The organism is Amycolatopsis speibonae (assembly GCF_042647925.1).
Taxonomy (GTDB): Bacteria; Actinomycetota; Actinomycetes; order Mycobacteriales; family Pseudonocardiaceae; genus Amycolatopsis; species Amycolatopsis speibonae.
Genome location: NZ_JBHRWK010000022.1, coordinates 112240 through 166852 on the forward strand (window position 1 = coordinate 112240; position 54613 = coordinate 166852).

A 54613-nucleotide genomic window follows, 5' to 3' on the forward strand; every position below is an offset into this window, starting at 1 on the left:
GCTCGCGAAGATCCTGGACGTCGACCACATCTCCGAACATATGTACACCTCGGGCCAGCCGGATCCGGATCTGATTATCCGCACCTCGGGTGAGCAGCGACTTTCCGGATTTCTGCTCTGGCAATCGGCGCATTCGGAATTCTGGTTCACCGAAGCTTATTGGCCCGCATTCCGCCGGGTCGATTTTCTCCGGGCCATGCGTGATTACGCGTGGCGGCACCGGCGCTTCGGTTCCTGACCCTGGACAGGACGAAGGCCCCGGAGTGCACTTCCGGGGCCTTCGAACATCCACACCGACGATCAGCCGTGGTGGTGCTCCAGCGAGTGGGCCAGCAGCGACGGGGTCAGCACGACACCCGTGTAGGCACCGGCGACCAGCGAGGCAGCACCGTAACCCAGCGCGCCACCGCCCTCGATGAACGTGTTGTAGGCGTCGCCGAACGTCGGGTCCGGGGTGCCGGTGGTGTCGCCGGTGGCGGCGAACGCGGTCCCGCCGACCATCATGATGCCCGCGGCGACGGCGGAAACGAAACCAGCCTTCTTCAGCACTTCGCACTCCTAAGTAGAGATATTCAGGGGGTCGGGGGCACCGAATCCGGTGGGGGTGTCCCGCAGTGAGAAAATTACTCGCTATTCGGGCTCTGTGACCGTCTCGTAAGCCCATTGTGTGAGCCGAAAAAGGTTCATTTCACTCGGTCCGGTTCTCTGTCTCGGGCACAAAATGCGACCCGCTACCAAGCGTGGTAGAACCCTCGATCCCATCAGGTGAACGCCCTCTGTCGCGTTAATCCATCCGGGTCACATCGACGAGCGTCCCTGAATGGTGATCATCACTACACACGGTGATGGTGACCAGGTGTTGATGTCACGCGACCGACAGTGAGATGACGGTTTGGCGAATCACCGTGGTGGCTGCCTGCGCGATCGGCCGGACGCAGGTACCTTCCGAAAGTGAGGGTTCGCGTCCCATGCGGACTCTCACGGGAGGCCCTGGTCGTGGCGGTTGTCGACAGGGCGGCACAGCCGCCCAGTGGATGCACGAGGGGGCCGGCACCCGGCCCTCGCGGTCGTGCCGGCTGACGCGGTAAGCGTCAGAAGGAGCGGTCAGCCAGGGAAGTGCCCGGCCCAGCGAGTGCGGGCGTGGTGCCACGCCCACGAGGGAGATGCCGTCGTGACTGCGCAGCGTTCACCCCGCAAGGCCTCTGGCCGTTCTTCGACCGGTGCCTCTGGCCCGGAGAAAGCCTCGATCTCGCCCGAATCCCAGCGGTCCACTTACGTGCTCGACACGTCGGTCCTGCTCTCTGACCCCTGGTCGGTGACTCGTTTCGCCGAACACGCGGTCGTGCTCCCGCTGGTCGTCATCAGTGAACTGGAGGCGAAACGTCACCACCCCGAACTGGGGTGGTTCGCGCGCGAAGCGCTTCGCATGCTCGACGACCTGCGTCGTCAGCACGGCAGGCTCGACGCGCCGATCCCGATCGGTGAGCACGGCGGCACCCTGCAGGTGGAGTTGAACCACTCCGATCCCACGGTGCTCCCGGTCGGCTTCCGCACCGACTCCAACGACCACCGCATCCTCGCCTGTGCGCTCAATCTGGCGGCGGAACGCGTGTCGGTCACGCTGGTGACGAAGGACATCCCCCTGCGCGTCAAGGCGGGCGCCGTCGGTCTCGAAGCCGACGAGTACCGCGCGCAGGAGGTGACGCCTTCGGGCTGGACGGGGATGGCGGACGTGGACGTCCCGCAGACCCTGGTCGACGCGCTGTTCAGCGGGGCTTCCGCGGATCCGGCGGAGTTCGGGATGCCCGAGGTCGGTGAACTGCCCTGTCACACCGGGCTGAGGCTGCTCGCGGGCAGCTCCAGCGCGTTGGGCCGGGTCACCGCGGACAAGCGGATCCGGCTCGTGCGCGGCGACAAGGAGGCTTTCGGGCTGCACGGCCGGTCGGCCGAGCAGCGGGTGGCGCTGGATCTCCTGCTGGACTCCGACGTCGGCATCGTCTCGCTGGGCGGCCGCGCCGGGACCGGTAAGTCGGCGCTGGCGCTCTGCGCGGGGCTGGAATCGGTGATGGAACGCCGCCAGCATCGCAAGGTCGTGGTGTTCCGGCCGGTGTACGCGGTCGGTGGCCAGGAACTGGGCTACCTGCCCGGTTCCGAGAGCGAGAAGATGCAGCCGTGGGCGCAGGCGGTGTTCGACACCCTCGGCGGGCTGGTCAGTCAGGACGTCCTCGACGAGGTCTTCGACCGCGGCATGCTCGAGGTGCTCCCGCTGACCCACATCCGCGGCCGGTCGCTGCACGACACGTTCGTCATCGTCGACGAGGCGCAGTCCTTGGAGCGCAATGTGCTCCTGACCGTGCTTTCGCGGCTCGGCACGGCCTCACGGGTCGTGCTCACGCATGACGTCGCGCAGCGCGACAACCTGCGGGTCGGGCGGCACGACGGCGTTTCCGCGGTGATCGAGAAGCTCAAGGGTCATCCGCTGTTCGCGCATGTCACGCTGACCCGGTCCGAGCGCTCGCCGATCGCGGCGCTCGTCACCGAGATGCTGGAGGACCACGGATAGCCGATCGGGGAGTCCTCTTGGGACAGTCCTAAGGGGACTCCCCGTGCTTCCTTCGCACCGCGGCGAGATCGGCGTCGTGGGTAGGGCCGTGGGAAAGGCGGTTCGGCGCCGCCGTGGAATAGAAACAGGAGATCGCCGGGACGACGAACGGGTCTTGGCCGACGGTGAGGCCCAGCAGGAGATCCCAGTCGTCCATTTCGACCAATGACTCGTCGAAGCGGGCTTCGGCGAGACCTGCGCGATGGGCGACGGCGCCGGTGTCGGCGAGGTTCTCCGTCAGCAGGGCTTCGCGGCTGTACGGCTTGAACAGCAGTCGCGGCAGCCCTTCGACGTCATCGATGACGTATCCGCCGTACGCGGCGGTGATCTCCGGGTGCTCGCCGAAAGCCCAGGCCAAAGCCTTGAGCCACAAGGGATGCATGGTGTTGTCGTCGTCGAGGTAGGCGACGACGTCGCCGGTCGCTTCGGCGAGGGCCGCGTTGCGTGCGGCGCTGACCCTGTTGTGCGCCACGCGGATCGTGCGGATACGCGGGTCGTCGAGGGCCGCGAGCACCTTGGGTGTGGAGTCCGAACTGTCGTCGTCGACGATCACCAGTTCCCAGTTCTGATACCGCTGTGCCCTGACCGATTCGATCGCGCGCGGCAACAACGTGGCGCGGTCGTGCGTCGGCAGGACGACGGAGATCTTCGGAGTGGCCGCGAGTTCCAGCTGTTCGAGCCACTGGGTGAAGGTCTGGACGGCGCGAGCGGCTTCGAGTTGCCCCGCCCGGAGATGAAGACCCTCGAAGGCGGTGTCGTGGCTTTCGAGCCAGCCATCGAGCGCTTCCTGCCGCGAGCCGAGGGCCTCCTGCTTGGCTTCGACGGTGGTGATGCGCGCGTCGCCGTCCCGCAACGCGCGGCCGTGGTCCTCGAGCCAGGCGTTGTGGTGTTCCAGAACCGCGCGCAACCGCTCCAGCTCCGCGGCCTGGGCCGCGACCACGGAACGCAGTTCGGCGAGCTCGTCGCTGTCCTCGTGGCGGCGGTCCACTGCCGCCGCCACGGTTCGTCTGAGGCGCTTCACCCGGTGCACCCTAGTGCTTCGAGGGCGAAGGATCACCAGCCCGACGGCAGCGGGCGCCCTTCCGCGAAGCCCGCGGCGGACTGGATGCCGAGCAGCGCCCGCTCGTGGAATTCCTCCAGCGTCCGCGCGCCCGCGTACGTGCAGGCCGACCGGACACCGGAGCCGATGGAGTCGAGCAGGTCTTCGACGCCGGGCCGGGCCGGGTCCAGCGCCATCCGCGACGCCGAGATGCCCTCCTCGAACAGGCCCTTCTTGGCGCGTTCGAAGACGTTGTCCGTGCGCGTGCGGGCGCCGACGGCGCGTTTCGACGCCATGCCGAACGACTCCTTGTACGGCCTGCCCTGCTCGTCGTAGCGCAGGTCGCCGGGGGATTCGTGGGTGCCGGCGAACCACGAGCCGACCATGGCCGCGGACGCGCCCGCGGCCAGTGCCAGCGCGACGTCGCGCGGATGCCGCACGCCGCCGTCCGCCCAGACGTGCTTGCCCAGCTCACGGGCCGCGGCGGCGCATTCGGCGACGGCGGAGAACTGCGGGCGGCCGACGCCGGTCATCATCCGCGTGGTGCACATGGCGCCGGGGCCGACGCCGACCTTGACGACGTCCGCGCCCGCGTGGATCAGGTCGCGCGTGCCCTCCGCGGTGACCACGTTCCCGGCGACCACCGGGACCCGCGGGTGCACCGACCGGACGGCCTTGAGCGCGGAGATCATCTTCTCCTGGTGGCCGTGCGCGGTGTCGACGACCAGCACGTCGACGCCCGCCGCCAAGACAGCCTCGGCCTTCGCCGCGACATCGCCGTTCACACCGATCGCGGCGGCGACGCGCAGGTTCCCGCCGTCGTCGACGGCCGGGGCGTAGATCTCCGCGCGCAGCGCCGCGATCTCGGTCAGGACGCCCGCGAGCCTGCCGTTTTCGTCGATGCCGAGCGCGAGACCGCCGCCGTGGGCGTGCAGGCGCTCGAACACCTCGCGCGGCGGGGTGTCCAACGGGACCGTGACGAGCGCGGGTTCCGCGACGTCGGCGAGCCGCGCGAAGCGGTCGACGCCGGCGCAGGCCGCTTCGTCCACGATGCCGACGGGCTTGCCGTCCTCGTCCACCACGACGACGGCGCCGTGGGCGCGTTTGCCGACCAGGTTCAGCGCGTCGGCCACCGCGTCCCCGCCGGTCAGCACGAGCGGGGTGTCCCACACGGTGTGACGGCTCTTGATCCAGGTGACGATGTCGGCGACCGCGGCCACGTCGACGTCCTGCGGAAGGACGACGAGCCCGCCGCGCCGGGCGACCGTCTCGGCCATCCGGCGGCCCGCGACGGCCGTCATGTTGGCCACCACGATCGGGATCGTCGCGCCGGTGCCGTCCACAGTGGACAGGTCGACATCGAAGCGGGACTCCACGTCCGAACGGTTCGGCAAGAGGAACACGTCGTCGTAGGTCAGGTCGTGAGCGGGCCGGTGCCCGTCGAGAAAGCGCACGAGGCCCCAGGATACCCGCGTGGGACAATGTCGGCATGACCGACCGGGACCGTGACGAAGCCGGACGAGCCCGCAACGCGCGCCCGCGAGACGGACTCGGCAGGCCGCTCCCGTACGGCGTCGACGGGGTCGAACGGCAGCCCGAGGGCATCGAACGCCGCCCTGAGGACAGCATCGCCGAGGCCCAGCGCCTGCTCGACGCGGGCCGTCCGTTTCACGCGCACGAGGTGTTCGAGGACGCCTGGAAGGCGACGGACGGGCCGGAGCGGGAGCTGTGGCGCGGCCTGGCGCAACTCGCCGTGGGCCTGACGCACGCGGCCAGGGGGAACGGGAACGGCGCCGCGTCGTTGCTGGAGCGCGGCGCGGACAACATCGAGCCGTTCCGCGAGGCCCGGCCGCACGGGATCGACATCCCGGGGCTGCAGGCCTGGGCGCGGAAGATGGCCGAAGAGGTGAAGGTGCGGGCGCGGGTGGAGCCGGTCGCGCCTCGTCTACTGGGCCAGACCCTGTAGCGCCGAGCCCGACCGGTACAGCTCGATCAGCAGCGGTCGCAGCGAGCGTCCTGCCTCGGTGAGCCGATAGCTGGTCCGGCTGGGGAAGCCGGGCAGTTCCTCACGGATGGCGAGGCGTCGCGCGGTGAGGTCGCCGAGGCGTTCGGTCAGCACCTTCGCGGACAGGCCGGGCAATGCCGCGCGAAGTTCGCTGAAGGACCGCGCTCCGCCCATCAACTCCCGGAGCACCAGTGTCGCCCAGCGGCCCGAGATCGCGGCGAGCGCGACCTCGACGGGGCAGTCCGGCTCCGGTCGCCGGGTGCGGCCGCGGGCGTCCGGCACGAGTTCGCCGTCGAAGGTTTCCGTTTGGTGACCTGCTTCGCGGTCGGTTTCGCTGTCCGCATGACGCATTCCTCCAGTGTGCCTTTGACGGCGGACCCCGCCGAGCATCCCTTCGTCTTCCAGGCCGCCTTCAACACCGGATCGGCCGGAATCCTCGACACGGTCTACGAACCGGGCGCCGTGTTCGTCCGCCGGGACGGCGTGCAGGTGAGCGGCGCGGAACGCCGGGCCGCGAACGGCCGGATCCTCGCGCTCGGGCGGCCCGTCAAGGTCACGCCACGGCAGGTGCGCGTAGCCGGTGACCTGGCCTTGTTGATCGTCGACTGGGTCATCGAGGGCCATCTCGCGGCGACGGCCACCGACGTCGCGAGGCGCGGCGAGGACGGGCTCTGGCGCTACGTGATCGACAATCCCTTCGGCATCGCCACACCTTGAGTACTCGACATACCGCGAGTATGTTACTTCGAGTAGGAATACTGCTCAGTAGGTAACGGCGGGAGAAGCGCGGATGGGCGAGCCCAAGGAATTGCTGGCGGAACCGCTGAAACTGCGGTGTGGCGCGATCCTGCCGAACCGGCTGGCCAAGGCCGCGCTGAGCGAGCAGCTCGGCGACCGTCGCAACCGGCCGACGCCCGAACTGGCGCGGCTGTTCCGGACGTGGTCAGAGGGGGGCGCCGGGACGCTGATCACCGGCAACGTGATGGTCGATCCGACCGCGCTCGGCGAGCCGCGCAACGTCGCTGTGCCCCGCGAACCGGACGCGACCGAGTTCAAGCAGTGGGCGCGGTCGGCGGACGGGACCGAGACCCGGTTGTGGGTCCAGCTCAATCACCCCGGTCGTCAGAGCCCGCGTTTCCTGTCCCGTCAGCCTGTCGCGCCTTCGGCGGTGCCGTTCGGCGACCGCGGCATCCGTTCGGTGTTCGCGACGCCCCGGGCGCTGACCGGCGACGAGATCGAGGCGATCATCGACCGGTTCGGCGTGGCCGCGCGGACCGTCGTCGACGCCGGATTCGCCGGTGTCCAGATCCACGGCGCGCACGGCTACCTCGTCTCGCAGTTCCTTTCGCCGCTGACCAACCAGCGCACCGACGGCTGGGGCGGGGACGCGCTGAGGCGGCGCCGCTTCCTGCTCGAAGTCGTCGCCCGTGTGCGCGCCGAGGTCGGCGACGCCGTGCCGATCGCGGTCAAGCTCAACAGCGCGGACTTCCAGCGCGGCGGCTTCAGCGAGGAGGAATCGCTCGAAGTCGTCCGCGAACTGGGCGAAGCGGGCATCGACCTGCTGGAAGTCTCCGGCGGCACCTACGAGAAGGCCGCCATGATGGGCTCCGGCAAGGCCGGCACCGTGAGCCGCGAGGCCTACTTCCTCGACTACGCCGCGAAGGCGCGTCAGGTCACCGATGTCGCGCTGATGGTCACCGGTGGTTTCACCAGCCCGGCGGGGATGGCGGACGCGCTGCGCTCCGGCGCGCTCGACGTCATCGGTCTCGGCAGGCCCCTGGTCGTCGATCCGGCGCTGCCCGGCCGTCTGCTGGGCGGCGAGGACGTCCCCGCCCGGCGCACGGCCCCGAAGACCGGCATCCGGCTGGCCGACAGCCTGCTCGAGATCCAGTGGCACACCCAGCAGATGCACCGCGTGGCCGCCGGGAAACCGGTCGACCGGCGGCTCGGCGCGGTGCGGGCGCTAGTACGCGCCGGTGTCGCGGATCCGCTCAACGCCTTCCGCCGGGTCCGGGGCTAAGTAGTCGTCGGTGTCATCGCGGCGGTTGAAGGTGCGGTCGAAGCCGACCGCGGCCGCCGCGAGGCCGATGAACAGCACGCCGATCAGCACGCAGTTGAACGCGACGCCGCCGTAGCCGTTGATGCCCGGATCGACGAACGGATACGGGTAGAAGCCGATGATCGCGCCGCGCGCCAGGGTGACCGCGAGCCAGCCCAGCGGGTACAGCAGCGACCACGACAGGATCCGCCACGACAGCTGCCCTCGCGGTCCGAACAGCAGCCAGCCCGCGACGCACATCAGGGGCGACACCTTGTGCAGCATCGTGTCGGCGAAAACGGCCCAGCCGTGCAGTTCGTAGAGGTCGGCGAGCGCGACCTGGAAGACGACGCCGGTCACGGTGATCCCGGCGAGGCCGGTGAGCCGCAGCACGCCGAACAGCGTCGAGCGGCCCGCGACACCGAGTGCGAGCGCCAGGCTGCCGATGCCGACCAAGATGTTCGAGTCGATGGTGAAGAAGGCCAGCAGGTTGGCCACCCGTCCGGCAGGGGTCTGGAAGGCGCCGCCCTCGGTGCCCGCCGAGACGGGGATCTGGGCGGCGAGGCCGGCGATCACCACCAGCGCGGTCGCGCCGAACCAGGCGCGCGCGATCTTGGAAGCCTGCATCCGCCTACTTTATGGGTGATCACACCGGGACGTCCCGTCACCACCGGGCCCCGCCACTCGATCGGGGGCGGGACGCCGCCGGGACTTCCCGGCCACCGGGTCATATCGTGGGCAGCGATGGACGTCGAGCGGAGGCCCGGACGCCGCGGGCGGGTCGCGCGGGGGCCGGCGGAGGACAGCGGGCCCGTCGCCGAGTTCGCGCGACGGCTTTGGGAGCTGAAACGCGCCGCCGGTGACCCGTCCTACGACCGGATGCGCGACGAATACGGCGCGCTCGCTTCCAAATCGGCGCTTTCGGCCGCCGCTCGCGGAGAGCGTCTGCCCAGCTGGGAGACGTCCTGGGAGTTCGTTCGAGTGCTGGCCGCCGGGGTGCTCGGCGGTGACGAGGACGAGGTCCGCCACGAGTGGCGAGCTGAATGGGAGCGCGCGCGGGACGCGCCGGCCGCCGGTGCGGCGCCCGAACCGGCTCCGGAACGCACACGCCGGACGGCGTTCGTCCTCGCGGGAGCCGTGGCGCTCGTGCTCGTCGCGGCGCTGGTGTTCGTCTTCGCCGCCCCGTTCGGTACCGACCCCTCCGCTCCGGCAGGCGACGCGTCGGAGTTCGTCTCCGACGTGACAGTGCCCGACGGCAGCGAGGTCGCGGCCGGATCGACCTTCGTGAAGACGTGGGAGTTCCGGAACGCGGGAACGGTCGGATGGGTCGGCCGCTATCTGGTCCGCGCCGGTTCGTTCGGCGATCCCGGCGAATGCGGCACGCCCGAACGCGTGCCCGTCCCGCAGACCGCGCCCGGTGAACACGTGCGCGTCTCCGTCGAGGTCCGCGCGCCCGACCGGCCAGGGCACTGCCAGGTGTATTGGAAGATGGCCGACGAGCAGGGCCACATCCTGCTGCCGAACACGCGTGCCGTGTTCTTCTCGGTCCGCGTTCTTTGACCTTCCGGCCCGGTGGTCAAAGCGCTGACCTGCGTGGACATTGTTCCCTCGGCCATGGCCATTTCGCGGCCGTGAATCGCTTTCCGAGTGGCCGCGGGCGCCTTTAACGTCATCGGCGTCCGGGAATTCCGGATGGGAATTTTCCGAAACACTCTCACATTATTTGCGGAAAGGGAATCCATGCGTCCGTACGTCAAGGTCGCCGCACTGGCTGGGGCCACGCTCACCGTGGCACTGCTGCCGGTCACCGCCGCACAGGCGGCTCCGGCGCCCGCTTCGGGCAGTGATCCGATCATTACCTGCGAATCCGGCTATCACGGCTGGATGCGCCGGGCCGGGAAGGACGCGATCTGTTTGAAGCCGGGCACCCGCACCTGGGACGTCAAGGTCTTCGAATGCGCCGGAGATCTGACGGTGCATTTCAAGAACGGCGAGAAGGCCTATTGCGGGGGAAACATGAAAATCGGCCTCGACCTGGCCGTCCAGTCCACTGTCGTCAAGACCGTTGTGGGGAACCGATGAACAAGAAGCTGCTCGCCGTCGTCCCGGTCGCGCTGGCCGGCACCCTGCTGATGGCACCGTCCGCTTCGGCGGCGTCGAAGGTCTGTGAGGGCGGACCGCTGATGGGCGCGTCGACCAAGGTCGTCGAGGTGAGCGCGGGACAGAGCATCGATATCACCGTGCACAACCACGACTACCGGGGAATGCTCGTCCAGATCATCGACGACACCTTCGACAAGGGCCTCTGGAGCGGGGCGATCGCGCCGGGCAAGGAGCACACGGTGAAGCACGGCGTGCTCGGGGAGCCGCCGGTCTTTCACAAGATCCGGTTCGAGGTGACCTCCAACCTGTCGAACAACTACACCTACAAGATCTCTTCGGACCGCTGCTACTGACGCGTTTCGTCACCTGCTTGCGGTCGTTGCGCGCGCAAGGACCGCAAGCAGGTGACTAATTGCTGGGTTTGAGGAGGCCGCGCACGGTGTCGATGGTGTCGGCATCGGCGGCCTCCTTGTCCGGCCGGTAGCGCACGACCCGCGCGAAGCGCAGGGCCAGCCCGCCCGGATACCGCGTGCTCACCTGGGCCCCGTCGAGTTCGATTTCGACGACGAGCTCCGGCCGCACGTGGACCGCCCAGTCCGAGCGGTGCGTCTCTATCTCCTGGAACGTCTTCGTCTGCCAGGTCAGCAGCTCGTCCGTCATGCCCTTGAACGTCTTGCCGACCATGATCGGCGGCCCGCCGTCGGGATCGCGCGCGCCGAGATGCAGGTTCGACAGCGTGCCTGTGCGCCTGCCGTGCCCCCATTCCGCGGCGAGCACGATCAGGTCGATCGTGTGTACCGGTTTCACCTTGAGCCACGCGCGCCCGCGGCGGCCCGCCGCGTACGGCGACGCGAGGTCCTTGACCATCACGCCTTCGTGCCCGGCGGCCATCGCCGCCTCCAGCACCTCGGAGGCGGAGGCCGGCGCGATCTCGCCGGGGATCACGTGTTCGCCGGCGACCTTGTGCAGCGCGGCGTTCCGCTCGGACAGCGGTGCGTCCAGCAGGTCGACGCCGTCGAGGTGCAGGCAGTCGAAGAAGTACGGCCGCAGCAACAACGCCTTGACCTGCTCCTCGCGGGTGCTGCCGAACCGGCTCATCGTCTCCTGGAACGGCCTCGGCCTGCCGTCGTCCGTCAGCGCCAAGGTCTCGCCGTCGAGCACCACCGACGTGCAAGGCAGCGAGCGCACGAGATCCACCAGTTCACCGACGCTGCCGGTGATCTCCCGCAGCGTTCGCGTGTAGACGTGCACCTCGTCGCCGTCGCGGTGGACCTGGATCCGCGCGCCGTCCATCTTGTACTCGACCAGCGCCTCGGTGTGTTCGGTGATGGCCTCCTCCAGCGACTCTGCCGGGGACGCCAGCATCGGCCGGATCGGCCTGCCCAGGGCCAGCTTGAATTCCGCCAGCCGCTCCCGGCCGCCGGTCATCGCCGCCAGGCCCGTCACCGGCAGCTGCCCGGACAGCATGAACGCCCGCCGGACCTCCTCGGCCGGGATCTCGGACGCCGCCGCGATGGCGTCCACCATGATCCCCTCGAGCGCGCCCTGCCTCAGCTCGCCCGTGAGCAGCCGGAACAGGAACTGCTGCTCGTCCTTCGTCATCTCGGTGAACAACGCCCGCAACGTGTCCGCGCGCAGCTTCACCGACCCCGAACCGGACGCCGCCCCCACCGTGCCGAGCGCCTCGTCGACCTCGGCCACGGTCAACGACGGCTCGGCGGCCGGAGCCGTGTCCAGTTCGGCCAGCGTCCGCCAGCCGGTGCCGATGCGGCCCTGCGTCGGCTGCCCGGTGAGGAACGCGACCACCGCCGGAAGCTCCTGCTCACCGGCGGCACGCAGCAGCGCGGCCAGGGTGGCGATCTTCGCCTTCCTGGACCTCGTGGCGGCCAGTTCGGCCGACGCGGTCACCACCGCGGTGAACAACATGGGTCCATCATGAACCCGGGTACCGACAGTTTCCCGCCGAGCGGGTTCAGGCGTGCGCGGGATCGGCGACCCAGCTGGCGAGCAGGCCGAGCGCCCGCTCGCTGTCGGAGCCGGGCTCGGCGGTGTAGATCACCAGGGCCAGGTCCGGATCGGCGGGCAGCCGCAGCGTCTCGTAGCGCAACCGGAGTTCACCCACGATCGGGTTGATCATGGCCTTCCACGAGTGCGCCTTCTCGCGCACGGTGTGCTTCGCCCACAGCTTCCGGAAGTCCTCGCTGCCGAGGGAGAGTTCGCCGACGAGCTGGGCGAGATACGGGTCGTCCGGATACTTCCCGCTCTCGGACCGCAGGTTCGCGACGACCTCTTTCGCCACGGTTTCCCACTCCGGGTGCAACTCGCGGGCGCGCTCGTCGAGGAAGAACATCTTCGGGATGTTGCGCTCGCCCGGCGGGCGCCCGGCGAAGTCGAAGGCCAGTGCGCTGCCGAGTGGGTTCCAGGCCAGCACGTCGAGGTAGCGGCCGAAGACGAACGCCGGGGACTGGATCGCGTTCAGCATCAGCTGCAGTTCCGGCCGGATCCGCTGCGCCCGCGGCCGCGCGACGCGTCTGCGTTTCGGGGCGGCCAGATTGCGCAGGTAGGTCTCCTCGTCGCGGTGCAGCCGCAGTGCCCGGCTCAGCGAATCGAGGACGGAATCGGACACGTTGCGCGCCCGGCCCTGCTCCAGCCGCGTGTAGTAGTCGACGCTGATCCCGGCCAGCTGCGCGAGCTCTTCGCGTCGCAGCCCGGCGACCCGTCGCTGGTTGAACCCCGTCGGCAGGCCGAGGTCCGCCGGATCCAGCGCGGCCCTGCGTGCCTTGAGGAAGTCGCCCAGTTCGGCCGTCTCGGTCATGTCGACAAGTATCCCGGACGTCGGGGACGCGTGCCTGGCCCTGGCAGACCCAGGCTGGTCCGGGTGGTCGTGAGTGCCGATTCGGGTCTAACCGTCGTTGCCACTCACGAGGCACTGGACAGATGGGTCACCGCCGCGGTGATCACGAAGTCCGTGAAGGCCTCCTTCCCTACCTTCAGGGTAGGGAAGGAGGCCTTCACGGACTGCAGGAGACGGCCACCCTCTTATGGTCCTGTCCGGAAGGCAGGTTCTGGCCCTGTGCTTTGGGCCAAAACGCCGACATCGTGGAGGCATGGACAGCGAACGAAGAAGCGTGACGGTCGGCGTACTGGGGGTCCTGATCGTCGGCGCGTCCGTGCCGGTGACGGGGATGCTCGACGGCTACCCGGTCATCACCGGACAGGCGCTGCGTTACGCGCTGGCGGGTTTGCTCCTGCTGGCGTGGGCGCGGCTGCGCGGACGACCGTTGCCGCTGCCGGGCCCGCGCGACGTGCCGTCGCTGATCGCCCTCGCGGCGACCGGGATGATCGGGTTCCAGGCGTGCCTGCTGTTCGCGCAGCGTTACGCCGAACCCGGCCTGGTCGCCGCGTTCCTCGGCGGCACGCCGCTCGTGCTCGCGCTCGCCGGCCCGCTGGGCAGGGGAAGACGGCCCTCGTGGGCGCCGGTGACCGGGGCGGTGCTCGCCGGGCTCGGGATCGCCGTGCTGTCCGGCGGCGGCGCGGCGCGCTGGCAGGGGCTGGTGCTCGCGACACTGGCGATGGTGTGTGAAGCGCTGTTCACGTTGCTCGCCGTCGGCGTGCTCGAACGCCTCGGGCCGTTGGCGACCGCGACCTGGAGTTGTTGGGCCGCGGGCGTCGGCGGCGCGGTGGTCGGCACGATCGCCGACCCGTCGGGCGCCTGGGCGTGGCCGGACGGGCGTGAACTGATCGCGCTCGGCTACCTGACGGTCGTCGTCACGGCGATCGCGTTTCTTCTTTGGTACTCGGCGGTTTCGGCGCTGGGCGCGGACCGGGCCGGGGTGCTGGTCGGGCTGATGCCGGTCTCCGGGCTCGCGGTGTCACTGCTGTTGGGAATGCAGGATTTCCGCCTCTCCCAGCTGATCGGCGTCGCGCTGGTGTCCTCAGGCGTCGTGATCGGCCTGCGCCGCCGCGAGTTCGGTGAGGCGAGCGCATTTGACGTCGAAGTGCTTCACGACGTCGCCGCCGATGATCGCGACCATGACCGCGCGCAGCGGCCCGCCGATCCTGATCTCCTGGACGAACTCCGTCCCGCCGTCGACCGTGGTCAGCTTGAACGCGATGTCCATGGCGCCGAAGGGCACCGGCTGGCGGATGGCGACTTCGCGGTCCTGGGTAAGGGAAGTGATCGTGAACGGCTCGGCGATCCGTGAGTGCACGCGGCCGCGCACGGCTCCGGACGGGACGACGAAACCGGTCGAGCCCACCTCGGCGGGACCGTGCAGTTCGACCTCGGCGAGGTCGGGGTCCCAGGACGGCCAGCGCGTGAAGCCGGCCAGCGACGGCCAGAGCGCGGAAGGCGGGCAGGGCAGGATTTCGCGGGAGGTTCTGGTCCAGGTCATACCCGGACGATATACGGAACTATCAGTCTCGTAAACTGGGGTGCATGGTGAGAGGCAGGCCGAGGGAAGAGGGAATCGACGACGCGGTCCGCGATGCCGTGCGGGCGTTGCTGGCCGAAACCGGTTACCAGCGCTGCACGATCGACGCGGTCGCGGCGCGGGCGGTCGTCGGCAAGGCCGCGGTGTACCGGCGGTGGCGGTCGAAGGCGGAACTCGTGTTCGCCGCGGTGATCCATCCCGTCGAGCTCGAACCGCCGGAGGACACCGGTTCGCTGCGGGGCGACGTGGCGGCGGTCCTCGACGTGATCCAGTCCTCTTTGGACAGTGTGGAGCTGCGGCAGGCGCTGCCGTCGCTGCTCGCCGACGTCCGCGCGGATCCGGTACTGGAAGCGCGGTTCGGTGACGTTTTCCTCGGCCGTGAACGCGGATATCTGGTCCTGATGCTGGATCGGGCCGTCGCGAGAGGGGAACTCTCACAACGGCCCGATCCGGCTCTGGTGCACGCGATCCTGCTCGGCCCGGTGCTGACGTGGCTGCACCTGTTCACCGAGACACCGCCTTCGGCTGGGCTCGCGGCTTCGCTCGCCTCACCGCTCCATGCGGCTGTGGTCGCTCTCGGTGCTTAGCGGCCTCCGCGCGCCATGCGGAGCACGTCGAGGGCTTCGTCCAGCTGGGCCTCGGTGAGCTTGCCGTTCGCGACGTGACCGCGTTCGATCACGACCTCGCGGATCGTCTTCAGCTCCTTGAGCGCCAGCTTCGCGATCGCGGCGGCCTCTTCGTAGCCGATGTAGGAGTTCAGCGGCGTCACGATCGACGGCGAGCCCTCGGCGTACTCGCGCGCGCGGTCGGCGTTCACCGTCACGCCCGCGAACACCTTGTCCGCCAGCAGCCGCGAGACGGCCGCGAGCAGCCGCGCCGATTCGAGCACGTTGCGCGCGATGACCGGCAGGTTCACGTTGAGCTGGAAGTTGCCCGCCGCGCCCGCGAAGGCGACCGCCGCGTCGTTCCCGATCACCTGGGCGACCACCTGCAGCGTCGCCTCCGGGATCACCGGGTTCACCTTGCCCGGCATGATCGACGAACCCGGCTGCAGATCCGGCAGCGCGAGTTCGGCGAGCCCGGTGCGCGGGCCGGAACCCAGCCAGCGCAGGTCGTTCGCGATCTTGTTCAGCGACACCGCGACCGTGCGCAGATGCCCGGACGTCTCGACGACGCTGTCCTGCGTCGCCTGCGCCTCGAAGTGGTCACGCGCCTCGGTCAGCGGAAGGCCGGTCACCGAAGCCAGTTCCTGCGAGACGGCCGAGCCGAAGCCCTCGGGAGCGTTCAGGCCGGAGCCGACCGCGGTCCCGCCGATCGGCAGTTCGCCGAGCCGCGGCAGACCCGACTTCAGCCGCTCGACCCCGAACCGGACCTGCGACGCCCACGCGCCCGCCTCCTGGCCGAAGGTGATCGGGACGGCGTCCATCAGGTGCGTGCGGCCGGACTTGACGATGTCCGCCCATTCGGTCGCCCGCGTTTCGATCGCGGCGGCCAGGTACTCCAGCGCCGGGATCACGTCGGACAGCACGGCTTCCGTCGCGGCCACGTGGATCGTCGTCGGGAAGGTGTCGTTCGAGGACTGCGAGGCGTTGACGTGGTCGTTCGGGTGCACGTCGCGGCCAAGCGCCCTCGACGCGAGCGTCGCGATGACCTCGTTGGCGTTCATGTTCGACGAGGTCCCGGAGCCGGTCTGGAACACGTCGATCGGGAAGTGCGCGTCGTGCTTGCCCTCAGCGACCTCGTCGGCGGCCTTCGCGATGGCCTCGGCGACGTCGGCGTCCAGAACGCCGAGCTTCGCGTTGACCCGCGCGGCGGCGGCCTTCAGCAGGCCGAGCGCGCGGATCTGGGCACGCTCCAGGCCCCGGCCGGAGATCGGGAAGTTCTCGACGGCGCGCTGCGTCTGCGCGCGGTAGAGGGCGTCGACGGGGACGCGAACCTCACCCATGGTGTCGTGTTCGATCCGGTATTCCTGTTCAGGCATACCCCAAGTCTCGCGCAGTGCCTCCCGGCGCGCTCCGTGTCTTTCGGCACGCGAGGGCTAGGATCGAATGTGTTCTCGATCACGCCCCCCACCACCTCCCGGGAGAGTGCAGAATGAGCGAGTCCGCTGGGGAGACGTCGTACGACCTCGTCATCATCGGGGCCGGTCCGACGGGTCTTTTCGCCGCTTACTACGCGGGATTCCGCGGTCTTTCGATGGCCGTCGTGGATTCACTGCCGGAGGCAGGCGGACAGGTCACCGCGATGTACCCCGAAAAGATGATCTACGACGTCGGCGGGTTCGCCGAGGTCCGGGGCCGGGATCTGGTGCAGGGCCTGCTCGATCAGGCGGCGCCGTGGAAACCCGCGTATCTGCTCGGGCGCAAGGCCGAGAAACTCGAAAGTGTCGAGGACGGCATCACCATCACGCTCGACGGCGGTCAGGTCCTGCGCGCCGGCGCGGTGCTGATCACCGCCGGGATCGGCGAGTTCACCCCGCGGCCGCTGCCCGCCGGTGACGGCTGGCTCGGCCGGGGCATGGTCCACTTCGTGCCCGCGTTGCAGGCGCACGCCGGGCAGCACGTGGTCGTCGTCGGCGGCGGGGATTCGGCGTTCGACTGGGTGCTCGCGCTGCATCCGGCCGCCGCGAGCGTCACCCTCGTGCACCGGCGCGCGAAGTTCCGCGCGGCCGAGTCGATCGTGCGGCAGGCGCGGGACCTCGGCGTGCGGATCGTCACCGACGCCGAGGTCACCCGGTTCCTCGACCGCGACGGCGCGCTGGCGGCGGTCGAGATCCAGGCCAAGGGGGCCGAACCCGAACTGCTGCGCGCCGACACGGTGGTCGCGGCGCTCGGGTTCACCGCGGATCTCGGGCCGATCGAAAGCTGGGGGCTGCAGATCGACCACCGTGCGATCGCCGTCGACTCGACGATGGCGACACCGCGGGAGCGGGTCTACGCGGCGGGCGACGTCGCGGCGTATCCGGGGAAGGTGAAGCTGATCGCGACCGGCTTCGGGGAAGCGGCGACGGCGGTCAACAACATCACGGTCGCGTTGAACCCGGACGCGCATCTGTTCCCTGGGCACTCCAGCAACGCGGAGTAGCGAGCGTTAAGCGGGCGAAGTAGGCGGCGTGGTCTTCTCGGCGATCCACTGCGCGTACGCCACCACCGAAGTGGCGATCGACGGCGAAGTCGCGCACACCGGGTCCGCGTTGCCCGGGCGGCTGATCGTGCCCAGCAGCACCCACTTCCCGTCCACCTTGGCGATCTCCGGTCCGCCGGAATCGCCGTAGCACGAGCCTGATTTCCCGTCGGGGTTGTCGGTGCACAGTTCGACGGCACCGTCGAACTTCGCGGTGCAGCGCACGCCTTCGACGATCTTCGTGTCCAGTTGCCGCAGCTTCGCCGGGCCCTTGCCGCAGCCGGAAGTCGGGCACGTCTGGCCCCAGCCGAGCAGCCGCGTCGGCGTCCCCGGAGCCACGACGGCGCCGAGCGCGATCGGCACCGTCTTCACCGGCGCGGCCAGCCGCACCAAGGCGAGATCCCCGCCCGCGTGCTCGGGTTCGGGGTTGTACGACGGGTTCACCACGACCTCGGCGAGTTTCGCGATCTCGCCGCCCTGGGTGTTGTCGTTGCTGCCGATCCGCGCGCTCAGGTTCGCCGGGTTCTTGCCCTCCACACAGTGTCCCGCCGTCACGAGCCAGTCCGCCGCGATCAGCGCGCCGGCGCAGAAAGCCTTGCCGGAGGCCGAATGCAGCGACGTGACGAACGGATACGGCTCGTCGGCCTCTCTGCCGCCGACGAGATCGCCCGCGCCCGTGGCCTGCCCGACCGGCGTGAAGACCATCGCCGCGAGCAGGACCACGAGCACGCGCTTGAGCACGGATTCTCCTTAGGGGAGCGGGGGAACCACGTCGACTTCCAGTGAGTCGTCGAGGTGGCCGTCGAAGTTGACGGACGAGTACGAGCGGAGCTTGGTCAGCCGGTGGTAGCCGTCGATCATCCGGACCGTGCCGGACTTCGAGCGCATCACGATCGACTGGGTGGTCGCGCCGCCCGCGCGGTAGTGCACGCCGCGCAGCAGGTCGCCGTCGGTGACGCCGGTGGCGCAGAAGAACACGTTGTCGCCGCGGACGAGGTCGTCGTTGCCGAGTACTCGGTCGAGGTCGTGGCCCGCGGCCAGCGCCTTCTCGCGCTCCGCGTCGTCCTTCGGCCACAGGCGGCCCTGCAGTTCGCCGCCGAGGCACTTCATCGCGCAGGCCGCGATGATGCCTTCGGGGGTGCCGCCGATACCGAGCAGCATGTCGACGCCGGTGCTCGGCCGGGCCGCGGCGATCGCGCCGGCGACGTCGCCGTCGGAGATGAAGCGGATCCGGGCGCCCGCCTCGCGGACCTCCTTGATCAGCTGTTCGTGGCGCGGCCTGTCGAGGATGCACACGGTGACGTCGGAGACGCTGGAGTTCTTGGCCTTCGCGACCCGGCGGATGTTCTCCGCGACCGGGGCGGCCAGGTCGACCTTGCCCGCGGCGTCCGGGCCGACGGCGAGCTTCTCCATGTAGAAGACGGCGGACGGGTCGAACATCGCGCCGCGTTCGGCGACCGCGAGCACGGCCAGCGCGTTCGGCATGCCCTTGGCCATCAGGGTCGTCCCGTCGACCGGGTCGACCGCGACGTCGCAGTCCGGCCCGTCGCCGTTGCCGACCTCTTCCCCGTTGAACAGCATCGGGGCTTCATCCTTCTCGCCTTCGCCGATGACGACGACGCCGCGCATCGACACCGTCGAGACCAGCTGGCGCATCGCGTCCACGGCGGCACCGTCCCCGCCGATCTTGTCCCCGCGCCCCACCCAGCGGCCCGCGGCCATCGCGGCGGCTTCGGTCACGCGGACCAATTCCATCGCGAGGTTGCGATCGGGCGCTTCACGGCGGCGGGAAGAGCTGGCGGACGAGGTGGGGGTGGGCATGCTGCCTCCCGGATCAGGGAACTCGGCGGGGTCCCAGTCTCTCAGATACCCACGGTGGTTCGGTGGCTCAGGAGCATGGTGAACGTCACTGACCGTTGCCAGGCTCGTCTTCGACGGACGACAGCGCGGCCTCGATCCGCTCGCGCGCGCCATCGAGGTGGTGCTCGCAGACCTTCGCCAGCTGCTCGCCCTTCTCCCACAGGGCCAGCGACTGTTCCAGGGACAGCCCGCCCGCTTCGAGTTCGCGGACGACCTCCACCAGCCTGTCGCGGGCCTGCTCGTAGCCGAGTTCGGCGGTGTCGCCACCGGGTTTGCTCACGCTGTGCTTCCTTCTACCGGACGTCGGTGCTTGCCGATACCCGCGCACACTACCGCGCCGGCCATGGCGTTGTCGTAACCCACGAAGGCGAGAGCGAACTCCTGGCCGTCACCCTCCGCGATCGCCGCGACGAGGTTCTCCTGTGCTCTCGCCACCCGTTTCCGGTGCACGGCGCCGTCCGCGAACCACCATCGGGTGCCGACGTGTTCCGCGGTGGCCTCCGACAGCTTGCGCAGCTGGGCGTCGAGGCCGCGTTTGGTCGCGAACTCGCAGCCCGCGAGCAGGACGGTCCAGCATTCCCCGGCGGCGCGGTCGGCCAGCAGCGCGTTGCGCAGCACCTCCGGGGCGTCCGCGCGCATCGCGGCGTCGACGGTCATAGGCAGGAAACTCGCCGTCAACGGCCCTCCTCCGGCTCCCCCGAGACGACGGCGCCGAGCGCGCCGTCGACCACGCGGACGCGCAGTTTCGCGCCGTCCACGACCTCGGAGACGGACCGGAGTACCTGGAGGTTGCCTTCGGTGTCGGTGTACTGCACCACCGCGTAGCCGCGTTCGAGGGTCGCCGCCGGGCCGAGCGCGGTCAGCCGCGCGCGGGCGCTGGCGATCTCGGCCTGATCCTTGGCGAGCAGGGTGAGCATCGCGCGGCGACCACGTTCGCGATGGATCTCGACGTCGTCGGAGCGCCGCTGGATCGGGCCGAGCGGGTCGGCGAGCACGGGACGGCTGCGCGTCTGGTTCAGCAGCCTGACCTGGGTGTCGACCCAGCCGTGCAGGGCGCGGCGGCCGCGGTCGCGCATCTGGCGGACACGCTGGGTCTCCTCACGCACGTCGGGCACGATCCGCTTGCTGGCGTCGGTCGGCGTCGAACAGCGGAGATCGGCGACGTGGTCGAGCAGCGGGGTGTCGGGCTCGTGCCCGATGGCGCTGACCACCGGGGTCCCGGCCGCGGAAACAGCGCGGCACAGTGCCTCGTCGGAGAACGGCAGGAGATCTTCCACGCTGCCGCCGCCGCGCGCGATCACGATGACGTCGACGTCCGGGTCACGGTCCAGTTTGGACAGTGCCTGGAGGATCTGCGGGACGGCGAGCGAACCCTGCACGGCGGTGTTGATCACCTTGAACGCGACATGCGGCCAGCGAGCCTGCGCGTTCACCAGGACGTCGCGTTCGGCGGCGGAGGCGCGGCCGGTGATCAGCCCGATTCCCTTGGGCAGGAACGGGATCTTGCGTTTGCGCTCGGGCGCGAACAGGCCTTCGGCGGCCAGCAGCCGTCGCAGCCGCTCGATCCTCGCGAGCAGCTCGCCGATGCCGACCGCGCGGATCTCGTTGGCGCGCAGGCTGAACGACCCGCGGTTCATGAAGAACGTCGGTTTGGCGTGCACCACGACGCTCGCGCCTTCGCGCAGCGGCGGGTCGATCGCGCGCAGCAGGCCCATCGGGCAGGTCACCGACATCGAGACGTCCGCCGACGGGTCACGCAGGGTCAGGAAGGCGGTGTTGGTGCCCGGCCGGGCCGAGATCTGCGTGACCTGACCCTCCACCCAGACCACGCCGAGCCGGTTGATCCACTCGCCGACCTTGCGGGCGACCGTGCGGACCGGCCACGGGTTCTCGGCGGTGGTGGACGGGCCCGCCGCGGCCGAAGTGGGCTCGGCGGTCACTGGCCTTCCGCGCTGCCGGTGTCGTCGCCGTCGTTCTCGGCCTTCTTCACGTTCCCGATGCGGCGCGCGAGCATGCCGACGAACGACGCCCTGTCGGCGTTCGCCCGTTCATAGGTCAGCAGTTCTTCCAGCTGCGCGAGATCGAACCGGCGCAGACGGGCGCGCAGCTGCGGCAGGGTGAGCGTGTCGTAGTCGTCCAGCCCGGCGGGGCCCGAGGTCACGGGGGCGCTCACGCTGTCGAACTCGCCGTCGGCGTGGTCCTCGGCGAGCGCGCGCTCCTCCTCGGCCCACGGGTCTTCGGTGAGCCCTTCGAGTCCATCGAGAACACCGAGGTGACCGTTCACCTCGGCACGCGGCTCCGGGACTTCGGCGTCTTCCCGTAGCGGGATCACGCACGAGTCGCGTTCGTACCGGCGTTCGCCGAGATCCGGAGGGAGATCTTCGTCGAAGGTGGCCCAGCTGGGGGTGTCCTCGACCGGGCGAAGGCCGGACAGCGCGTCGTCACCCTTGATCGCCAGTTCGGTGACGTGCTGCTGGACGCGCATGGAGAACTGGAGCACCTGGCTGACCACCGTGACGGGGAGCCCGGTGAGCTGCTTGGGAAGTTCGCGAACCCGCTCGGCGGTGGTGACGGCGAGGCCCGCGGCGACCCGGAGGGGGAGCGGGAGAGGCTTCATACCTCTAGCCTGCCGTATTTGGTCCATCCTGCCCAACCGAACGGGGACGCAGGTTCACAGGACGTGACTCCACGCACATACTTTCGAGGGGTTCCCTGGTCACCTGAACGTGAGTGTGAGGAGCCCCCGGGGCAGCCCGTACCCTGGAGGTCATGAGTTCTGCGAGTCCCGGAATCACGCCCGCCGGCAGTCCGACGATCACCGAGTCCGGTGTGCCGGCAGGTGGCAAACGTGTCCTGCTCGCCAAGCCTCGTGGTTATTGCGCGGGTGTCGACCGCGCGGTCATCGCCGTGGAGAAGGCACTCGAGCTCTACGGCGCACCGGTGTACGTGCGCAAGGAGATCGTGCACAACCGGCACGTCGTGGAGACCCTGCGCGATCGCGGGGTGATCTTCGTCGACGAGACCTCCGAGGTGCCGGAAGGCGAATTGGTGGTGTTCTCCGCGCACGGCGTCTCGCCCGCGGTGCACGCCGAGGCGGCCGAGCGCAATCTGCGGACCATCGACGCGACCTGCCCGCTGGTGACGAAGGTGCACAAGGAAGTCAACCGGTTCGCGAAGGACGACTACGACATCCTGCTGATCGGCCACGAAGGCCACGAAGAGGTCGAAGGCACCGCCGGCGAGGCTCCCGACAAGGTGCAGCTCGTCGACACCGCCGAGGACGTCGACAAGGTCGAGATCCGCGACCCGTCGAAGGTCATCTGGCTTTCGCAGACCACCCTTTCGGTGGACGAGACCATGGAGCGCGTCGATCAGCTGCGGGACAAGTTCCCCGGTTTGGCCGACCCGCCCAGCGACGACATCTGCTACGCCACCACGAACCGTCAGGTCGCGGTCAAGGCCATGGCCGCCGAATGCGACCTGGTCCTGGTGGTCGGCTCGACGAACTCGTCCAACTCGAAGCGGCTGGTCGAGGTCGCGCTGAAGGCGGGGGCGCGCGCGTCGCACCTTGTCGACTTCGCGCACGAGGTCGACGAAGCGTGGCTCGAAGGTGTCGAGACCGTCGGCGTCACGAGCGGCGCTTCGGTGCCGGAGGTACTGGTCATGGACCTGCTGGCGTGGCTGGCCGAGCGCGGCTGGGGCAACGTCGACGAGGTCACCACGGCGAACGAGAAGATCGCGTTCGCGCTGCCGCACGAGCTGAAGAAGGTCGGCAGGGCCTGAGGCTTCCGAATACGAAAGGGCCGTCCGAGGAGTTCCTCGGGCGGCCCCTTCTTTTGACCGGACTCAAGCGCTGGTCAGAGGCTCAAGTGAGAGCAAAGGTCCCTTGCTTCGCCGCTCGTCAGCGCTCATCGTCCCACGGGCGGCGGCGGGGCGGCTGCCCTCCGCGGCGCGGGTCGTCCGCACGCGGCGGACGGCGGCGCGGGGCACCGGGAGCACTTTCGCCGCGCGGGTCGCGGCGGCGGGGTTCGCCACCCTCTTCCGGCCGCGGCCGACGAGGCTGACGTCCCGGGGGCGGCGGTTTGCGGGCACCCGGCTCGGCGTCGCGACGGGGACGACGCTCGTCTTCGGCGGGCGGGCGGCGGCGGGGCGGCACACCGTCACGCGGAGCGCTGTCTCGCGGAGCACCGCGGCGCGACGGCGGGGGCGGAGTCTGGCCGGTCCGGGACGGCGGACGGCCACGGCCCGGAGCGGCGGCGGGACGGGCCGCGGGCTTGGCGTCGTCGCGACGTTCCGGCTTGGCACCGGGCTTGACCTTCGCCGGGGCGTCGGGATCGCGTTCGCGGTAGATCCGGAAGATGCCGATCGCCAGGGTGACACCGGTGGTGATGGCCATCGTCGGGAACCCGTTGATCAGCGGCGTGCCGATGTCGAAGGCTCTTTCGAGCAGGTCCGAGCCCTTGCTGTTGTCCGAGGTCAGCAGAATGACCCCCGGCACGGTCACGGCGAGGACCAGGGGCGGCTGCACCATCGGGCCGAACAGCCCGCGGCGCTGGACGGCCACCACGGCGACCACCGCGCCGAGCGCGTAGAAGATCTTGAACAGCAGGCCCAGGTCCTTCTGCGTCATCACGTCGATGAAGGCGCCAAGGATGGCGAGCCCGAAGCCCACCAGGACGGCGGCCCACCAGGGCAGCCCGCGCCTGGCGCCGACGAGCGGACGCTCGTCCCAGGCTACGGGAACGTCGTCGGCATCAGGATCGCTCTGGCGATCGCGAATCGCGGTCACAGGCCCCACCGTATATCCAAGCTGCGGACATACCGCCAACAGGCGGTATGTCTATCGCCTGGTAGTGGTCATTCCGGACCACCCGGACGGACTGCCCGAGTGTTTTCCAGAGGTACTACGTGTAGGGGTGCGACAAGGTTGTCAACGAGGCCGAAACGGAGCCTCCGATTCCGGAAATCGCAGGTAGGGAACCTACCCTCGTGAGTGGTCAGGACTGTTCTAACCGTCCTTGCCACTCACGAGCCAGCGCCTGAACGCTCGCTTTTCCCGCCTCACGAGGCGGGGAGTTCGTCCGCCTTCCTGATCAGTGGCACCGGCGCAGGACTGCCCGAAGCGTCCGTCAGCGGTGAGACCGTGCTCCGGAAACTTTCGAGCGCGTCCAGCTCCCGGCGGCGGGCCGAGATGAAGCGCTGCAGATGGGTGCTCGACAGGTTCAGCGCGTCGACCGCGTTGCCCGCGGCCCGGTGCGCGGCCGCGGCACCCGCGCGGACCTGCTCGACGTCCTCGACCAGGGCCCGCTCGGTCGCGGCGAACAGCGCGGCGGACGCCAGCACGGCGAATCCGGTCGGCCCGCAGAGGAAGACCCGCCTGTCCAGCATCCAGCGCAGCAGTTCCGGGTCGGTGTCCAGCGCGGCCACCACGGCCGCGTCGGACGGGACGAACATGATCGTCCCGTAGATCGCGTCGGCCCAGCGCTGGTAGCCCTTGCCCGCCAGTTCGGCCGCCCTCGACCGGATCTGCCGGACGTGGACGCGCAGCGCGTCCAGCCGCTCTTCGGGGTCGTTCGTTTCGACGGCCTCGGCCCAGCAGGCCATGCTCGCCTTGGCGTCGACAGGCACTGTCCGCCCGCCGCCGACCCGCAGCACCATGTCCGGTTTCGCCGCGCCGCCGCCCGCGAGGTCCGTTTGCAGCGTGAAGTGCAGCTCCTCGCGGAGCCCGAGCGCGCGTGCGGTCTCCAGGAGCACTTGCTCGCCGAGTTCACCGCGGCCGCTGATCGAGGCGAAGGCGACCTCGTACCGGCGTAGTGCGAGTTGCTGCTGATCCGCCTTCGACCGCTCGGCGGCGACCAGTTTCGCCGCCGCGTCCGCCCGCCGCATACCGTCGTTGTACAGCCGCCACAGCAGCGCGACCGCGACGAGCAGCAACAACGCGAGCACGACGGCCGCGGTGGTGATCACCGTCGCCACCGGTACCTCCCCTCCGGATCCGAGTCGGGGAACATCATGGCGGAACCCACCGACAAAAACCGGACGGCCCGATCGCGCTCCGTATCTGACCTGCGCCGTCCCCGGCGTGTCGGAAAGCGCAGGGGCGCCAAGGGCGCGCCTCCCCTTCCCGGCCGGTGCGCGGCCCTATTTTGGGCTGCGTGAAGCTCCTGCACACGTCCGACTGGCATATCGGCCGCACCTTCCACGGCGCCGATCTGCTCGCCGAACAGGAAGCCGTGCTCGGCCACCTCGCCGATCTCGTGGTCGCCGAGTCGGTCGATGTCGTGCTGGTGTCCGGGGACATCTACGACCGCGCGGTCCCCTCGGCCGAGGCCGTCCGCGTGGCCACCACCGCGCTGGGCAGGCTTCGCCAGGCAGGCGCGAAGCTGGTGATGACGCCGGGCAACCACGACTCCGCCCCCCGGCTGGGCGCGTTCGCCGAATTCGCCGCGGCGGGCGGGCTGTACCTGCGCGCCACGATCGCCGGTCTCGCCGAACCGGTGCTGCTGCCCGACGAACACGGTGACGTCGCCCTCTACGGCATCCCGTACCTCGAACCGGAGCCCGCGCGCCACGCCCTCGGCGTCCCCGAGGCCCGCGGCCACACCGGCGTCCTCACCGAGGCGATGCGGCGGATCCGGGCGGATCTCGCCGCCCGGCCGTCCGGGACGCGGTCGGTGGTGCTCGCGCACGCCTTCGTCACCGGCGGCGAGCCGACCGAATCCGAACGGACCATCGCGGTCGGCGGCGTCGAGCAGGTGCCGGGTTCGGTTTTCGACGGCGTCGACTACGTCGCGCTCGGGCACCTGCACGGCCCGCAGACCCTCGCCGAGCACCTGCGCTATTCGGGAAGCCCGCTGGCGTACTCTTTTTCCGAGACACGCCAACGGAAATCGGTCTGGCTGGTGGACCTCGACGCCGACGGGCTGGCCGAGGTCCGGCGTCACGAACTGCCGGTTCCCCGGCACCTCGCGATGCTTCGCGGAGAGCTGGACGAGCTCCTGTCGGACCCGGAACACGACGGCCTCACCGAACACTTCCTCTCCTTCACCGTCACCGACCGGGTCCGCCCGATCGACGCCATGCGCAAACTGCGTGAGCGGTTCCCCTACGCCGTGCACATGGACTGGCAGCCGGAAGGCGGGCACGACGGTGCAGCGCTGAAGTACGCCGAAGCCGTCCGAGGACGATCCGACGTCGAGATCACCCGCAGTTTTCTCGAGGACTGCCGCGGCTCCGCGCCGTCGGGGAGCGAGGAGCGGCTGGTGCTGGCGGCACTGGGCGCCGCGGGCAGGGAGCGCGAAGTATGAGGTTGCACCGGTTGGAGGTCGCCGCTTTCGGGCCGTACGCGGGCCGCGAGGTGGTGGATTTCGACGTGCTCGGCGCCGACGGCCTGTTCCTGTTGCACGGCGACACCGGCGCGGGGAAGACGACGCTGCTCGACGCCATCGCGTTCGCGTTGTTCGGCACGGTCCCCGGCGCGCGCGGTGAGGTGAAGCGGCTGCGCTGCGATCTCGCCGAGCCCGACCAGGTCACCGAGGTCGTCCTGGAACTGACCGTGCAGGGACAGCGGATGCGGATCGCGCGCAACCCCGAGTACCAGCGGCCCAAGCGCCGCGGCGAGGGGATGACCCTCCAGCAGGCGAAGGCGGTGCTGAGCTGGGTCGGCACGGTGCCCGCCGGGCACGTGGCCGAAGGCATCACGCGGATCGACGAGGTCGCGCGCACGATCGAGCGGCTCATCGGCATGACGCACGAGCAGTTCTTCCAGGTGGTCCTGCTGCCGCAGGGCGAGTTCGCGCGGTTCCTGCGGGCGAACACGGCCGAGCGCGAGGAATTGCTGGAGCGGCTGTTCGGCACGGAGCGGTTCTCCGACGTCGAGAACTGGTTCGCGAGTCTGCGCGCCGAGCGCGGCCGCGAGTTGCAGGATCGGCAGCAGTCGCTGCGGGAATGGGTCGCGCGGTTCGCGCAGGTCGCCCAGCAGGAAGCGCCCGAAGAGGGACAGGCCGAGTGGGTCGGGGCGGTGCTCACCGAGTCAGAGCTGCGCGTCGAACAGGCACGGGAACGGGACACGAAGGCCCGCGCGGCGGCCAAGACCGCCGAGACTTTGTGGCAGGAGAACCGATCTACCGCGGAACGGATCCGCCGGGTGCGCACCGCGTACACGCGGCTTTCGGCGATCGCCGAGCAGGCGGATCAGCGCGCGGAGTGGGCGGAAGAGGTCGAAGCGGCCCATCGCGCGGCGGGTGTCGTCGCGGAGGCGGATCTGCTCGAACGCCGCTCGAACCAGCTCGCCGACGCGGAGACCGCGGAGACGCTTCGAGCTCAAGAAGTGCCTGACGCCGCGGACAGTTCAGCCGCCGAGCTTCGCGCTCGCGCCGGCGCGCTGCGCGAGGAAGCGGGCGCGCTGGCCGAACTCGTGGCGGAAGGTGAGCAGCAGCAACGAGAACTGACCCGCCGCGATCAGCTGAGCACCGCCGCGGAGGAGGCGGCGAAGCAGGCCGAGGAAATCGCCGCCGAACTCGAATCCGTGCCGGAGAAGATCGCCGCGTCGCGTGCCGAGGCACTCGCGGCCGCCGAAGCCGAAGCGAAACTCGACGGTGCCCGCACCCGTTTCGACGATTTGACCGCGCTGGTCCGGGACGCCGACGAGGTCCCTCGGGCGGAGCTGGCCGTCGAGCAGGCGCGTGGGCTGGTCCGCGACGCCGTCGACGGCCATCAGCAAGCGCGGCAGCATCGCCTGGACCTGCGTGAGCGCCGCCTCGACGGGATGGCGGCCGAACTCGCCGCCGGACTGGCCGCGGGCGAGGACTGCCCGGTGTGCGGGGCGACCGAGCATCCGGCTCCCGCCACGCATACCGGCGGTCTCGTCGATCCCGAGGACGAACGACGCGCCGAAGTCGCGGAGCAGCAGGCCGAAAAGCTGCGAGAGCAGGAGAAAGCCGCACTGCTGGAAGCAGAGGGACGCCTCAAGACGCTGGTCGAGCGGTTGCGTGAGCGCACCGCGGAGGCGCTGCGGGCCGAGCTCGGCGAGGCGCGGGATCTGGTCGCGTCGCTATCGGAAACGGCCCGTCGCAAGCCCGTCCTGGACCGGCGGCTCCTCGATCTGGAGAGGAAGACCGAGCAGCTGACCGAACGCCGTCGCGTGACCGGACAGCGGGCGGCCGAGGCCGAGACCGAGGTCCGAGGCCTCACGGAACGGCTGGCCGAACGGGAACGGCGACTGGAAACCGCGCGCGGCGAGTTCGCCGACGTCGCCGCCCGGCGGCGGCACCTGCTCGGTTTCGCGACCCGGCTCGACGCGCTCGCCGAAGCGCGGCTCGGCGTCGTAGGCGCTCGCGAGCGTCGCGACGAGCAAGCGAAACTGGTCGAGGAAGCGTTGCGGGCCAAGGGTTTCGCTGATCTCGACGAGATGCGGGCCGCGTCGAGGCCGGACGAGCAGATCACGAAACTGGAGACCAGCCTCGCCGATGCGAAGGCGATGGAGAAGGCCGAGAAGCGGGCCCTCGCCGAGCCGGAACTCTTCGGCATCTCGCCGGAGGACGAGATCGACGTCTCGGCCTCCGAGGAAACGGCGCGGGACACCCGAGGCGAGGCCGAACAGTCGCTCGTGGCGCTGCGGGCGGCTGCTTCACGGCACACGGACCTGGCGAAACTGGCCGAGCGGATGACGTCCTTGATGGCGGAACTGGCACCTGTCGAAGAGCGGTACCTCGAACTGAAGGCGCTGGCCGAGGTGGTCAACGGACGCGGGCAGAACGCGCGGAAGATGTCGCTGCGCTCGTACGTCCTCGCCGCGCGGCTGGAGGAGGTCGCGGTCGCGGCGACCGCCCGCCTGCGGACGATGAGCCAGGGCCGCTACTCGTTCGTGCACTCCGACGCGGCCGGTGCCCGGGGCACCCGCGGCGGCCTCGGGCTCGACGTGCTCGACGACTACTCCGGCACCATCCGGCCCGCGAAGACGCTTTCGGGCGGTGAGTCCTTCCTCGCGTCGCTCTCGCTGGCGCTGGGGCTCGCCGACGTCGTCGCCGCCGAGACCGGTGGAGCGCTACTGGACACGCTGTTCATCGACGAAGGCTTCGGCACGCTGGACGCCGAGACGCTCGACATCGTCATGAACATCCTCGACGAGCTTCGCGCCGGCGGGCGGGTGGTCGGGCTGGTTTCGCACGTGGAGGAACTGCGGCAGCGGATCCCGACCCGGCTTCGGATCCGGAAGGCCCGTACGGGCTCTTCGGTGGAGATCCACGCCGCCTGACCCTGTCCCGCGCGCTATGAAAGGTCCTTTCCTTGCAAAATTTGCAAGGAAAGGACCTTTCATAGCATCCGGAGGTCAGGCAGCTTCGTGGGTCAGCAGCCACTGCTTCGCCGGAACACCCCACCGGAAGTTCCCCACCGCACCGCCGGTCCGCACCACCCGGTGGCACGGCACGAACAACGCCGCCGCGTTCTTCGCACAGGCCGAGGCGGCCGCCCGCACCGCCGACGGATTCCCCGCCAGCGCCGCGTACTCCGCGTAGCTCACCGGCTCCCCCGCGGGCACCTTCCGCAGCATTTCCCAAGCGTGCTCCCGGAAAGCGCCGGACCGCTGCCGCACCTCGATGTCGGCCACCGCGTCCAGGTCGCCGCCGTGGTACCGGCGGATCGCGGTGCTCACCGGCCCCAGGTCCCGTCGCTGCTGCACCTCGCCGGGGGTCAGCGACGGTGAGATCAGCGGCGTCAACTCGCCTACGTCTCCTGTCCAGCCCGAGGCGAGTACGGCCCCGTCGCCCGCCACCACGGCGGTGAACGGGCCGATCTTCGTGTCCATTGTGGACCAATACGCGATGCTCATTGTCTTCCTTTCAGGCGCGCCACAGGTACATGCCGGCGTACGAGGACCAGGGCTGCCAGGCCCGTCCTCGTTCGGCCAGCGTCGTTTCGTCGTCGGCGATGCCCAGCGCGGCCGCTCCCCGGCGCAGCGCGGGATCACCGGTCAGCAGGACGTCCGGTGCGCCCAGGACGCGCATCAGGACGTAGTCCGCGGTCCGGGGCCCGATCCCCGGGAGTTCCAGCAGTTCGGCCCGCAATTCCTCGGGATCGCGCCCGACGTGGACCGAAACCCCGTCCGCCAGCGCGCGGGCCACCGCGGCCACCCGTTCCGGACCGTGCTCGGCTACCTGGGCCGCCGTCGGGAACAGCGTGGTCAGCCCTTCCAGCGCCTCGTCGCAGCTGGGCATGCGCTCGCCGAGGGTGTCGGCGAGCGACGCCGTCTCGGCGGGAGACAGCATCGCGCGCAGCACGAGTTCGTCCCCGTCGACGGCGCCGGGCACCCGGATGCCGGGGATCGCCTCGACCAGCGGCGCGAGCGCCGGGTCGGCGCCGAGGACCCGCGTGACCGCCTCGGGGTCGGCGTCGAGATCGAGCAGCCGCCGCACCCGCGTCACCGCGCTGCTCAGGTCGCGCAGGTCGGTGAGCCGCAGGTCGCTGCGGACATGGTCGTCCTTCGCGGTCAGCCACACCACGCCCGAGCCGTGCGCGAGCCGCAGCGTGCGTCCGTAGCCGGTCACCCCGGAATCGTCGCGTGTCACGTGCTCGACGCCCGGGACGGCCCGGTCGGCCAGGAAGTTCAGCACCCCTGCCGCGTCGAACGGTTTGCGGAAGGGAAGCCGCAGGCTCAGCCGGGTCCCGGTCGGCGTCTCCTCTGCCTTACTACGGCCGCGACGCAGGCTCGCCGCCCGAAGCTGCGAAGGCGTTGTCGCGAACACTTCGCGGATCGTCTCGTTGAACTGGCGGACGCTGGAGAAACCCGCCGCGAACGCGACGTCGGTCAGCGGGAGCCCGGACATCTCGATCAGCAGCCTCGCGGCGTGCGCCCGGTGTGCCCTGGCCAGCGCCAGGGGTCCGGCGCCGAGTTCCGCGGTGAGGACGCGCCCGAGCTGGCGTTCGGAATAGCCGAGCCGCCGCGCGAGCCCCGGGACGCCGTCGCGCTCGACGGTCCCGTCCGAGATGAGCCGCATCGCCCGTGCGGCGAGGTCGGCCCGGATGTCCCAGTCCGGCGAGCCGGGGACAGCGTCGGGGAGGCAGCGGCGGCAGGCACGGAAGCCGTTGGACTGCGCCGCGGCCGAGGTCGGGTAGAAGCGGACGTTCTGCTGCTTCGGCGTCGACGCGGGGCAGGACGGGCGGCAGTAGATCCCGGTGGTGGCGACGGCCATGATGAACTGCCCGTCGAACCGGGAGTCGCGGGCGGCGACGGCGCGGTAACACCGTTCGGTGTCGCGCCACACGGCCCGTTCGGCCAAGGTCTGTTCGGTCATGACGTCGATCGTGCCACCAGGTCGAGAGCCCGGCTGGCGGAAATCCGACACGGCGATCAAGGCCTCGGCGGATGGGGTGGTGGGCGGCACGTAGACTTCTGGCCCGTGAGTCTCACCCTCGGCATCGTCGGCCTGCCCAACGTCGGCAAGTCCACCCTGTTCAACGCGCTGACCCGCAACGACGTGCTCGCCGCGAACTACCCGTTCGCCACGATCGAGCCCAACGTCGGCGTCGTCCCGCTGCCGGACCCGCGGCTGGACGAACTCGCCAAGGTGTTCAGCTCCGAGCGCACCGTGCCCGCCGTCGTGTCCTTCGTGGACATCGCGGGCATCGTGAAGGGCGCGTCCGAGGGCGCCGGGCTCGGCAACAAGTTCCTCGCGAACATCCGCGAGGCGAACGCGATCTGCCAGGTCGTCCGTGTCTTCGACGACCCGGACGTGATCCACGTCGACGACCGGATCGACCCGGCGAGCGACATCGAGACGATCAACACCGAGCTGATCCTCGCCGACCTGCAGACGCTCGACAAGGCGCTGCACCGGCTCGAGAAGGAGGCGCGGACCAAGAAGGAAGCCAAGCCCGCCCTCGACAACGCGCTCAAGGCCAAGGAGATCCTCGACTCGGGCCGGACCCTGTTCCAGGCGCAGAAAGAGGTCGACTTCGAGGTACTGCGCGAGCTGAGCCTGCTCACCACGAAGCCGTTCCTCTACGTCTTCAACGCCGACGAAGGCATCCTCACCGACGAGTCCCGTCGCGAAGAGCTGGCCAAGATGGTCGCCCCGGCGGACGCGGTCTTCCTCGACGCGAAGGTCGAATTCGAGCTGCTCGAACTGGACGACGAGGAGTCCGTGCGCGAGCTGCTGGAGTCCGTCGGCCAGCAGGAGCCGGGCCTGTACTCGCTGGCGCGCGCCGGTTTCCACACCCTCGGCCTGCAGACCTACCTGACCGCCGGCCCGAAGGAATCGCGCGCCTGGACGATCCCGCAGGGCGCGACCGCCCCGCAGGCCGCCGGCGTCATCCACACCGACTTCGAGCGTGGCTTCATCAAGGCCGAGGTCGTCTCGTACGCCGACCTGATCGAGAACGGTTCCATGGCCACCGCCCGCGCCGCTGGGAAGGTGCGGATGGAGGGCAAGGACTACATCATGTCCGACGGTGACGTGGTGGAGTTCCGCTTCAACGTCTGATGCGTTCGTTTCGGTGACGACTTGTCGCCGATTGTTACTTTCATTGGGCGCAGGATATACTGCGTCCAATGAAACCTTCGCCGAGTCTGCTCCCGCTGCTGCGGTCTCGCACGCAAGGTGAGCTGCTTGCCCTCGTTCTGCTGCATCCGGACCGCGAGTACAGCATCACCGAGCTCGCCGAGGCCTGTGGTGTCACCTCAACCGCGGCGTTGCGTGAAGTCGAGCGGCTGACCGAGGGTGGCATTCTGGAAGATCGGCGGGTCGGCCGGAGTCGGCTCGTCAAAGCCCGCACTGATACCCCGCTTTACCGGCCGTTGAGCGACCTCATCGCGGTGACATTCGGGCCGATGCCGCTGCTCACCGAGGCCTTGTCCGGGCTTGCGGGCGTCAGTGAGGCATACATTTACGGCTCTTGGGCCGCGCGCTACAGCGGCGAACCGGGGCCGCCGCCCGGCGATGTCGATGTCCTTGTCGTCGGTTCGCCTGATCCGGACGAGCTTTTCGACTTGGCGGAGCGGGTGTCGCGGCGACTGAGCCGCGAGGTCAACGTTCATCGGATCTCATCCGAGTCGTGGGCCTCGAGCACGACGGATCCGTTCCTGGTCAGCGTTCGCGAGCGTCCGCTGGCTCAGCTGAACCTCGACTTGGAGACTTGATGACCCGGTGGAATCAAGGACGCGAAACGATCGACGCGCTCATCGCGAGCGGTTCGATCGAGCGTGTCCCCGCCTCGCGAGAAGCCGCCGAGGCGGAGATCGACAGGGCCCGCACGCACCTCGCTTCGGCGCGGCTGTTGCTGGATTCGGATCCGGAAGGCGCCTACACGCTGGCATACGACGGTGGGCGGCGCGCCTTGGCGGCTCTATTGCAGAACCAAGGCCTGCGCGCGACGAGTCGCGGTGGCCACATCGCCGTCTACGAAGCTGTTTTCGCGCAGCTCGATCCTCCGCTTGGGCAGATTTTGCGTCCCTTCAACCGCATGCGGGTCCGGCGGAACGAAGTTGCTTATCGCTCCTCGGAAGCTCCGTCGATGACCAGCGAGGACGTGACAGCCGATATCGCGAAAGTCGAAGCCTTGATCGACGTCGCGAAGAGGGCGATCCCGAACATGCCGCTCTACTAGCGGCGATCTTGCTCGCAGCGAGCGCCGCGCCGCCGCGCAGCGTGACGCCCGATGAGGAACATCGATGATCGGCCCGCGGTGCCGGACCTGCAGCTAGAGAACGGCCCGCAGGAAAGCCGAAAAGCCTGCGATCCCGAAGAGCGCCAAGCCGCCGGTCCAGATCCGGTAGGACCGCAGTCGAATCACTCGGCGGCGCACCCGGCCGGCGGTTCGAGCCCTGAACTCGCCTGTCGCGAAGATCTCCGGCCAGCCGTGGTCCCGCTCGATGCGGTGTAGCAGCACCGAGTCGGTGACCTCGTTCTGCCGCTGCCGGAGCAAAAGTTGGATCGACATCGCAGACACGATCGTCGACAGCAGCCCTGCGACGGCGGCCGCGAGCGACGACGACTGTGCTCCATAGGCGAGGGACAGGAGAAAGGACTGCGCTGTAAGGGAAAGCGCTGGCACCTGCCACATCAGCGTGTCGAAGGCCTGACGTCGCGTGGCGAGGATTTGGTACTGGGTGATGGTCACCGGTGATGCGGGAGGTCGCGGGTCTTGTTCGTCGGGCGAAGGCGTCACCCGATCAGAGTGGCACCTCGGCCGCAGTCTCGTGAGTGGTTAGGACGGTTAGAACCGTCCTAACCACTCACGAGCGCCACTACTTCCGCAGCAGGCTGTACGCCGCCGAACCGATCAGCTCCAGCGAAATCTGAAGCCGCTCAAGGGAAACGTTGTCCTTGATGGTGTCTTCCGGCGTGTGGTAGGTCGGCTCCAGCAGCGCCGGGCCGCTCTCGCCACGCCAGCTGAAGTTGCCCGAAGCGATGCCGCGCTCGAAGAACGGCACGTGGTCGCTCGAACCACGCGCGACCGGACCCTTGACCCGCGGGTCGTAGCCGAGCCGCTTGGCCGCGGCGTTGACGGCAGCGGTCGTGGCGTTGTCGGCGCCGTCCACCGAAAGCAGCCAGTAGGTGATCGCCGGGTCCCAGCTGGTGGCGACCATGTCGTTCTGGAAGCAGCCCGCGATCCGCTTCGCCTCCGGGTCGGTCAGGTTCGACACGTAGTGCCGCGAGCCGATCAGCCCGTACTCCTCCGAGCCCCACAGCGCGAACCGCAGCGTCTTGTTCGTCGGCAGGTACCGCAGGACGCGCGCCAGCTCCAGGCACAGCACGGTGCCGCTGCCGTCGTCGTTCGCGCCGGGCGAGCCGGGGACGCTGTCGTAGTGCGCCGTCACCATGACCACGCCGTCGTCCTTGCCGGGGAACGTGGCAGGCCGTTCGGCGAGGACGTTGTACGACGTCAGGTTCTTGTGGTGCGTGGCCGTCGCCTTCACCTTGACCGAGCCCTTGGCGAGCCGTTCGCGCAGGCGCTCCACCTGGACCTGGGCCAGTCCGAGCACCGGGACGGTGACCGGGGTGGCGAGCGTCGGGGAGAAGGCGGACAGCTTGCGCGCCGGGTCGGCACCGATCCGGCCGAGCAGCACGGCGACCGCTCCGCGCTGCGTGGCCGTCAGGTACGCGTCGGCCTTGTTCGTCACGGCCGCGATCAGCACGATCTTGCCGGTCAGGTCGTCGGGAAGCGTGGTCCCGTCACCGGCGTCGACGACGTCGGCCTCGCGCGTGACGTCCTGCGCGCCCTGCGGTGACGAGCCGGTCTGCCAGCTGTCGCGTCCGACCGACAGGCCGCCCAGGAACTTGTCGGCGATCGGGAACGGCTGCAGCGTGACCTGGTAGCGCAGGTCGCGAAGCACCTTCGCGATGTAGTCCTTGGCGCGCAGTTCGCCCTCGGTGCCGGCGATCCGGGAGCCGATCTTGTCGCTGAGCACCCGCAGATGCTCCAGCGCCCGCCGCGACCGGACCCGCGCGATCACGGGATAGTCGCCGAAGTCCAGCGACGGCGGGAACTGCGCGCCCGGACGCTGCTGCGTGGCCGCGGCGGCGGTGCCGGGGTTCAGCCCGATCGTCGCCGCGCCCGCCAGTGCCACCGCGCCCGCGAGCACCTCACGTCTGCGCAGACCTGCCATGGAACACCCCTCACTTCTCGGGAGAATCTCGTTCGAGTAGCTAAGAGTCGCAGGGCCGCCGGAACAACCTCCGATCGTCCCCTTTTTCCGTTTCAGCCCACGGTCGTCCGGCGGTAGGCCCGGGACACGGCGACGCCGCCGCAGGCGATCGCCCCGATCAACCCGCCGATCAGCAGCACGGTCCCGGTGAACGGCCCGAAGTCGCCGACGTCGGCGAGCCGTCCCCAGAACGAGCCTTCTAGCAGCGCGCCGACGAGGATGAACGCCGGCGCGACGATGCCGAGGAAGAGGATCGGGCGGAAGCGGGCGGCCAGCGTCAGCACGAGGATCCCGGTGATGCCGAGGATGAACGGGCCGGGCGGGATGTCCGGGAACCCGGGCACGCCCGAGACGATCTGGATGATCAGGCCGGCGACGCCGACGAAAAGGAAGAAGGCGTTGGCGACGGCCGCGGTGGAACGGTTCATGGCGGAACTCCTCACTGGTTCGGATGACCACTGAAGAGTCCTCGTCGAAGCAGGGAAGGGCGTCGGCCCGGAAGCGGCAATCGGGTCTACGCGGACCTGCGTACAGGTTCGCCGAGGACCTCGGTGAGCTCCGCCGAAATCGCCGTCACCAGCGTGTCGCCGAATACACAGATCGTGTACTCCCACGGATGCCGAACGTGCCGAGCCGGAAGTCCGGCGTCAGGTACAGGTAGTAGTCGCCGTCCGGGAACGGGCTGAGCGGCCAGTCCTTCACGGTGGTCGAGAACCGGTACGACTCGTGCTGCCAGTCGAGCGCGTACAGCTCGTCGGCGCACGAGGCCAGGCCCCGCTGGATCACGGAAACCATCCGGTCCAGCAGCAGGTATCCCGGGTCTTCGTCGAGGGCGGTCAGGCTCCAGGTCGCCGATCCCGCGGGTTCGGCGATCCCCGGCCACTCGAATCGGCTCGTGCTCGGCCGGAAGGCGAACTCCGCGTAAAAGCGGCTCCAGACATCCCGGTACTCGGCATTCCCCAGGCTCTCGATGCTCACGCCGGGAAAATACGCCCCGTGAGTCTGATACCAGAGTGGTATCATCGACCTCATGGCCATGACCTTGAGGTTGAACGACGAGCAGGAGCGCGCTCTTGCCCTGCTTGCGGAAGCCGACGGCGTGAGCAAGCACGAAGCCACCGTTCGCGCCATCACCGAGGCCGCCGCGCGCCGTGTCCGTGACGACCGTGTCCGCGCGCTGTCCAAGGACGGCAGGGATCGCTACGCCGCCTTGCTCGACCGTCTCGCCCAGTGATCGAGTATCTCACCGTCGAAGACCTCTTGGCGCTCGCGGAAGACCTCCGGGTGCCCAAGATCCGTGATCTCGGGCTGCTCGACTCCGCCGCGCACCGGCCGCAGGCTTCGCTGATGGGCCGGGACGCCTATCCGACGCTGCACGAGAAGGCGGCGGTGCTGCTCGAGTCGCTGGCGCGCAACCACGCGCTCATCGACGGCAACAAGCGCCTGGCCTGGATGGCGACGTTCGTCTTCTACGGGCTCAACGGTCACGACCTCGACGCGCCGGAAGACGACGCGTACGACCTGGTGATCGCGATGTCCATCGGTTCGCGCAGGTACGCGGAAGCGGCGGTCGAACTGGCTGCGTGGGCGAGGGTAACTTCGGACGGGTGAAGCCGCTGAGTCCCGACATGTTCGCGCCCGAGTGCCCGTCGAATCTGACGCCGTTCCGGATCGGCGACAAGTGGGCGGGCCTGGTCGTGCTGTGCCTGGAAGAGGGGCCGCGCCGGTTCACCGAACTGCGGGTGCCGCTGAGGGGCGTCACGTCGAAGGTCCTCACGGAAACCCTCAGGGCTCTGGAGCGCGACGGCATGATCACGCGGACGGCGTACGACGAGACGCCGCCGCGGGTCGAATACGAGCTCACCTCGCTCGGCCGCACGTTGTTCGAGCCGATCGAGGCATGCCGCGAGTGGGCGGCGAAGCACCTTCCGGAGCTCGCCGCCGCTCGTGAGGCCTATTCGGGCTAGCCGAGAAGGCCGAGCATGACGATCGTCAGCAGCGTGACGGCGGCGGCGAAGGCGGTCACCCAGGCGCGCTGGGCGGCGGTGATGGAGGCGTTGTTCACGGCGGTTCCCCGGGGGAGAGAAGCGACAGGTTCGCCGGGAACAGCGCGTTGATCAGGGTCCGCGTTACCGTCTTGGCGCCGGTGTGGCGAAGATCACTGATCGTGCTGATGGTGCCGATCACGCGCCGTGTACCAGAGCACTCCGGCAGCGGCAGCCACCATCGCGCCGAATGCGGAGAAACCCACCACGATCGCCTGTGTCATCACTCGTCCTTTTCTCGTCGGTCGTACTGGGTAGACGTCCGAGAAGCGGTGTCGTGGCGCGGTCGTCGCGGACGTCACATGTCGTCGAGTACCCCGTCGATCTGCGAAGCAAGCGCGAAGTCCTTCTCGGTCAGCCCTCCGGCGGAGTGCGTGCTGAGCCGGAACGTCACCGTCCGCCAGCGGATGTCGATGTCGGGATGGTGGTCGGCCGCCTCCGCCAGTTCGGCCACCTTGTCCACCGCTTCGATGGCTTTCGGGAAGCTCGGCAGCTTCGCCGTCCGCTCGATCGTGACGCCGTCACGCGTCCAGTCGGAGAGTTTGGTCACGGCCTCGTCGGCCTGCTTGTCGTTCAAGATTTCCGCCATGACTCCATGGTGGTACGCCGTCGGCTACGCTGCACGTTTGCCACGGGTCCCCCCTTGAAGAACGCAGGAGGCTAGATGAAACGCGCCCTCCGCACGGTCGTTGCGGCTGGCACGGTGGCCGCCCTCGTCGCGGGCTGCTCGCTCTCCGGGAACACGGGGAACGACCCGCAGGCGCCGGCGACGGTCACTCTCGTGACGCACGACTCGTGGCTCGCCCCGCAGGAGGTCCTCGACGCGTTCGAGCGCCAGTCCGGGATCAAGATCTCCGTGCTCAAGCAGGGTGACGCGGGCGCGCTGACCAACAAACTGGTGCTGACCAAGGCGAACCCGATCGGGGACGTCGCGTACGGCGTCGACTCGACGTTCGCCTCCCGCGCGCTCACCGAAGGCGTTTTCGAGCAGTACACCAGCCCGGAGGCCGATCGCGGGCCGCAGCGCTACTCCGTCGACCCCGAGCACCGGCTCTCCGCCGTCGACCTCGGCGACGTCTGCGTCAACATCGACAGCCGGTACTTCGCGGAAAAGGGGATCCCGGAGCCGAAGTCGTTCGCGGATCTGGCCGACGCCAAGTACAAGGACCTGATGGTCGCCGAAAGCCCCGCGACCTCGTCGCCGGGGCTGGCGTTCCTGCTCGGCACCGTCGCCCAGTTCGGCGAGCAGGGCTGGCAGGCGTACTGGACGCAGCTGAAGGCCAACGGCCTCAAGACGGTCAGCGGCTGGGAAGAGGCTTACACCAAGGAATTCTCGGGTTCCTCGGGCAAGGGCCCGCGCCCGATCGCCGTGTCCTACGCGTCTTCGCCCGCAGCCGAGATCGGTGACGACGGCAAGCCGCGGACGAAGGCGCTGCTGGACACCTGCTACCGCCAGGTCGAGTACGCGGGTGTGCTCGCGGGCGGCAAGCAGACCGAAAAGGCCCGCAAGGTCGTGGACTTCCTGCTGTCCCAGCAGTTCCAGGTGACCGTGGCTAGCAACATGTACGTGTACCCGGCCCGTCAGGGCGTCGAACTCCCGCAGGGCTGGGCGCAGGCCGCGCCGTTGCCGCAGCAGCCGAAAACGCTCGAACCGGCCAAGATCCAGGCCGGGCGCGAGCAGTGGATCGCCCAGTGGCGCACGCTGTTAGAAGGCTAGTTGCCCCCAGGCTGACTCTTCGTGGTGCCGGGCTGGCCGCACTCGCCGTGCTGCCGCTCGGTTTCCTCGTGGTGTTCTTCGCCTGGCCGGTCGCGGCGATCGTCGGCCGCGGCTTCGGGGCGGGTGGCGTCGGCACCGCCATCGGCGACCCGCTGACCTGGAAGCTCGCCGGATTCACCGTCGCCAGCGCCGGTGTTTCGACGATCGTCGCGGTGGTCGCGGGACTGCCGGTCGCGTTCCTGCTCGCGCGGGTGAAGCTGCCGGGTGTCTCGCTGGTCCGGACGCTCGTGCTGGTGCCGTTCGTGCTGCCGACCGTCGTGGTCGGCCTGGCGTTCCGCGCGCTCTGGCCCGACGGCGGGCTGCTGCCCCTGGTGCTGGCCAACGCCTTCTTCAACATCGCCGTCGTCGCGCGCACGGTTTCCGGGCTGTGGAGCCATCTCGACCCGCGCACCGTGGACGCGGCGCGAGCGCTCGGCGCGTCTCCGTGGCGTGCCTTCCGTTCGGTGACGCTGCCCGCGCTCGCGCCCGCCATCGCGTCCTCGGCCGCGGTGGTGTTCCTGTTCTGTGCCACCAGTTTCGGGGTCGTGCTCATTCTCGGCGGGGCGAAGTACCGCACTCTGGAGACCGAGATCTACCTGCGCACGGTCGAACTGCTCGACCTCTCCGGAGCGGCCGCGCTGTCGCTGGTGCAGTTCGCCGCCGTCGTCGCGGCGCTCGTCGTCGGCGCGCTGGCGAGACGGCGCCGGGAGAACGCGGTGCGCCTGCGTTCGGGCAGCGAGACCGCGCGGCGGCCGAGGGGCGGCGAGTGGTGGGCCGTGGCCGCCGGGCTCGCGGTGATCGCGCTCCTGATGACGCCGATCGTGGCGCTGCTCGTCGAATCCGTGTCCACTTCGGATGGTTGGAGTCTCGCCGGGTACGAAGCGCTCGCCGGCCAGGGATCCCGTGGCGCGCTGCAGGTTTCGGGCTGGGACGCGGCGTCGATGTCGCTGCGGACGGCGTTCGACGCCACGATGCTCGCGATGATCATCGGGGTGCTGGCCTCGGTCGTGCTGGTCGCGTTGCGCCGCACGCCGGGCAGGCTGGCGCGGGGCATGGGCGAGACGATGGACGCCGCGCTGATGCTGCCGCTGGGCGTGTCCGCGGTGACCGTCGGTTTCGGCTATCTCGTCACGCTCGACGCGCTTCCTGGTGACCTGCGGACGTCGCCGCTGCTGGTGCCGCTCGCGCAGGCGCTGGTGATCATCCCGCTGATCGTGCGGATGGTGCTGCCGGTCCTGCGGTCGGTCGACGTCCGGCTGCGGCAGGCCGCGTCGACCCTCGGCGCGAGCCCCGGCCGGGTGTGGCGCGAGATCGACCTCCCGCTGACGGCGCGTTCGCTGGTCGCGGCGGCCGGATTCGGTTACGTGGTCGCGCTCGGCGAGTTCGGCGCGACGAGCTTCCTGGCCAGGCCGGACGCGCCGACGCTGCCGGTCGCCGTCGCGACGCTGATTTCACGGCCGGGCGAGCTGAACAACCAGATGGCCTACGCGGCCTGCGCGCTGCTCATGATCGTGACCGTGGTGGCGGTGGTGCTGATCGACCGGTTCGGCGCGGTCCGCGGGCAGAATTCGGTAGGGGAGTTCTAGTGTCGCTGTCGGTACGGGACCTGACCGTCCACTATGGATCCTTCGCGGCCGTGAAGGACGCCCGGCTGGACATCGCCGACGGCGAGGTGCTGGCGCTGCTCGGCCCGTCCGGTTCGGGGAAGTCGACACTGCTGCGGGCGATCACCGGACTGGAGCCGCTGACGTCGGGCACCGTGCGGTGGGACGGCGAGGATCTCTCCGGCGTCCCGGTGCACCGGCGGGAATTCGGCCTGGTCTTCCAGGACGGGCAGCTGTTCCCGCACCAGGACGTCGCCTCGAACATCGCGTTCGGCCTGCGGATGCACGACGTCCCGCGCGCCGAGCACGTGGAGCGGGTCCGGGCGCTGCTCGACCTCGTCGGGCTCGCTGGTTACGAGCGGCGGCGGGTGACCGAGCTGTCCGGCGGGCAGGCGCAGCGGGTGGCGCTGGCCCGCGCGCTGGCGCCGGAGCCGCGGTTGCTGCTGCTGGACGAACCACTGTCCGGTTTGGACGCCGGACTGCGGGAGCAGCTGGCGATCGACCTCGCGGCCTTGTTGCGGCGCAGCAAGATCACCGCGCTGCTGGTCACGCACGATCAGGAGGAGGCGTTCACGCTCGCCGACCGGGTCGCCGTCCTCGACGACGGCGAGATCCGGCAGGAGGGCGCGGTGCGCCGCGTCTGGCGGCAGCCGGTGGACGAGGACGTGGCGCGGTTCCTCGGCGTGACCACGTTCGTCGACGGTGAGGCGTCCGGCGGTGTGGTGCGGAGTGCGCTCGGTGAGGTCGCGCTGCCCGACGTCGAGGACGGCGCGGTGCGGCTGGGGCTGCGGCCACACGGTCTGCGGGTTTCCTTGGACGGCGTCGAAGGCGAGGTGACGGCGGTGGTGCACCGGCGAGAGCACGTCCGCCTCGTGGTCGCGATCGACGGCCTGTCCACTGTGGACGCCGTCGCGCCGGTAACCGCCGATCTGCGCCCCGGTGACACCGTGCGGCTCGCTCTGGACCCGGACGGCGTCGCCCTCCTCGGCGACTGACGCGTTTCGTCCTCTGAATGCGGTACTTGCGTGTGCAACTACCGCATTCAGAGGACGAAACGCGGGGTCAGCCGTCGCGCGTGGTCAGGCGCGAGTAGGCGATCGAGAGCCCGATGACGATGTAGCAAGCGGCGCGCAGCGCGCCCTCGCCGAGCAGCGTCGTGTCCAGCGGATCCATCAGCACCGAGGCCGGCGCCATCGACCAGTCCTTGTTGAGGAGGAATGGATGCAGCCACGAGACCGCGTCCAGGAAGCCGAGAATGGTGAACACGATCGTCCCGGCCAGCACCGAGGCCACCACCAGCATCGGATGCTCGGTGAACGACGAGATCGCGAGCGCGACCGCGCCGACCGCCCACAGCTGCAGGGTGATCCACAGGGCCACGACCAGGAGCCTGCCCAGCGCGTCCCAGACGCTCAGCGTCGAACCGGTGAGGGTGAACATCGAGTCGGTTCCGCTGATGATCAGCCCGGTGACGAACCCGGTGAACGTCATGGCCAGTACCGCGAGCACCGAAACCGTCGCGACGCCGAACGCCTTGATCGCGAGCAGCCTGCCCCTGCCGACAGGGGCGATCAGCCAGCCTCGCAGCGTTCCGTGCGCCGCCTCGCCGGCGATCGCGTCCGCCCCGGCCATCGCCGAAGCGAGCGGCAGGAGCAGCGCCAGTGTCATGGTCAGCGCCGCGACCGGCAGCACGAAACCGTTGTTCATCGCGGAGGCGAGCAGCGCGCCGTCCCCTCCGCCGCCACCACCGTTCGACTCCGCGGGGTCGACCAAGGTCAGCGCGACGCCGATCACGATCGGGATCAGCGCGAGCAGTCCCAGCACGGCCAGCGTGCGGGGCCGCCGGAAGATCCAGCGCAGTTCGGCGCGATACAACCGGAGCAGGCCGACGCTGTCCCGCCCGGTCCGTGCCGCGGGTGCCGCGGCCAGAGCGTGGGTCACGACTCCCCCTCACCGTCTACAGTGGACTCCGGCTGGGTCAGCCGGGCGAACAGGTCTTCCAGGCCGGTGCGCGCCCGCGCCGCCTCGTGCACGGCCACCCCCGCGGTCACCAGATGGCGCAGCACGTCGGGAGCTTCGGCCGCGGTGAGGTCCACGCGGACGCCGTCCGGCGTGAGCCTGCTGCCGATCCTGTTCTCCCGCAACGTTTCCACCGCGAGCTCGGCGTCGGGCGTCCGCACCAGCAGTGCCGCGTTCCCCGACTCCAGCAGTTCCGTGAGCTCGCCCTGGGCGATCACGTTCCCCGACTGGAGCACCGCGACGTGGGTGCAGGTCGCCTCGACCTCGGCCAGCAGATGCGACGACACCAGCACGGTGACGCCGTCGGCGTGCAGTTCACCGATGATCCGGCGGATCTCCCTGGTACCGGCCGGATCGAGGCCGTTCGTCGGCTCGTCGAGCACGACCATCCGCCGCGGCACGAGCAGCGCGCTCGCCAGCCCCATCCGCTGCTTCATGCCCAGCGAGTACCCCTTGTAGCGCCGGGTCGAGGCGTCGGTCAGGCCGACGCGCTCAAGCGCCGCGTCGACCGCACCGGGGATCCCGGCCGAGGCCAGCCTCGGTTCGGCCGCCGCCACGCGCATCAGGTTCTCCCGCCCGGAGAGAAAAGGGTGGAAGCCCGGTCCTTCGACCAGTGCGCCGACGTCGGGCAGCGCGTGCGCCGCCTCGTCGGGCATCCGCTTGCCGAAGAGTTCGACCTCGCCCTCGGTGGGTCGCACGAGGCCGAGCAGCATCCGGATGGTCGTCGTCTTACCCGAACCGTTGGGGCCGAGCATCCCCAGCACGGCGCCTTCGGGAACGTCGAGATCGACGTGGTCAACGGCCACCGTGCGGCCGTAGACCTTGCGCAGGCCCCTGGTGCGGGCCGCCATGGGTACCGCCGGAGCGGACGCCTCCTGAGAGGCGTCCGTCCCGGCTTCGAACGTGGTGGTCACTTCGCGGCCAATGCCTCGAAGAGGACCTGCTCCGGCACCGCGCCGATGGCGTAGCGGCCGTCGTCGGTCAGCACACCGCTGCCGACCTTGGTGGTCACCAGCCAGCCGCTGCCCCACGCGCCGCTGACCGGCTTGGCGAACCGCGAAAGCAGCGCCTTCGGGTCGACCTGACGGCCTTCCTCGTCCTTCGCGCTACCGGCCTTGGCCAGCGCGTCGGCCGGGATCTTGCCGATGATCGCGGTGTCCCAGCCGTCGCCGACGACCTTGACCTCGGACTTCGCCTGCTCGGCGAGCTCGCGGTTCTTCGGGTCGACCTCGGCGGTCTTCTCGGTCACCTTCGCGCCCTTCGGCGGGGTGAACTCGAAGTTCGACGCGGGCTGGTTCGCGAAGTTGATCTCGCTGAACGAGACCTCCAGTGCCGGGGAGGCGGTGCCGTTGGCCAGCACCGTCAGCCGCAGCGGCATCCGGGTCTGTTCGTCGATCGCGACGCGGATCTCACGCAGGAGCGTCCGCTCGGCCGGCTTCGGGGTCAGCACCAGTTCGTACGCCGAACGGTTCGCCACCGAGGACGTCCCGTCGACGGCGATCGTGCTGCTCTCCCGCACCTTGCCGAGCAGTTCCGAAGCCACTGTCGCCGGGTCGACGGCCTGGCCCTCGGCCTTGTTCTGGTGCTCCTTGGCCAGGTCGGCCGGGATGGTCACCTTGTTCGCGGAGTTGTCCTTGGAGTTGTACTCCCAGACGGTCTGGCCGTTCCGGACGATGGTCTGCTGGCTGGAGCCCTCGGTGAGCGACACCTTGCTCTTGCCCGCGCCGTCGGTCGAGATCTGCGCCGAGTCGATGTTCAGCGCGGACGCGCCGGGCAGCGTGCTGCCGATCTGCGGCAGGCCGAGGTCGTTGTCGACCTTGACCTTCCCGTCGAACGCCGCCGGCTTCGCGTTGAGCGTCGACTGCACCAGCTCTTCGGCGCTGATCTGCGGCAGCACCGGGGCGTCACCCGCGGTGGCCGGCATCGCGACGACGGCGAGCCCGCCGACACCGAGCGCGGTCCCCACCACCGCCGCGGTGATGGCCTTCCTCTTCGGATCCATGCTGTCTCTCCCTGGTTCCCCGAACCCCAGTGTGCTCGGGTCTTGGCGACAACGCTTCCCCGGAAACGCTGAGATACCACTCAGACTCCGCCGTCCGAGCTGAGATGGCGCTGAGAGCTCGCGCGTGAGCTGGTGAAAGCGTGAATGATGAAGGACGTGAAACCTCGAGTACTGGTGGTCGACGACGAGCCCGGCGTCCGCAAGGCGTTGCAGCGGGGGCTGCGCGCCGAGGACATGGACGTGGTCACGGCGGCCGACGGGCCCAGCGGACTGCGGCTCGCGCAGACGGGCTCCTTCGACGTCGTCCTGCTCGACATCATGCTTCCGGGTCTTTCCGGCTACCGCGTGCTCGAACGGCTGCGGGCGCTCGGCGTCACCACGCCGGTGCTGATGATCTCCGCGAAGGACGGCGAGGTCGACCAGGCGGACGGCCTCGACCTCGGCGCCGACGGCTACCTCGTGAAGCCGTTCTCGTTCGTCGTCCTGGTCGCGCAGGTGCGCGCGGTGCTGCGGCGGGCGTCGCCGGACGCGATCCGCGGACCGCTGCGGATCGGCGCGCTCGAAGTCGACCGGAGCCTGCGGCAGGTCCGCTACGACGGCATCGAGGTGTCGTTCAGCCCCCGCGAGTTCGCGCTGCTGGAGGTGCTGGCGGGCCGCGCCGGAACGGTGGTCACCAAGGACGAGCTGTTGCGCGCCGTCTGGGGTGACGAGCAGGCCGCGACCCGCAACGTCGTCGAGGTCTACGTCGGCTACGTGCGGCGCAAACTCGACGCCGTCGGCGCCGGCGCGCTGGTCCGGACCGTGCGCGGGCACGGCTACCTGGCCTCGGACGCGCAGCTCGACGAAGTGATCGCCCCGGCGGGACAGGGGTGATCGGCTCACCGTCTTGGTGGCGCCGCCGATCGCTCCAGGTCCGGATCACCCTGCTCGCGGCCGCGGTCACGCTCGGTTTCCTGCTCGGGCTCGCGGCGGTCGCCGGGGACAACCTCCAGCCGCTGCTCATCGGCTCGGTCGACGACGAGCTGAGCGCCCAGCTGGAGATCGCGAAGGCCGACGTCTCCGCCGGGCGGCCGCCGACGGCCTCGGCGGTCACCGTCCGCGTCCTCGACACCGGCGGCGGCCCGGTCGACGGCCTGCCCGCCGCGAACCTCGGCGCCGCGGACGTCCGCGCGCTGAAGGCGGGCGAACCGGTCACGACCGGTGGTGAGCACAGCTGGCGCTGGGTCGGCACCGTGATCACCGCCCCCGACGGGCAGCAGCGGCTCGTCGCCGCCGGCGCCGGTCTGGTCGGCTTCGCCACCGCCGTGCACTCCGGTGGGCTGTGGCTGTTCGTGGTCGCGTCGGTCGGCGCGGTGGGGGCCGGGATCGCGACGTGGCTGCTGGTGCGGTTCGCGCTGCGGCCGGTGGCGCGGATGCGCGGTTCTGTGCGGGCGCTCCCGCCGGGCGCGCGGCTGCCGTTGCCGGATTCGCACGACGAACTCCGCGCGCTGGCCGAGGAGTTCAACGCCCTGCTGGCCCGGCAGGAGGAGGGCGCCGGTCGGCTGCGGCGGTTCACCGGGGACGCCGCGCACGAGCTCCGCTCGCCGGTCGCGTCGATCCGCGTCCAGGCCGAGGTCGCCGTCGCCAACCCCGATCCCGACCTCTCCCAGGAGACGCTTTCCGACATCCTGGAGGAGGCGGAGCGGCTTTCCGCGCTGCTCGACGGGCTGCTGGCGCTGGCGAGGTCGGACGCGGGGGAGGTCCCGCCCGCCGAACCGGTCGAGCTGGTGAGCGAGGTGCGGGCCGCGGTCGCGCGGATGCCCGCCGACGCGCCGGACGTCCGGGTGACCGGCACGGTCGGGACGGCGTGGGCGCTGGCGACGCACGCCGAGGTCGAACTGGTGCTGAGCAATCTGCTGCGCAACGCCTGCCGGTACGCGCGCGGCGAGATCGTGGTGTCGGTGCTCGCGTCGCGGTCCACCGTGCGGGTGGTGGTCGACGACGACGGGCCGGGTATCGCGCCGGAGCACCGGGAGCGTGTCTTCGACCGGTTCTACCGCGTTTCCGACTCGCGGGCGCGGTCCTCCGGCGGCACCGGGCTGGGACTGGCGATGGTCGCGGAGGCCGTCCGGCGGCGCGGGGGCCGGGTCCGCGTCGGTGAGTCACCCGATGGCGGGGCGCGCTTCCAGATCGTCTGGCAGGCGGCCCGGCCCGGCCTGGCTGATCGGTCTGGCTAGGGTGTGCCGCGTGGTGATCGTGGGTGCCGCCATCGTGCGGAACGGACAGCTGCTGGCGCAGCAGCGGGCTTGGCCCGCCGACCACGCCGGGCAGTGGGAGCTGCCGGGCGGGCGGGTCGAAGACGGAGAAAGCGACGAGGCCGCTTTGGCGCGTGAATGCCTGGAGGAGCTGGACGTCGCCGTGACAGTCGGGGGCAGGGTCGGTGACGACGTCCCGCTGCCGAACGGGAGGGTGCTGCGGATCTACGCCGCTTCGCTGGTCAGCGCGGGGGACGAGCCGCGGGCGGTGGAGCACAAGGACGTCCGGTGGATCACCGCGCGCGACCTCGACGACCTCGACTGGCTGCCCGCCGACCGCGTCCTCCTGCCCGCCCTGCACACCCTGCTCGCAAGTCCGTGAAGGCCTCCTTCCCTACCCTCAAAGTAGGGAAGGAGGCCTTCACGGACCTTCAGCCGGCACCGATGAGGCGCAGTGCGGACTGGAGCCGGTGCTCGCCGCGCTCCGCGGCCCGGACGGCACCCGCCTTCCGGACCCGCTCCAGCTCACCGGGGTCGGCCAGCAGCGCGAGCGCGCGTTCCCGGACCGGCCTCAGCTCCTCGATGAGCGCCTCGGCGACAGCCTCTTTGACCTGGCCGTAGGAGTCGAACCGGTCGGCGAGGTCCTCGGGCTTCTCCCGGGTGCACGCCGCGAGGATGTCCAGCAGGTTCGCCATCCCGGGCCGGGCTTCGGGCGCGTAGGCCGGCTTCGAGCCTCCGTCGGTCTTCGCGCGTTTGACCTTCCGTCTGACCTGGTCCGCCTCGTCGAGGACGAAGACGACCCCGGCCTCCTCCCGCGTCGACTTCGACATCTTGCGCGTCGGCTCGGCGAGGTCCATGACCCGCGCTCCGGCGGGCGGCAGCACCGCCTTCGGCATGGTGAACACGTCGCCGTAGGTGGAGTTGAACCGCTTGGCCAGCGTCCTCGCCAGTTCGACGTGCTGCCGCTGGTCCTCGCCGACCGGGACCTCGTCCGCGCCCTGCAGCAGGATGTCCGCCGCCATCAGCACCGGGTAGGTCAGCAGGGACAGCCGGACCCCGGCGCGGCCCTTCGACTTCTCCTTGAACTGGATCATCCTGGCGGCCTCGCCGTAGTTGCAGGTGCACTCGAGGACCCAGTTGAGGGCGCCCAGCTCGCGGGCGAGGTCGGACTGCACGAACACGCGGTCCGGCTCGATCCCGGCCGCGATCAGCACGGCCAGCTGTTCCGACGCCATCGAACGCAGCTTCGCCGGATTGTGCGAGTTCGTCATGGCGTGCAGGTCGGAGACGAAGTACAGGTCGTCCGGCCCGCCCTCGTCCGCCCAGCGCCGGATGGCCCCCAGGTGGTTCCCGACGTGGACATGGCCGGACGGGGTGATCCCGGACAACCTGATCATCTGCCTTCTTCCTTCCGGATTCGGGCCGCCCCAGGGTCCGGGCACGAAAAAGGCCGCCCGGTGGGGCGGCCTGGTGGTGCGCTCGTCTGGTTCAGCGCAGGACTTCGGGGCCGCCGGAGGGCGGCCACCACGAAGCGTTCTGCGGGCGCATGCGGTCCACCCTACAGAGTGTCCCGCGTTTCGTCCTCCGGATGCGGTAGTTCGGCGTCGAACTTGCGCATCCAGAGGACGAAACGCGGGATGATTTCACTCATTCCGGGCACGGCGCGTCAACAATTCGTATCGGCTGATCCAGTACGCCCGTCACATTGAAGATCCGGGTCTACCTTCATCTCATGTATGTCGTGCTGCTGACCTATACCGCCCCTATCGAAGAAATCGACTACGTGCTCCCGGATCACGCCGACTGGCTGACCAAGCAGTACGAGCACGGCAATTTCCTCGCCTCCGGAAGGCGCAATCCGCGCATCGGCGGCGTCATCATCACCAGGCCCATGGCCAGGGGAAAGCTGGACGCGATCCTCGCGACGGACCCCTTCTCGGTCAAGCACATGGCCGGCTACGAGGTGATCGAGTTCTCGCCGACCCGGACCGCGCCGGAACTGCGGTTGATCAACGAAGCGGTGGTGCACTGACGATCATTGCCGATGACGCGGTCAAGCCGCTTTCGCGATCTTCGTTTTCGCCTTTTTCAGGGCGAGAACGGGACATTTGCCGCATCGTGATTTCGAGCGGCAGCATTTCTTCTTGACCTTGCCGGACTTCATCCATTTGCGCACGAGCTTGTGCGGGTCGTCGGGTAATTTCTTGCCCACTCGCGCTCCTTGTCGGACTACGTCGGCGACGCCTCACACATTAGGTGAGGCTAACCGATCTTGGGGCGTGGGGGTGCTCACAGTTCGGCTACAGGTACGCTGGTGTGGTCCGCGTATGGCCAAAGTCGGCCGACGTTACTCGATCGCGTGAGGTGAAGCGATCGGGGAGGCGCGGGCACCATACCCGCACTTGAAACCTTTGGAGCCTTCGCGTGCCCGCAGCCAGCGCCACCGCAGTCGATGCCGGCCGCTCGTCCGGCAAGACCCGGCCCGACCTGCGCAACGTCGCCATCGTCGCACACGTCGACCACGGCAAGACGACCCTCGTCGACGCCATGCTCCGGCAGTCCGGTGCCTTCGAGGAGCGCGCCGAACTCGTCGACCGCGTGATGGACTCCGGAGAGCTCGAGCGGGAAAAGGGCATCACCATTCTCGCGAAGAACACCTCCATCCACCGCGAGACCGAGAACGGCCCGGTGACGATCAACGTCATCGACACCCCCGGTCACGCCGACTTCGGCGGCGAGGTCGAACGCGGCCTGGCCATGGTCGACGGCGTCGTCCTGCTGGTGGACGCCAGCGAGGGCCCGCTTCCGCAGACCCGGTTCGTGCTCCGCAAAACCCTCGAAGCCGGCCTGCCGGTGATCCTGGTCGTCAACAAGACCGACCGCCCCGACGCCCGGATCTCCGAGGTCGTCGAGGAGACCCACGACCTGCTGCTCGACCTGGCGGGTGACATCGAGGACGCCGACCTCGACGCGATCCTCGACCTGCCGGTCGTGTTCGCCTCCGCGCGGTCCGGCAAGGCGAGCCTCGAGCAGCCCGCCGACGGCGCGGTGCCCGAGAGCGAGAACCTCGACCCGCTGTTCGAGACCCTGCTGCGTCACGTGCCGCCGCCCTTCGCGGACCGCGAAGGCCCGCTGCGCGCGCTGGTCACCAACCTCGACGCCTCGAACTTCCTCGGCCGGATCGCGCTGATCCGCATCCACTCCGGCAACCTGCGCAAGGGCCAGACCGTGGCCTGGATGCGTGAGGACGGCAGTATCCAGAACGTCCGGATCTCCGAGCTGCTGGTCACCGAGGCGCTCACCCGCGTCCCGGCGACCGAGGCCAGCGCGGGCGAACTGGTCGCCATCGCCGGCATCCCCGACATCACCATCGGCGACACGCTGGCCGACGTCGAGAACCCCGAGGCGCTGCCCCGGATCGCCGTCGACGAGCCCGCCATCTCGATGACCATCGGTGTCAACACCTCGCCGCTGGCCGGCCGCAGCGGCGGCGACAAGGTCACCGCGCGCCTGGTCAAGACCCGGCTGGACCAGGAACTGATCGGTAACGTCAGCATCAAGGTGCTGCCGACCGAGCGCCCCGACACCTGGGAGGTCCAGGGCCGTGGCGAGCTGGCGCTGGCGATCCTCGTCGAGCAGATGCGCCGAGAGGGCTTCGAGCTGACCGTCGGCAAGCCGCAGGTGGTCACCCGCATGATCGACGGCAAGCTGCACGAGCCGTTCGAGCGCCTGTCGATCGACTCCCCGGAGGAGTACCTCGGCAGCATCACGCAGCTGCTGGCCGCCCGCAAGGGCCGCATGGAGCACATGGGCGGGCACGGCTCGGGCCGGATCAAGCTCGACTACGTCCTCCCGGCGCGCGGCCTGATCGGCTTCCGCACCGACTTCCTCACCGAGACCCGCGGCACCGGGATCGCGAACCACGTGTTCGAGGGCTACTTCCCGTGGGCGGGCGAGATCCGCACCCGCCACTCGGGTTCCTTGGTCGCCGACCGCTCGGGCCCCATCACCGCGTACGCGATGATCCAGCTCGCCGACCGCGGCACCTTCTTCGTGGAGCCGGGCGCCGAGGTGTACGAGGGCATGGTCGTCGGTGAGAACCCGCGCGCCGAGGACCTCGACATCAACATCACCAAGGAGAAGAAGCTGACCAACATGCGTCAGTCCTCCGCCGACGTGATGGAGACCCTGGCCCGCCCGCGCAAGATGGGCCTGGAGGAGGCGCTGGAGTTCTGCTCCGTCGACGAGTGCGTCGAGGTCGCCCCCGACGTCGTCCGGATCCGCAAGGTCACGCTGGACGTCAACCAGCGCGCCAAGGAGCGCAACCGCAACAAGAACCGCGGCTGATCTCCTCAGTGAACGCCGAAGGGCGCCTACTCACTTACTGTGAGTAGGCGCCCTTCGGCGTTTCCGGCGGTATTGATGGTCACGCACCGTATTCGATCGAGTGTTCCTGGTGAGAAGGAGTCCTTTCTCGACAATTCCGCCGGGAAAGTCGTTCTCCTTTTTGGACGGTGTTCACAACGCCGGAACGGGTTCACCCCAAGGCGCGAGTGCGGTGACGCGCAGCGTCCCGAGAACGTGGATCAGAGCCGCCGCGAAACAAAAGATCCAAAATGCGTCCGGATTGGACTCTCGATCGCGATCGTTTCCGTCGTCAATCGTCCGGTGGTGAACATTCCGGTCCGCCGTTCCGGAATGTTCCGGGGCGCGGAACCCATTGCCGAGCGGGCTCGTTTCGGTGGGGGCCGAAAAGTGTCGGCGGGGGGAGGAACCCCGGGGGCCTCCCGGACGTCCACCGGAGGAGGGCGGCATCCGGTCGGGCGACGACCGGGCCGATATGGGAATCTCGCAGCCAAGGCCATGACCGGCGTGATAGCTCTATGGCGACGGGGCGAGGGACAAAGCAGGAGGATTCAGGCGTGCGGTCATCGAACACAGCGGCGCCCATGCTGGCGTGCGCGGCCGTGCTCCTCGCCGCCTGCAGCAACACCCCGCCCCCGCCGGTGGTCAGCTCCTCTGCCTCGCCGGTGAGCACCTCGACCACGAAGACGCCTTCGCAGGTCGTCGTGGGTGTCGACGACGTTCTCGGCGGCTACAACCCGCACAACCTCGCCGACGCCTCCCAGGTGACGTCGGCGCTCTCGCAGCTGCTGCTCCCGTCGGTGTTCCGCCCGAAGGACGACGGCAGCTTCGAGCTGGACAAGAGCCTGATGAAGTCCGCCGAGGTCATCTCGCAGCAGCCGTTCACGGTCGCGTACACGATCCGGCCGGACGCCTCCTGGTCCGACAGCGCGCCGATCGCCGCCGAGGACTTCGCGTACCTCCGCGAGGCGATGCGTGACCAGCCCGGCGTCATCGGCGCCGCGGGCTACCGGCTGATCTCGGATATCCAGTCGCGGGAAGGCGGCAAGCGGGTCGAGGTCACCTTCGGCAAGCCGTACCCGGGCTGGCAGACGCTCTTCAACGACCTGCTTCCCGCCCACCTGCTCAAGGATGCCCCGAGCGGCTGGCAGGGCGCGCTGGCGACGACGTTCCCCGCCGTCGCCGGGCCGTACTCGATCAAGGGCCTCGACACGGCGCGCGGAGAGGTCGTCCTGGAGCGCAACGAGCGCTACTGGGAGAAACCCTCCGCCCTCGACCGGATCGTGCTCCGTGCGGCCGATGAGGACGGCACGCTGGCCGCTCTGCGCAGCGGCAACGACCAGTTCGCGATGACCAGGACCGGCGGCACCGGTCTCAAGCGGCTCGGCGAGCTCGGTTCCGCCGTCCAGCTGCATACGGTCGCCCGGCCCACGGTCGCGCAGATCCTCCTGCGGCCGGTGAGCCCGACACTTTCGGATCCCAAGGTGCGCGAAGGCGTCACCGCGCTGATCGACCGCGGCAAGCTGATCACCGAGGCGGCGAAGGGCGGGCCGTCGGACAAGCTCCACGCCGACGCCCAGGTCCGCGTCCCGTCGGCCACCGGCTTCCAGCCGACCATCCCGGCCCCCGGCCCGCCGTCGGCGGCGGATCCGGCCAGGGGAGAGGAACTGCTCAAATCCGCCGGGTACACCAAGGAAGCCGGGACCTGGCGCAAGAACGGGAAGAACCTTTCGCTGGTCGTCGCCTCGCCCGCCAAGCAGGAGCCGTACGCGACGATCGCCAAGGAGCTGACGGCGCAACTGGTGGCCGCGGGGATCGAGGTCAACGCGATCGCGCCGCAGCCGAGGGAGCTGTTCTCGACGCTGCTGGCGATGCCGGTGCTCAATGGGATCCAGCAGACGACGCCGGAAGGCGCGGGCAACGTCGGCATCGACATCGCGGTGATCGGCCAGGTCACCGGGGGTGCGGACGTCGCGTCGGTGCTGGCGTCCACCTTCGGCTGCCGCCCCGATCAGCTCGCCGACAAGACCAAGGCCGTCGTCCCGGGGAACCCGCTGGGCTTCTGCGACCCGGCCCTGCAGCCGTCGATCGACGCCGCCCTGACCGGGACCACGCCGGTCGCCGACACGCTTTCGACCCTGGAACCGGAATTGTGGCGTCGGAATGTTGCCATTCCGTTGTTCCAGCTGGCCGATACCCTGGCCATCGGCTCTGGTATTTCCGGAGTAACCGCTGGTCCTCCTATGGTGGGCCCTTTCGGGTCGGCGGTGAACTGGACGCGGGGTCCGAAGTAGCCGATTCGAGTCCAAGTCCGCCCCTGGAGGGTGACCTTTCTCGGCACGTTCGAGTGGCGGACTGATTCCTCAAGGTAACCACTGTATTTCTTGATGTCAGCCGCAAGTTACCCTTTGGTCACGATCGCCCCGTAACTGGTGACTGTTAGTGCATTTCCTTTCTAGCGTGCACCCGCAGTGCGCCAAATGAGTGTTGCTTGGCGTGTCATAGGCTCCGGGCCATCTCACCGGAGCGGTGTGGGGTCCTGTTCCGATCTCAGGAACCCAGTGCTAGGAGGGCACACTTCATGAGGAAGTCCAAGGCAGTCTCCGCCTGGTCGCTGGTCGCGGCCTCCGCGCTTGTGCTGAGCGCATGCAGCGGTGGCGACAGCGGCAGTTCCGACCAGAACGGGTCGTCGACCGACATCAAGGCCATGGCGCTCGGCAAGGCGCAGAACGGCGAAAAC

General features: G+C 69.6%; 58 protein-coding genes and 1 pseudogene (2 of these 59 running past the window's edge). 30 read left to right on the forward strand and 29 right to left on the reverse strand.

Features of this window, described 5'->3' with window-relative positions; translation table 11 throughout:
• Positions 1 to 238 carry the 3' portion of an isoprenyl transferase gene (locus tag ACFOSH_RS16480; RefSeq protein ID WP_378239782.1) on the forward strand. The gene continues 539 nt to the left of window position 1, outside the view, so the window shows 238 of its 777 coding nt (coding positions 540–777); the start codon falls outside the window, past its left edge; the stop codon is at positions 236 to 238.
• Between the two features lie 62 nt (positions 239 to 300).
• On the opposite strand, the gene ACFOSH_RS16485 is transcribed toward ACFOSH_RS16480, so the two are convergent.
• Positions 301 to 549, reverse strand: coding sequence for a hypothetical protein (locus ACFOSH_RS16485; protein ID WP_378239783.1), 249 nt, complete (start codon positions 547 to 549; stop codon positions 301 to 303).
• A 727-nt stretch (positions 550 to 1276) separates the two neighbouring features.
• On the opposite strand from ACFOSH_RS16485, the gene ACFOSH_RS16490 reads away from it, so the two are divergent.
• On the forward strand, positions 1277 to 2563 hold the full coding sequence (locus tag ACFOSH_RS16490; protein ID WP_378239967.1) for a PhoH family protein: 1287 nt from the start codon (positions 1277 to 1279) through the stop codon (positions 2561 to 2563).
• A 28-nt stretch (positions 2564 to 2591) separates the two neighbouring features.
• Here the strand turns inward: ACFOSH_RS16490 and ACFOSH_RS16495 are convergent, their stop codons facing one another.
• Together ACFOSH_RS16495 and guaB1 are read right to left on the reverse strand one after the other, a co-directional pair.
• Positions 2592 to 3623 carry a glycosyltransferase family 2 protein gene (locus ACFOSH_RS16495; protein ID WP_378239784.1) on the reverse strand — a complete coding sequence of 344 codons (1032 nt, stop codon included), beginning with the start codon at positions 3621 to 3623 and terminating at the stop codon, positions 2592 to 2594.
• A 32-nt stretch (positions 3624 to 3655) separates the two neighbouring features.
• Positions 3656 to 5095: a GMP reductase gene (guaB1, locus tag ACFOSH_RS16500; protein WP_378239785.1), complete on the reverse strand. Its 1440-nt coding sequence runs from the start codon at positions 5093 to 5095 to the stop codon at positions 3656 to 3658.
• Between the two features lie 35 nt (positions 5096 to 5130).
• Here guaB1 and ACFOSH_RS16505 point away from each other — a divergent pair, with 35 nt between their 5' ends.
• The gene (locus ACFOSH_RS16505) at positions 5131 to 5607 is read left to right on the forward strand and encodes a DUF309 domain-containing protein (protein ID WP_378239786.1); all 477 of its coding nucleotides are present in this window, start codon (positions 5131 to 5133) and stop codon (positions 5605 to 5607) included.
• On the opposite strand, the gene ACFOSH_RS16510 is transcribed toward ACFOSH_RS16505, so the two are convergent.
• Complete coding sequence (locus ACFOSH_RS16510; protein WP_378239788.1) at positions 5587 to 5997, reverse strand: winged helix-turn-helix transcriptional regulator; 411 nt, start codon at positions 5995 to 5997, stop codon at positions 5587 to 5589. The two genes, ACFOSH_RS16505 and ACFOSH_RS16510, sit on opposite strands and share 21 nt — an antisense overlap.
• Between ACFOSH_RS16510 and ACFOSH_RS16515 the strand changes: the two genes are divergently transcribed.
• Both ACFOSH_RS16515 and ACFOSH_RS16520 read left to right on the forward strand, forming a co-directional pair.
• The gene (locus ACFOSH_RS16515) at positions 5989 to 6363 is read left to right on the forward strand and encodes a YybH family protein (RefSeq protein ID WP_378239789.1); all 375 of its coding nucleotides are present in this window, start codon (positions 5989 to 5991) and stop codon (positions 6361 to 6363) included. The two genes, ACFOSH_RS16510 and ACFOSH_RS16515, sit on opposite strands and share 9 nt — an antisense overlap.
• Positions 6364 to 6436: 73 nt before the next feature.
• Complete coding sequence (locus tag ACFOSH_RS16520; RefSeq protein ID WP_378239790.1) at positions 6437 to 7666, forward strand: NADH:flavin oxidoreductase/NADH oxidase family protein; 1230 nt, start codon at positions 6437 to 6439, stop codon at positions 7664 to 7666.
• Here ACFOSH_RS16520 and ACFOSH_RS16525 read toward each other — a convergent pair.
• A complete protein-coding gene (locus tag ACFOSH_RS16525) occupies positions 7610 to 8311 on the reverse strand; it encodes a Pr6Pr family membrane protein (protein WP_378239791.1) in 702 nt (233 codons plus the stop codon). The genes ACFOSH_RS16520 and ACFOSH_RS16525 overlap by 57 nt on opposite strands.
• 117 nt (positions 8312 to 8428) lie before the next feature.
• Here ACFOSH_RS16525 and ACFOSH_RS16530 point away from each other — a divergent pair, with 117 nt between their 5' ends.
• The 3 genes from ACFOSH_RS16530 (at position 8429) to ACFOSH_RS16540 (ending at position 10140) form a co-directional block, all read left to right on the forward strand.
• A complete protein-coding gene (locus tag ACFOSH_RS16530) occupies positions 8429 to 9244 on the forward strand; it encodes an NBR1-Ig-like domain-containing protein (RefSeq protein ID WP_378239792.1) in 816 nt (271 codons plus the stop codon).
• Positions 9245 to 9331: 87 nt separating this feature from the next.
• Positions 9332 to 9766: a hypothetical protein gene (locus ACFOSH_RS16535; RefSeq protein WP_378239793.1), complete on the forward strand. Its 435-nt coding sequence runs from the start codon at positions 9332 to 9334 to the stop codon at positions 9764 to 9766.
• Positions 9763 to 10140: a hypothetical protein gene (locus ACFOSH_RS16540; protein ID WP_378239794.1), complete on the forward strand. Its 378-nt coding sequence runs from the start codon at positions 9763 to 9765 to the stop codon at positions 10138 to 10140. Before ACFOSH_RS16535 ends, ACFOSH_RS16540 begins: the two co-directional genes overlap by 4 nt.
• 55 nt (positions 10141 to 10195) lie before the next feature.
• Here ACFOSH_RS16540 and ACFOSH_RS16545 read toward each other — a convergent pair whose 3' ends face one another.
• A complete protein-coding gene (locus tag ACFOSH_RS16545) occupies positions 10196 to 11713 on the reverse strand; it encodes an ATP-dependent DNA ligase (RefSeq protein WP_378239795.1) in 1518 nt (505 codons plus the stop codon).
• A 46-nt stretch (positions 11714 to 11759) separates the two neighbouring features.
• Positions 11760 to 12602, reverse strand: coding sequence for a helix-turn-helix transcriptional regulator (locus ACFOSH_RS16550; protein WP_378239796.1), 843 nt, complete (start codon positions 12600 to 12602; stop codon positions 11760 to 11762).
• A 292-nt stretch (positions 12603 to 12894) separates the two neighbouring features.
• On the opposite strand from ACFOSH_RS16550, the pseudogene ACFOSH_RS16555 reads away from it, so the two are divergent.
• Positions 12895 to 13725, forward strand: a pseudogene (locus tag ACFOSH_RS16555) (DMT family transporter); the annotation flags it as partial.
• Here the strand turns inward: ACFOSH_RS16555 and ACFOSH_RS16560 are convergent.
• Positions 13723 to 14181 (reverse strand): SRPBCC family protein, encoded by a 459-nt coding sequence (locus ACFOSH_RS16560; RefSeq protein WP_378239797.1) that lies wholly within the window; start codon positions 14179 to 14181, stop codon positions 13723 to 13725. The pseudogene ACFOSH_RS16555 and the gene ACFOSH_RS16560 overlap by 3 nt on opposite strands.
• Before the next feature lie 44 nt (positions 14182 to 14225).
• Between ACFOSH_RS16560 and ACFOSH_RS16565 the strand changes: the two genes are divergently transcribed.
• The gene (locus tag ACFOSH_RS16565; protein ID WP_378239799.1) at positions 14226 to 14807 is read left to right on the forward strand and encodes a TetR/AcrR family transcriptional regulator; all 582 of its coding nucleotides are present in this window, start codon (positions 14226 to 14228) and stop codon (positions 14805 to 14807) included.
• Here the strand turns inward: ACFOSH_RS16565 and ACFOSH_RS16570 are convergent.
• Positions 14804 to 16201, reverse strand: a complete 1398-nt coding sequence (locus ACFOSH_RS16570; protein ID WP_378239800.1) for a class II fumarate hydratase — start codon at positions 16199 to 16201, stop codon at positions 14804 to 14806. The two genes, ACFOSH_RS16565 and ACFOSH_RS16570, sit on opposite strands and share 4 nt — an antisense overlap.
• A 113-nt stretch (positions 16202 to 16314) precedes the next feature.
• Between ACFOSH_RS16570 and ACFOSH_RS16575 the strand changes: the two genes are divergently transcribed.
• A complete protein-coding gene (locus ACFOSH_RS16575; protein WP_378239801.1) occupies positions 16315 to 17304 on the forward strand; it encodes an NAD(P)/FAD-dependent oxidoreductase in 990 nt (329 codons plus the stop codon).
• A 6-nt stretch (positions 17305 to 17310) separates the two neighbouring features.
• Here the strand turns inward: ACFOSH_RS16575 and ACFOSH_RS16580 are convergent, their stop codons facing one another.
• The 6 genes from ACFOSH_RS16580 to ACFOSH_RS16605 form a co-directional block, all read right to left on the reverse strand.
• Positions 17311 to 18084, reverse strand: a complete 774-nt coding sequence (locus ACFOSH_RS16580; RefSeq protein WP_378239802.1) for a S1 family peptidase — start codon at positions 18082 to 18084, stop codon at positions 17311 to 17313.
• A 9-nt stretch (positions 18085 to 18093) separates the two neighbouring features.
• Positions 18094 to 19164: a class II fructose-bisphosphatase gene (gene glpX, locus ACFOSH_RS16585; protein WP_378239803.1), complete on the reverse strand. Its 1071-nt coding sequence runs from the start codon at positions 19162 to 19164 to the stop codon at positions 18094 to 18096.
• 85 nt (positions 19165 to 19249) lie between these two features.
• Positions 19250 to 19483 (reverse strand): exodeoxyribonuclease VII small subunit, encoded by a 234-nt coding sequence (locus ACFOSH_RS16590; protein ID WP_378239804.1) that lies wholly within the window; start codon positions 19481 to 19483, stop codon positions 19250 to 19252.
• The gene (locus tag ACFOSH_RS16595; protein ID WP_378239805.1) at positions 19480 to 19881 is read right to left on the reverse strand and encodes a hypothetical protein; all 402 of its coding nucleotides are present in this window, start codon (positions 19879 to 19881) and stop codon (positions 19480 to 19482) included. The genes ACFOSH_RS16590 and ACFOSH_RS16595 overlap by 4 nt, the downstream gene beginning before the upstream one ends.
• Positions 19878 to 21143, reverse strand: a complete 1266-nt coding sequence (xseA, locus tag ACFOSH_RS16600) for an exodeoxyribonuclease VII large subunit (protein ID WP_378239806.1) — start codon at positions 21141 to 21143, stop codon at positions 19878 to 19880. Before xseA ends, ACFOSH_RS16595 begins: the two co-directional genes overlap by 4 nt.
• A complete protein-coding gene (locus tag ACFOSH_RS16605) occupies positions 21140 to 21820 on the reverse strand; it encodes a lipid droplet-associated protein (RefSeq protein WP_378239807.1) in 681 nt (226 codons plus the stop codon). Before ACFOSH_RS16605 ends, xseA begins: the two co-directional genes overlap by 4 nt.
• Positions 21821 to 21972: 152 nt before the next feature.
• Between ACFOSH_RS16605 and ACFOSH_RS16610 the strand changes: the two genes are divergently transcribed.
• Positions 21973 to 22986, forward strand: coding sequence for a 4-hydroxy-3-methylbut-2-enyl diphosphate reductase (locus ACFOSH_RS16610; RefSeq protein WP_378239808.1), 1014 nt, complete (start codon positions 21973 to 21975; stop codon positions 22984 to 22986).
• A gap of 118 nt (positions 22987 to 23104) precedes the next feature.
• Here the strand turns inward: ACFOSH_RS16610 and ACFOSH_RS16615 are convergent, their stop codons facing one another.
• Entirely contained in the window at positions 23105 to 23992 is an 888-nt protein-coding gene (locus ACFOSH_RS16615; protein ID WP_378239809.1) for a DUF6542 domain-containing protein, read from the reverse strand.
• A gap of 272 nt (positions 23993 to 24264) precedes the next feature.
• Positions 24265 to 25179, reverse strand: coding sequence for a DNA recombination protein RmuC (rmuC, locus tag ACFOSH_RS16620; protein ID WP_378239810.1), 915 nt, complete (start codon positions 25177 to 25179; stop codon positions 24265 to 24267).
• Positions 25180 to 25358: 179 nt separating this feature from the next.
• Here rmuC and ACFOSH_RS16625 point away from each other — a divergent pair, with 179 nt between their 5' ends.
• Positions 25359 to 26510, forward strand: a complete 1152-nt coding sequence (locus ACFOSH_RS16625) for an exonuclease SbcCD subunit D (protein WP_378239811.1) — start codon at positions 25359 to 25361, stop codon at positions 26508 to 26510.
• Positions 26507 to 29458: an AAA family ATPase gene (locus tag ACFOSH_RS16630; protein WP_378239812.1), complete on the forward strand. Its 2952-nt coding sequence runs from the start codon at positions 26507 to 26509 to the stop codon at positions 29456 to 29458. Before ACFOSH_RS16625 ends, ACFOSH_RS16630 begins: the two co-directional genes overlap by 4 nt.
• A 75-nt stretch (positions 29459 to 29533) precedes the next feature.
• Here ACFOSH_RS16630 and ACFOSH_RS16635 read toward each other — a convergent pair whose 3' ends face one another.
• Entirely contained in the window at positions 29534 to 30034 is a 501-nt protein-coding gene (locus ACFOSH_RS16635; RefSeq protein ID WP_378239813.1) for a methylated-DNA--[protein]-cysteine S-methyltransferase, read from the reverse strand.
• A 10-nt stretch (positions 30035 to 30044) separates the two neighbouring features.
• The gene (locus ACFOSH_RS16640; RefSeq protein ID WP_378239814.1) at positions 30045 to 31496 is read right to left on the reverse strand and encodes a DNA-3-methyladenine glycosylase 2 family protein; all 1452 of its coding nucleotides are present in this window, start codon (positions 31494 to 31496) and stop codon (positions 30045 to 30047) included.
• 105 nt (positions 31497 to 31601) lie between these two features.
• Here ACFOSH_RS16640 and ychF point away from each other — a divergent pair, with 105 nt between their 5' ends.
• The 3 genes from ychF to ACFOSH_RS16655 all read left to right on the forward strand — a co-directional run bounded on the left by ychF (position 31602) and on the right by ACFOSH_RS16655 (position 33807).
• A complete protein-coding gene (gene ychF / locus ACFOSH_RS16645; protein WP_378239815.1) occupies positions 31602 to 32684 on the forward strand; it encodes a redox-regulated ATPase YchF in 1083 nt (360 codons plus the stop codon).
• Positions 32685 to 32752: 68 nt separating this feature from the next.
• Positions 32753 to 33340, forward strand: coding sequence for an ArsR family transcriptional regulator (locus ACFOSH_RS16650; RefSeq protein ID WP_378239816.1), 588 nt, complete (start codon positions 32753 to 32755; stop codon positions 33338 to 33340).
• Positions 33340 to 33807, forward strand: a complete 468-nt coding sequence (locus ACFOSH_RS16655) for a hypothetical protein (protein ID WP_378239817.1) — start codon at positions 33340 to 33342, stop codon at positions 33805 to 33807. The genes ACFOSH_RS16650 and ACFOSH_RS16655 overlap by 1 nt, the downstream gene beginning before the upstream one ends.
• A 93-nt stretch (positions 33808 to 33900) precedes the next feature.
• Here the strand turns inward: ACFOSH_RS16655 and ACFOSH_RS16660 are convergent, their stop codons facing one another.
• The 4 genes from ACFOSH_RS16660 to ACFOSH_RS16675 all read right to left on the reverse strand — a co-directional run bounded on the left by ACFOSH_RS16660 (position 33901) and on the right by ACFOSH_RS16675 (position 36826).
• Entirely contained in the window at positions 33901 to 34320 is a 420-nt protein-coding gene (locus ACFOSH_RS16660; protein WP_378239818.1) for a hypothetical protein, read from the reverse strand.
• 127 nt (positions 34321 to 34447) lie between these two features.
• Positions 34448 to 35809 (reverse strand): M20/M25/M40 family metallo-hydrolase, encoded by a 1362-nt coding sequence (locus ACFOSH_RS16665; RefSeq protein ID WP_378239819.1) that lies wholly within the window; start codon positions 35807 to 35809, stop codon positions 34448 to 34450.
• Between the two features lie 92 nt (positions 35810 to 35901).
• Positions 35902 to 36276, reverse strand: coding sequence for a hypothetical protein (locus ACFOSH_RS16670; protein WP_378239820.1), 375 nt, complete (start codon positions 36274 to 36276; stop codon positions 35902 to 35904).
• Between the two features lie 145 nt (positions 36277 to 36421).
• The gene (locus ACFOSH_RS16675) at positions 36422 to 36826 is read right to left on the reverse strand and encodes a DUF2716 domain-containing protein (protein WP_378239821.1); all 405 of its coding nucleotides are present in this window, start codon (positions 36824 to 36826) and stop codon (positions 36422 to 36424) included.
• Between the two features lie 52 nt (positions 36827 to 36878).
• Between ACFOSH_RS16675 and ACFOSH_RS16680 the strand changes: the two genes are divergently transcribed.
• From ACFOSH_RS16680 to ACFOSH_RS16690, 3 genes are read left to right on the forward strand one after another with little or no spacing between them, the layout of a single operon-like run.
• Complete coding sequence (locus tag ACFOSH_RS16680; RefSeq protein WP_378239822.1) at positions 36879 to 37082, forward strand: CopG family transcriptional regulator; 204 nt, start codon at positions 36879 to 36881, stop codon at positions 37080 to 37082.
• Positions 37079 to 37459, forward strand: coding sequence for a type II toxin-antitoxin system death-on-curing family toxin (locus ACFOSH_RS16685; RefSeq protein WP_378239823.1), 381 nt, complete (start codon positions 37079 to 37081; stop codon positions 37457 to 37459). The genes ACFOSH_RS16680 and ACFOSH_RS16685 overlap by 4 nt, the downstream gene beginning before the upstream one ends.
• Before the next feature lie 17 nt (positions 37460 to 37476).
• Positions 37477 to 37815: a winged helix-turn-helix transcriptional regulator gene (locus ACFOSH_RS16690; protein WP_378239968.1), complete on the forward strand. Its 339-nt coding sequence runs from the start codon at positions 37477 to 37479 to the stop codon at positions 37813 to 37815.
• A gap of 376 nt (positions 37816 to 38191) precedes the next feature.
• Here ACFOSH_RS16690 and ACFOSH_RS16695 read toward each other — a convergent pair whose 3' ends face one another.
• Entirely contained in the window at positions 38192 to 38482 is a 291-nt protein-coding gene (locus ACFOSH_RS16695; protein ID WP_378239824.1) for a 4a-hydroxytetrahydrobiopterin dehydratase, read from the reverse strand.
• Positions 38483 to 38557: 75 nt separating this feature from the next.
• On the opposite strand from ACFOSH_RS16695, the gene ACFOSH_RS16700 reads away from it, so the two are divergent.
• Genes ACFOSH_RS16700 through ACFOSH_RS16710 form a run of 3 tightly spaced genes read left to right on the forward strand, consistent with a single transcriptional unit; the run spans position 38558 to position 42248 of the window.
• A complete protein-coding gene (locus ACFOSH_RS16700) occupies positions 38558 to 39610 on the forward strand; it encodes a thiamine ABC transporter substrate-binding protein (RefSeq protein WP_378239825.1) in 1053 nt (350 codons plus the stop codon).
• Positions 39611 to 39657: 47 nt separating this feature from the next.
• On the forward strand, positions 39658 to 41235 hold the full coding sequence (locus ACFOSH_RS16705; protein ID WP_378239969.1) for an ABC transporter permease: 1578 nt from the start codon (positions 39658 to 39660) through the stop codon (positions 41233 to 41235).
• A complete protein-coding gene (locus ACFOSH_RS16710; RefSeq protein ID WP_378239826.1) occupies positions 41235 to 42248 on the forward strand; it encodes an ABC transporter ATP-binding protein in 1014 nt (337 codons plus the stop codon). Before ACFOSH_RS16705 ends, ACFOSH_RS16710 begins: the two co-directional genes overlap by 1 nt.
• 67 nt (positions 42249 to 42315) lie before the next feature.
• Here ACFOSH_RS16710 and ACFOSH_RS16715 read toward each other — a convergent pair whose 3' ends face one another.
• Genes ACFOSH_RS16715 through ACFOSH_RS16725 form a run of 3 tightly spaced genes read right to left on the reverse strand, consistent with a single transcriptional unit; the run spans position 42316 to position 45274 of the window.
• Positions 42316 to 43194 (reverse strand): ABC transporter permease, encoded by an 879-nt coding sequence (locus ACFOSH_RS16715; protein ID WP_378239827.1) that lies wholly within the window; start codon positions 43192 to 43194, stop codon positions 42316 to 42318.
• Positions 43191 to 44186 (reverse strand): ABC transporter ATP-binding protein, encoded by a 996-nt coding sequence (locus ACFOSH_RS16720; RefSeq protein WP_378239828.1) that lies wholly within the window; start codon positions 44184 to 44186, stop codon positions 43191 to 43193. The genes ACFOSH_RS16715 and ACFOSH_RS16720 overlap by 4 nt, the downstream gene beginning before the upstream one ends.
• The gene (locus ACFOSH_RS16725) at positions 44183 to 45274 is read right to left on the reverse strand and encodes a LolA family protein (RefSeq protein ID WP_378239829.1); all 1092 of its coding nucleotides are present in this window, start codon (positions 45272 to 45274) and stop codon (positions 44183 to 44185) included. Before ACFOSH_RS16725 ends, ACFOSH_RS16720 begins: the two co-directional genes overlap by 4 nt.
• Positions 45275 to 45418: 144 nt before the next feature.
• On the opposite strand from ACFOSH_RS16725, the gene ACFOSH_RS16730 reads away from it, so the two are divergent.
• The 3 genes from ACFOSH_RS16730 to ACFOSH_RS16740 are packed head-to-tail and all read left to right on the forward strand — an operon-like array spanning position 45419 to position 47890.
• A complete protein-coding gene (locus ACFOSH_RS16730; protein ID WP_378239830.1) occupies positions 45419 to 46147 on the forward strand; it encodes a response regulator transcription factor in 729 nt (242 codons plus the stop codon).
• Entirely contained in the window at positions 46144 to 47490 is a 1347-nt protein-coding gene (locus ACFOSH_RS16735; RefSeq protein WP_378239831.1) for an ATP-binding protein, read from the forward strand. Before ACFOSH_RS16730 ends, ACFOSH_RS16735 begins: the two co-directional genes overlap by 4 nt.
• 10 nt (positions 47491 to 47500) lie before the next feature.
• Positions 47501 to 47890 (forward strand): (deoxy)nucleoside triphosphate pyrophosphohydrolase, encoded by a 390-nt coding sequence (locus tag ACFOSH_RS16740; RefSeq protein WP_378239832.1) that lies wholly within the window; start codon positions 47501 to 47503, stop codon positions 47888 to 47890.
• Positions 47891 to 47939: 49 nt separating this feature from the next.
• On the opposite strand, the gene trpS is transcribed toward ACFOSH_RS16740, so the two are convergent.
• The gene (trpS, locus tag ACFOSH_RS16745; RefSeq protein ID WP_378239834.1) at positions 47940 to 48905 is read right to left on the reverse strand and encodes a tryptophan--tRNA ligase; all 966 of its coding nucleotides are present in this window, start codon (positions 48903 to 48905) and stop codon (positions 47940 to 47942) included.
• Positions 48906 to 49240: 335 nt separating this feature from the next.
• On the opposite strand from trpS, the gene ACFOSH_RS16750 reads away from it, so the two are divergent.
• On the forward strand, positions 49241 to 49540 hold the full coding sequence (locus tag ACFOSH_RS16750) for a YciI family protein (protein ID WP_378239835.1): 300 nt from the start codon (positions 49241 to 49243) through the stop codon (positions 49538 to 49540).
• Between the two features lie 21 nt (positions 49541 to 49561).
• Here ACFOSH_RS16750 and ACFOSH_RS16755 read toward each other — a convergent pair whose 3' ends face one another.
• Positions 49562 to 49720: a hypothetical protein gene (locus ACFOSH_RS16755; protein WP_007028942.1), complete on the reverse strand. Its 159-nt coding sequence runs from the start codon at positions 49718 to 49720 to the stop codon at positions 49562 to 49564.
• Positions 49721 to 49932: 212 nt separating this feature from the next.
• Here ACFOSH_RS16755 and typA point away from each other — a divergent pair, with 212 nt between their 5' ends.
• The 3 genes from typA to ACFOSH_RS16770 form a co-directional block, all read left to right on the forward strand.
• Positions 49933 to 51855 (forward strand): translational GTPase TypA, encoded by a 1923-nt coding sequence (gene typA / locus ACFOSH_RS16760; RefSeq protein WP_378239837.1) that lies wholly within the window; start codon positions 49933 to 49935, stop codon positions 51853 to 51855.
• Positions 51856 to 52457: 602 nt separating this feature from the next.
• On the forward strand, positions 52458 to 54167 hold the full coding sequence (locus ACFOSH_RS16765; protein WP_378239970.1) for an ABC transporter family substrate-binding protein: 1710 nt from the start codon (positions 52458 to 52460) through the stop codon (positions 54165 to 54167).
• 287 nt (positions 54168 to 54454) lie between these two features.
• Positions 54455 to 54613, forward strand: the start of a protein-coding gene (locus ACFOSH_RS16770; protein ID WP_378239839.1) for an ABC transporter family substrate-binding protein. It continues 1647 nt past the right edge of the window; the window shows 159 of its 1806 coding nt (coding positions 1–159); it begins with the start codon at positions 54455 to 54457; the stop codon falls past the right edge of the window.

What these genes read in the sequence shown, in the direction of transcription:
- ACFOSH_RS16505 (WP_378239786.1), top strand. Translation starts at nt 5,131, where the DNA reads ATGACCGACCGGGACCGTGACGAAGCCGGACGAGCCCGCAACGCGCGC.
- ACFOSH_RS16515 (WP_378239789.1), top strand. Translation starts at nt 5,989, where the DNA reads ATGACGCATTCCTCCAGTGTGCCTTTGACGGCGGACCCCGCCGAGCAT.
- ACFOSH_RS16510 (WP_378239788.1), bottom strand. Translation starts at nt 5,997, where the DNA reads ATGCGTCATGCGGACAGCGAAACCGACCGCGAAGCAGGTCACCAAACG.
- ACFOSH_RS16520 (WP_378239790.1), top strand. Translation starts at nt 6,437, where the DNA reads ATGGGCGAGCCCAAGGAATTGCTGGCGGAACCGCTGAAACTGCGGTGT.
- ACFOSH_RS16525 (WP_378239791.1), bottom strand. Translation starts at nt 8,311, where the DNA reads ATGCAGGCTTCCAAGATCGCGCGCGCCTGGTTCGGCGCGACCGCGCTG.
- ACFOSH_RS16530 (WP_378239792.1), top strand. Translation starts at nt 8,429, where the DNA reads ATGGACGTCGAGCGGAGGCCCGGACGCCGCGGGCGGGTCGCGCGGGGG.
- ACFOSH_RS16540 (WP_378239794.1), top strand. Translation starts at nt 9,763, where the DNA reads ATGAACAAGAAGCTGCTCGCCGTCGTCCCGGTCGCGCTGGCCGGCACC.
- ACFOSH_RS16545 (WP_378239795.1), bottom strand. Translation starts at nt 11,713, where the DNA reads ATGTTGTTCACCGCGGTGGTGACCGCGTCGGCCGAACTGGCCGCCACG.
- ACFOSH_RS16550 (WP_378239796.1), bottom strand. Translation starts at nt 12,602, where the DNA reads ATGACCGAGACGGCCGAACTGGGCGACTTCCTCAAGGCACGCAGGGCC.
- ACFOSH_RS16560 (WP_378239797.1), bottom strand. Translation starts at nt 14,181, where the DNA reads ATGACCTGGACCAGAACCTCCCGCGAAATCCTGCCCTGCCCGCCTTCC.
- ACFOSH_RS16565 (WP_378239799.1), top strand. Translation starts at nt 14,226, where the DNA reads ATGGTGAGAGGCAGGCCGAGGGAAGAGGGAATCGACGACGCGGTCCGC.
- ACFOSH_RS16570 (WP_378239800.1), bottom strand. Translation starts at nt 16,201, where the DNA reads ATGCCTGAACAGGAATACCGGATCGAACACGACACCATGGGTGAGGTT.
- ACFOSH_RS16575 (WP_378239801.1), top strand. Translation starts at nt 16,315, where the DNA reads ATGAGCGAGTCCGCTGGGGAGACGTCGTACGACCTCGTCATCATCGGG.
- glpX (WP_378239803.1), bottom strand. Translation starts at nt 19,164, where the DNA reads ATGCCCACCCCCACCTCGTCCGCCAGCTCTTCCCGCCGCCGTGAAGCG.
- ACFOSH_RS16605 (WP_378239807.1), bottom strand. Translation starts at nt 21,820, where the DNA reads ATGAAGCCTCTCCCGCTCCCCCTCCGGGTCGCCGCGGGCCTCGCCGTC.
- ACFOSH_RS16610 (WP_378239808.1), top strand. Translation starts at nt 21,973, where the DNA reads ATGAGTTCTGCGAGTCCCGGAATCACGCCCGCCGGCAGTCCGACGATC.
- ACFOSH_RS16630 (WP_378239812.1), top strand. Translation starts at nt 26,507, where the DNA reads ATGAGGTTGCACCGGTTGGAGGTCGCCGCTTTCGGGCCGTACGCGGGC.
- ACFOSH_RS16635 (WP_378239813.1), bottom strand. Translation starts at nt 30,034, where the DNA reads ATGAGCATCGCGTATTGGTCCACAATGGACACGAAGATCGGCCCGTTC.
- ACFOSH_RS16640 (WP_378239814.1), bottom strand. Translation starts at nt 31,496, where the DNA reads ATGACCGAACAGACCTTGGCCGAACGGGCCGTGTGGCGCGACACCGAA.
- ACFOSH_RS16650 (WP_378239816.1), top strand. Translation starts at nt 32,753, where the DNA reads ATGAAACCTTCGCCGAGTCTGCTCCCGCTGCTGCGGTCTCGCACGCAA.
- ACFOSH_RS16655 (WP_378239817.1), top strand. Translation starts at nt 33,340, where the DNA reads ATGACCCGGTGGAATCAAGGACGCGAAACGATCGACGCGCTCATCGCG.
- ACFOSH_RS16665 (WP_378239819.1), bottom strand. Translation starts at nt 35,809, where the DNA reads ATGGCAGGTCTGCGCAGACGTGAGGTGCTCGCGGGCGCGGTGGCACTG.
- ACFOSH_RS16670 (WP_378239820.1), bottom strand. Translation starts at nt 36,276, where the DNA reads ATGAACCGTTCCACCGCGGCCGTCGCCAACGCCTTCTTCCTTTTCGTC.
- ACFOSH_RS16680 (WP_378239822.1), top strand. Translation starts at nt 36,879, where the DNA reads ATGGCCATGACCTTGAGGTTGAACGACGAGCAGGAGCGCGCTCTTGCC.
- ACFOSH_RS16690 (WP_378239968.1), top strand. Translation starts at nt 37,477, where the DNA reads ATGTTCGCGCCCGAGTGCCCGTCGAATCTGACGCCGTTCCGGATCGGC.
- ACFOSH_RS16695 (WP_378239824.1), bottom strand. Translation starts at nt 38,482, where the DNA reads ATGGCGGAAATCTTGAACGACAAGCAGGCCGACGAGGCCGTGACCAAA.
- ACFOSH_RS16700 (WP_378239825.1), top strand. Translation starts at nt 38,558, where the DNA reads ATGAAACGCGCCCTCCGCACGGTCGTTGCGGCTGGCACGGTGGCCGCC.
- ACFOSH_RS16725 (WP_378239829.1), bottom strand. Translation starts at nt 45,274, where the DNA reads ATGGATCCGAAGAGGAAGGCCATCACCGCGGCGGTGGTGGGGACCGCG.
- ACFOSH_RS16730 (WP_378239830.1), top strand. Translation starts at nt 45,419, where the DNA reads ATGATGAAGGACGTGAAACCTCGAGTACTGGTGGTCGACGACGAGCCC.
- trpS (WP_378239834.1), bottom strand. Translation starts at nt 48,905, where the DNA reads ATGATCAGGTTGTCCGGGATCACCCCGTCCGGCCATGTCCACGTCGGG.
- ACFOSH_RS16750 (WP_378239835.1), top strand. Translation starts at nt 49,241, where the DNA reads ATGTATGTCGTGCTGCTGACCTATACCGCCCCTATCGAAGAAATCGAC.
- ACFOSH_RS16765 (WP_378239970.1), top strand. Translation starts at nt 52,458, where the DNA reads ATGCTGGCGTGCGCGGCCGTGCTCCTCGCCGCCTGCAGCAACACCCCG.